52 protein-coding genes and 2 tRNA genes (2 of these 54 only partly in view) are annotated in these 57,671 nt (G+C 44.8%); 23 read left to right on the top strand and 31 right to left on the bottom strand.

All coding sequences use genetic code 11. The features are described from left to right. The 4 genes in view from GO493_RS04430 to GO493_RS04415 are tightly spaced (at most 31 nt apart) and all read right to left on the bottom strand, a layout consistent with a single transcriptional unit that may run on beyond the window. On the bottom strand, positions 1-235 hold the beginning of the coding sequence (locus GO493_RS04430; RefSeq protein WP_157304887.1) for an efflux RND transporter permease subunit. It extends 3,296 nt beyond the left edge of the window; 235 of the gene's 3,531 nt are visible here — the first part of the coding sequence; its start codon is at positions 233-235; its stop codon lies beyond the left edge, outside the window. 16 nt (positions 236-251) lie between these two features. Further along, on the bottom strand, positions 252-1,361 hold the full coding sequence (locus tag GO493_RS04425; protein ID WP_157304886.1) for an efflux RND transporter periplasmic adaptor subunit: 1,110 nt from the start codon (positions 1,359-1,361) through the stop codon (positions 252-254). A 31-nt stretch (positions 1,362-1,392) separates the two neighbouring features. Then, a complete protein-coding gene (locus GO493_RS04420; RefSeq protein ID WP_198315478.1) occupies positions 1,393-2,760 on the bottom strand; it encodes a TolC family protein in 1,368 nt (455 codons plus the stop codon). Positions 2,761-2,776: 16 nt separating this feature from the next. After that, positions 2,777-3,385 carry a TetR/AcrR family transcriptional regulator gene (locus GO493_RS04415; protein WP_157304884.1) on the bottom strand — a complete coding sequence of 203 codons (609 nt, stop codon included), beginning with the start codon at positions 3,383-3,385 and terminating at the stop codon, positions 2,777-2,779. 248 nt (positions 3,386-3,633) lie between these two features. Here GO493_RS04415 and GO493_RS04410 point away from each other — a divergent pair, with 248 nt between their 5' ends. The 7 genes from GO493_RS04410 (at position 3,634) to GO493_RS04380 (ending at position 11,721) form a co-directional block, all read left to right on the top strand. After that, complete coding sequence (locus tag GO493_RS04410) at positions 3,634-4,287, top strand: DUF502 domain-containing protein (protein WP_157304883.1); 654 nt, start codon at positions 3,634-3,636, stop codon at positions 4,285-4,287. 337 nt (positions 4,288-4,624) lie between these two features. After that, positions 4,625-5,566 (top strand): zinc dependent phospholipase C family protein, encoded by a 942-nt coding sequence (locus GO493_RS04405; protein ID WP_157304882.1) that lies wholly within the window; start codon positions 4,625-4,627, stop codon positions 5,564-5,566. Between the two features lie 230 nt (positions 5,567-5,796). After that, a complete protein-coding gene (gene serC, locus GO493_RS04400) occupies positions 5,797-6,867 on the top strand; it encodes a 3-phosphoserine/phosphohydroxythreonine transaminase (RefSeq protein ID WP_157304881.1) in 1,071 nt (356 codons plus the stop codon). Between the two features lie 98 nt (positions 6,868-6,965). Further along, positions 6,966-8,207 carry a DUF1015 domain-containing protein gene (locus tag GO493_RS04395; RefSeq protein ID WP_157304880.1) on the top strand — a complete coding sequence of 414 codons (1,242 nt, stop codon included), beginning with the start codon at positions 6,966-6,968 and terminating at the stop codon, positions 8,205-8,207. Positions 8,208-8,259: 52 nt separating this feature from the next. Continuing rightward, positions 8,260-9,339, top strand: a complete 1,080-nt coding sequence (locus GO493_RS04390) for a tetratricopeptide repeat protein (RefSeq protein WP_198315476.1) — start codon at positions 8,260-8,262, stop codon at positions 9,337-9,339. Between the two features lie 45 nt (positions 9,340-9,384). Then, positions 9,385-11,037, top strand: a complete 1,653-nt coding sequence (gene paaN, locus GO493_RS04385) for a phenylacetic acid degradation protein PaaN (RefSeq protein WP_232538730.1) — start codon at positions 9,385-9,387, stop codon at positions 11,035-11,037. A 21-nt stretch (positions 11,038-11,058) separates the two neighbouring features. After that, positions 11,059-11,721, top strand: a complete 663-nt coding sequence (locus tag GO493_RS04380) for a YceI family protein (protein WP_157304877.1) — start codon at positions 11,059-11,061, stop codon at positions 11,719-11,721. A 29-nt stretch (positions 11,722-11,750) separates the two neighbouring features. On the opposite strand, the gene GO493_RS04375 is transcribed toward GO493_RS04380, so the two are convergent. Both GO493_RS04375 and GO493_RS04370 read right to left on the bottom strand, forming a co-directional pair. Beyond that, a complete protein-coding gene (locus tag GO493_RS04375; RefSeq protein WP_198315474.1) occupies positions 11,751-13,538 on the bottom strand; it encodes a serine hydrolase in 1,788 nt (595 codons plus the stop codon). Positions 13,539-13,595: 57 nt separating this feature from the next. Continuing rightward, complete coding sequence (locus GO493_RS04370; RefSeq protein WP_157304875.1) at positions 13,596-13,964, bottom strand: winged helix-turn-helix transcriptional regulator; 369 nt, start codon at positions 13,962-13,964, stop codon at positions 13,596-13,598. Positions 13,965-14,145: 181 nt separating this feature from the next. Here GO493_RS04370 and GO493_RS04365 point away from each other — a divergent pair, with 181 nt between their 5' ends. Together GO493_RS04365 and GO493_RS04360 are read left to right on the top strand one after the other, a co-directional pair. Then, positions 14,146-15,276 carry an alpha/beta hydrolase gene (locus GO493_RS04365; protein WP_157304874.1) on the top strand — a complete coding sequence of 377 codons (1,131 nt, stop codon included), beginning with the start codon at positions 14,146-14,148 and terminating at the stop codon, positions 15,274-15,276. A 2-nt stretch (positions 15,277-15,278) separates the two neighbouring features. Beyond that, a complete protein-coding gene (locus GO493_RS04360) occupies positions 15,279-16,022 on the top strand; it encodes a carboxypeptidase-like regulatory domain-containing protein (protein ID WP_157304873.1) in 744 nt (247 codons plus the stop codon). A 1-nt stretch (position 16,023) separates the two neighbouring features. Here GO493_RS04360 and GO493_RS04355 read toward each other — a convergent pair whose 3' ends face one another. Together GO493_RS04355 and GO493_RS04350 are read right to left on the bottom strand one after the other, a co-directional pair. Next, complete coding sequence (locus GO493_RS04355) at positions 16,024-16,386, bottom strand: cupin domain-containing protein (protein ID WP_157304872.1); 363 nt, start codon at positions 16,384-16,386, stop codon at positions 16,024-16,026. A gap of 2 nt (positions 16,387-16,388) precedes the next feature. Beyond that, positions 16,389-17,366, bottom strand: a complete 978-nt coding sequence (locus tag GO493_RS04350; RefSeq protein ID WP_157304871.1) for a glycosyltransferase family 2 protein — start codon at positions 17,364-17,366, stop codon at positions 16,389-16,391. A 91-nt stretch (positions 17,367-17,457) separates the two neighbouring features. Here GO493_RS04350 and GO493_RS04345 point away from each other — a divergent pair, with 91 nt between their 5' ends. Together GO493_RS04345 and GO493_RS04340 are read left to right on the top strand one after the other, a co-directional pair. Further along, positions 17,458-17,925: a hypothetical protein gene (locus GO493_RS04345; RefSeq protein ID WP_157304870.1), complete on the top strand. Its 468-nt coding sequence runs from the start codon at positions 17,458-17,460 to the stop codon at positions 17,923-17,925. Positions 17,926-18,232: 307 nt separating this feature from the next. Next, positions 18,233-19,375: an iron-containing alcohol dehydrogenase gene (locus GO493_RS04340; protein WP_232538729.1), complete on the top strand. Its 1,143-nt coding sequence runs from the start codon at positions 18,233-18,235 to the stop codon at positions 19,373-19,375. A 33-nt stretch (positions 19,376-19,408) separates the two neighbouring features. On the opposite strand, the gene GO493_RS04335 is transcribed toward GO493_RS04340, so the two are convergent. The 6 genes from GO493_RS04335 to GO493_RS04310 form a co-directional block, all read right to left on the bottom strand. Then, a complete protein-coding gene (locus GO493_RS04335) occupies positions 19,409-22,810 on the bottom strand; it encodes an ATP-binding protein (RefSeq protein ID WP_157304868.1) in 3,402 nt (1,133 codons plus the stop codon). A gap of 20 nt (positions 22,811-22,830) precedes the next feature. Further along, complete coding sequence (locus GO493_RS04330; RefSeq protein ID WP_157304867.1) at positions 22,831-23,427, bottom strand: DUF4194 domain-containing protein; 597 nt, start codon at positions 23,425-23,427, stop codon at positions 22,831-22,833. Between the two features lie 10 nt (positions 23,428-23,437). After that, positions 23,438-24,907, bottom strand: coding sequence for a DUF3375 domain-containing protein (locus tag GO493_RS04325; RefSeq protein WP_157304866.1), 1,470 nt, complete (start codon positions 24,905-24,907; stop codon positions 23,438-23,440). Between the two features lie 172 nt (positions 24,908-25,079). Continuing rightward, positions 25,080-25,151, bottom strand: a tRNA-Arg gene (locus GO493_RS04320). 77 nt (positions 25,152-25,228) lie between these two features. Further along, on the bottom strand, positions 25,229-25,795 hold the full coding sequence (locus tag GO493_RS04315; protein ID WP_157304865.1) for a MarC family protein: 567 nt from the start codon (positions 25,793-25,795) through the stop codon (positions 25,229-25,231). A gap of 181 nt (positions 25,796-25,976) precedes the next feature. Further along, positions 25,977-26,627, bottom strand: coding sequence for a tetratricopeptide repeat protein (locus GO493_RS04310; protein ID WP_157304864.1), 651 nt, complete (start codon positions 26,625-26,627; stop codon positions 25,977-25,979). A 165-nt stretch (positions 26,628-26,792) separates the two neighbouring features. On the opposite strand from GO493_RS04310, the gene GO493_RS04305 reads away from it, so the two are divergent. The 8 genes from GO493_RS04305 to GO493_RS04270 all read left to right on the top strand — a co-directional run bounded on the left by GO493_RS04305 (position 26,793) and on the right by GO493_RS04270 (position 33,584). After that, positions 26,793-27,467 carry a FadR/GntR family transcriptional regulator gene (locus tag GO493_RS04305; protein WP_157304863.1) on the top strand — a complete coding sequence of 225 codons (675 nt, stop codon included), beginning with the start codon at positions 26,793-26,795 and terminating at the stop codon, positions 27,465-27,467. A gap of 6 nt (positions 27,468-27,473) precedes the next feature. Then, entirely contained in the window at positions 27,474-28,703 is a 1,230-nt protein-coding gene (locus GO493_RS04300) for an MFS transporter (RefSeq protein ID WP_157304862.1), read from the top strand. 394 nt (positions 28,704-29,097) lie between these two features. After that, positions 29,098-29,388 carry a 2TM domain-containing protein gene (locus GO493_RS04295; protein WP_157304861.1) on the top strand — a complete coding sequence of 97 codons (291 nt, stop codon included), beginning with the start codon at positions 29,098-29,100 and terminating at the stop codon, positions 29,386-29,388. 35 nt (positions 29,389-29,423) lie between these two features. Next, positions 29,424-31,205: an AMP-dependent synthetase/ligase gene (locus tag GO493_RS04290; RefSeq protein ID WP_157304860.1), complete on the top strand. Its 1,782-nt coding sequence runs from the start codon at positions 29,424-29,426 to the stop codon at positions 31,203-31,205. 68 nt (positions 31,206-31,273) lie between these two features. Then, positions 31,274-31,345: transfer RNA gene (locus GO493_RS04285), tRNA-Arg, on the top strand. A gap of 91 nt (positions 31,346-31,436) precedes the next feature. Beyond that, a complete protein-coding gene (locus GO493_RS04280) occupies positions 31,437-32,300 on the top strand; it encodes a hypothetical protein (protein ID WP_157304859.1) in 864 nt (287 codons plus the stop codon). 273 nt (positions 32,301-32,573) lie between these two features. Continuing rightward, on the top strand, positions 32,574-33,137 hold the full coding sequence (locus GO493_RS04275) for a DUF1565 domain-containing protein (protein ID WP_157304858.1): 564 nt from the start codon (positions 32,574-32,576) through the stop codon (positions 33,135-33,137). Positions 33,138-33,266: 129 nt separating this feature from the next. Further along, a complete protein-coding gene (locus GO493_RS04270) occupies positions 33,267-33,584 on the top strand; it encodes a hypothetical protein (RefSeq protein WP_157304857.1) in 318 nt (105 codons plus the stop codon). 55 nt (positions 33,585-33,639) lie between these two features. Here GO493_RS04270 and GO493_RS04265 read toward each other — a convergent pair whose 3' ends face one another. Beyond that, complete coding sequence (locus GO493_RS04265) at positions 33,640-33,945, bottom strand: hypothetical protein (RefSeq protein ID WP_157304856.1); 306 nt, start codon at positions 33,943-33,945, stop codon at positions 33,640-33,642. 229 nt (positions 33,946-34,174) lie between these two features. Between GO493_RS04265 and GO493_RS04260 the strand changes: the two genes are divergently transcribed. Continuing rightward, a complete protein-coding gene (locus tag GO493_RS04260; RefSeq protein WP_157304855.1) occupies positions 34,175-35,962 on the top strand; it encodes a 7TM diverse intracellular signaling domain-containing protein in 1,788 nt (595 codons plus the stop codon). Between the two features lie 78 nt (positions 35,963-36,040). Further along, on the top strand, positions 36,041-36,514 hold the full coding sequence (locus GO493_RS04255) for a hypothetical protein (protein WP_157304854.1): 474 nt from the start codon (positions 36,041-36,043) through the stop codon (positions 36,512-36,514). Positions 36,515-36,536: 22 nt separating this feature from the next. On the opposite strand, the gene GO493_RS04250 is transcribed toward GO493_RS04255, so the two are convergent. From GO493_RS04250 to GO493_RS04240, 3 genes are all read right to left on the bottom strand, one after another. Beyond that, on the bottom strand, positions 36,537-37,517 hold the full coding sequence (locus GO493_RS04250) for a GlxA family transcriptional regulator (RefSeq protein WP_157304853.1): 981 nt from the start codon (positions 37,515-37,517) through the stop codon (positions 36,537-36,539). A 12-nt stretch (positions 37,518-37,529) separates the two neighbouring features. Continuing rightward, positions 37,530-38,810, bottom strand: a complete 1,281-nt coding sequence (locus GO493_RS04245; protein WP_157304852.1) for an MFS transporter — start codon at positions 38,808-38,810, stop codon at positions 37,530-37,532. A 193-nt stretch (positions 38,811-39,003) separates the two neighbouring features. Then, a complete protein-coding gene (locus tag GO493_RS04240; RefSeq protein ID WP_157304851.1) occupies positions 39,004-39,285 on the bottom strand; it encodes a hypothetical protein in 282 nt (93 codons plus the stop codon). Between the two features lie 343 nt (positions 39,286-39,628). On the opposite strand from GO493_RS04240, the gene GO493_RS04235 reads away from it, so the two are divergent. After that, on the top strand, positions 39,629-40,234 hold the full coding sequence (locus tag GO493_RS04235; protein ID WP_157304850.1) for a hypothetical protein: 606 nt from the start codon (positions 39,629-39,631) through the stop codon (positions 40,232-40,234). Between the two features lie 60 nt (positions 40,235-40,294). Here GO493_RS04235 and GO493_RS04230 read toward each other — a convergent pair whose 3' ends face one another. The 6 genes from GO493_RS04230 to GO493_RS04205 form a co-directional block, all read right to left on the bottom strand. After that, a complete protein-coding gene (locus GO493_RS04230) occupies positions 40,295-41,698 on the bottom strand; it encodes a PKD-like family lipoprotein (RefSeq protein WP_157304849.1) in 1,404 nt (467 codons plus the stop codon). Between the two features lie 17 nt (positions 41,699-41,715). Beyond that, positions 41,716-42,546, bottom strand: coding sequence for a DUF4843 domain-containing protein (locus GO493_RS04225; protein WP_157304848.1), 831 nt, complete (start codon positions 42,544-42,546; stop codon positions 41,716-41,718). Positions 42,547-42,560: 14 nt separating this feature from the next. Continuing rightward, positions 42,561-44,024, bottom strand: coding sequence for a RagB/SusD family nutrient uptake outer membrane protein (locus GO493_RS04220; RefSeq protein ID WP_157304847.1), 1,464 nt, complete (start codon positions 44,022-44,024; stop codon positions 42,561-42,563). A gap of 4 nt (positions 44,025-44,028) precedes the next feature. Next, entirely contained in the window at positions 44,029-47,463 is a 3,435-nt protein-coding gene (locus GO493_RS04215) for a SusC/RagA family TonB-linked outer membrane protein (RefSeq protein WP_232538728.1), read from the bottom strand. Positions 47,464-47,536: 73 nt separating this feature from the next. Further along, positions 47,537-48,544, bottom strand: a complete 1,008-nt coding sequence (locus GO493_RS04210) for a FecR domain-containing protein (RefSeq protein WP_157304845.1) — start codon at positions 48,542-48,544, stop codon at positions 47,537-47,539. A gap of 80 nt (positions 48,545-48,624) precedes the next feature. Continuing rightward, positions 48,625-49,230: an RNA polymerase sigma factor gene (locus GO493_RS04205; RefSeq protein WP_157304844.1), complete on the bottom strand. Its 606-nt coding sequence runs from the start codon at positions 49,228-49,230 to the stop codon at positions 48,625-48,627. Positions 49,231-49,347: 117 nt separating this feature from the next. Between GO493_RS04205 and GO493_RS04200 the strand changes: the two genes are divergently transcribed. Further along, on the top strand, positions 49,348-49,653 hold the full coding sequence (locus tag GO493_RS04200) for a hypothetical protein (RefSeq protein ID WP_157304843.1): 306 nt from the start codon (positions 49,348-49,350) through the stop codon (positions 49,651-49,653). 46 nt (positions 49,654-49,699) lie between these two features. Here the strand turns inward: GO493_RS04200 and GO493_RS04195 are convergent, their stop codons facing one another. The 7 genes from GO493_RS04195 to GO493_RS04165 all read right to left on the bottom strand — a co-directional run. Further along, positions 49,700-51,601 (bottom strand): ABC-F family ATP-binding cassette domain-containing protein, encoded by a 1,902-nt coding sequence (locus GO493_RS04195; protein WP_157304842.1) that lies wholly within the window; start codon positions 51,599-51,601, stop codon positions 49,700-49,702. A 93-nt stretch (positions 51,602-51,694) separates the two neighbouring features. After that, the gene (locus GO493_RS04190) at positions 51,695-53,269 is read right to left on the bottom strand and encodes an MBL fold metallo-hydrolase (protein WP_157304841.1); all 1,575 of its coding nucleotides are present in this window, start codon (positions 53,267-53,269) and stop codon (positions 51,695-51,697) included. A 76-nt stretch (positions 53,270-53,345) separates the two neighbouring features. Then, positions 53,346-54,443 (bottom strand): mannose-1-phosphate guanylyltransferase, encoded by a 1,098-nt coding sequence (locus GO493_RS04185; RefSeq protein ID WP_198315473.1) that lies wholly within the window; start codon positions 54,441-54,443, stop codon positions 53,346-53,348. Then, positions 54,425-55,366 (bottom strand): GDP-L-fucose synthase, encoded by a 942-nt coding sequence (gene fcl, locus GO493_RS04180; protein WP_157304840.1) that lies wholly within the window; start codon positions 55,364-55,366, stop codon positions 54,425-54,427. Before fcl ends, GO493_RS04185 begins: the two co-directional genes overlap by 19 nt. 4 nt (positions 55,367-55,370) lie before the next feature. Continuing rightward, positions 55,371-56,483, bottom strand: coding sequence for a GDP-mannose 4,6-dehydratase (gene gmd / locus GO493_RS04175; protein WP_157304839.1), 1,113 nt, complete (start codon positions 56,481-56,483; stop codon positions 55,371-55,373). A gap of 15 nt (positions 56,484-56,498) precedes the next feature. Continuing rightward, entirely contained in the window at positions 56,499-57,323 is an 825-nt protein-coding gene (locus tag GO493_RS04170; protein ID WP_157304838.1) for a glycosyltransferase, read from the bottom strand. Positions 57,324-57,345: 22 nt separating this feature from the next. Beyond that, positions 57,346-57,671, bottom strand: the 3' end of a protein-coding gene (locus tag GO493_RS04165) for a hypothetical protein (RefSeq protein ID WP_157304837.1). Its footprint extends 400 nt past the window's final position; the window shows 326 of its 726 coding nt (coding positions 401-726); its start codon lies beyond the right edge, outside the window; its stop codon occupies positions 57,346-57,348.

Below are 57,671 nucleotides of genomic sequence, written 5' to 3'. Positions count from 1 at the left end.
ACTGCTTTTCAATAGGCTTCGTAACCAGGGTTTCCATATCCTCCGGCGCAGTACCGAAGTAAATAGTACTGATATAGAACTGTGGGAACACCACTTCAGGAAATTGTTCCTTGGGTAGGCTCTGATAGGACAAGATACCCGCAATGGCCAGGATAATAGTGGCAACGTAAATGCTCACCTTATTATCGATGGACCAGCTGGTAGGTTTAAATTCTTTATTCAGATTATCTTGCATAAACCGGTTTTTAAGATTACAGCTGGATCAGGTCATTGTCGTTCAAGCCCTGGTAACCAGTGGTTACAACATGTTCTCCTGCCTGTAATCCGCTTTTAATTTCAGCTTTATCATTGTAGGTACGTCCCATCTCTATTTCCCTTCTCTTTGCCACCAGCTCAGCTCCTTCTTTCCTGGCTACTATCACATAAGGTTTACCAAGAGAATACTGGATCACGTTTACCGGCACTACCACCGCTTTCGGCGCTACATAGTCCACTATCTTGATCTGGGCCATCATATTAGGACGCAGTGCAGGATCACTCTGCAGCGGCACTTCTATTTTGATTGTACGGCTCAGCGGATCTATCACCCTTGATGCAAAACTGATCCTTGTACGTAATTGCTTTTCGATATCCGGGAAATTCAGCAATACCTGGTCGCCGGTTTTCACTTTACCCGCATATGCCTCCGCAACATTGGCAATTACACGCAGGTTACTGCTGTTCACCACGCGAAAAGCAGCAGCGCCTGGCGCTGCATTATCTCCCAGCTTGACGATCACCGCATCAACAGTACCACTGATAGGCGCTATGATCTTTGACTGGTTGATCTGGTCCTGCAGGGTCGCTATTCTCCTTTCAACAGATTCCTTCTGGTTCTTTGCATTCAGGTACTGCACTTCAGATCCTATCTTCTGGTTCCAGAGATTTTGCTGCTTCAGGTACAACGTATTTGCCAGATCAAGCTGTGTATGAAGCTCCGCCATATTGGCCTTCATCACCTGGTCATCTATCTGCGCCATTGTCTGTCCTTTACTTACAGCCTGTCCTTCCTTTACATAAATAGCCGTTACTATACCTGGTACTTTTGACGATACATTTACATTCTCACGGGCGTCAATACTCCCCTGTATATCTATGTAGTGTTCAAACACAGTATCAGCTACAGCAGTCACTATCACAGATTTCCTTTTCTTGCTGGCAGTAGTATCGCTTTTGCTAACTTCTTTCTCCAGCTTCGCGATTTCCTGTTTAATGCTGGCTTCCTGCTTTTTCAGTTCCAGCAGCCTTTCTTCCGGGTTTGGTTGACCACAGGCTATAGCCAGTGTGGTGATCAGCAGAGTGGGAAGATATATTTTAGACATATAATTCAGAGTTAATTGTTAGTTGTAAGGTCTATAATTTACCGTATGCTTTCAGGTAATCCACCTTCGCTACTACAGCATTATATAAAGCAGTAAAATAATTGTTCTGGGCAGTGAGCAGTTCGTTCTGCGCATTGTTCATCTCCAGGCTGGAACCAACACCTTCATGGTATTTAACCTGGGTAGTGCGGTATACTTCCTGGGCCAGCTTCATGTTACTTTCCTGTGCTTCGAGGGTCAGTATGTTGTTACGCAGGCTGGAAGTTGACTGTGATTGCTCCAGGTCAATTCCCAGTTTTGTATTTTCAAGATTCACTTCTGCTTTCTTTACTTCCAGGAAAGCCTGATCTACCTTACGCCTGCGCTGCATACCACTGAAAATTGGCAGTGAAAGGTTTAAGCCATAACTGACATAACCATACCATGTTTCACGTTTGAAATAGTTGAACACATCACTCGCACGGCTGATACCACCCGTACCAAAGAGTGACAGCGTGGGCAAGGCATTGAATTTATAACGCTTCAGGTCATATTCATATGCTTTCTTCTGTGTTTGCAGCAACTGGTATTCTATTCTTTGGGAATAATCAAACCCTTCAACTGCTATAGCAGATTTTATTGATTCGGTAGATAAAGTATCCGTTAACGTTATCTCCTGCTTCAGCGGCATGCCCATCTGGTATTTCAGTGCAGCAGTTCCTATTTCAATAAGGTTACGCATCCTGGTTTCTTCCGTGCGCAGGTTGGTCAGCTGTACTACCAGCCTGTCTACGTCCAGCTTCTCTACCAGCCCGTTCTTATAGGTTTCCTGCGTTTCATACAGCAGCTTATCCAGGTTGGCGATATTCCCCTGCAATATCTGCTGCGCTCTGCGGGCAGAGAGTACATTATAGTAGGCCTTGTATACCGCTACCTTCACATCGATCTCTGCTTTCTGCACACCACGTGCAACAAGCTGTTCCAGTGTTTCACGCGCCTGCAACGCTACCAGTACGCTTGGGTCAAACAATACCTGGTTCAGCCTCAGCTCGCCCATTACATTGTACTTAAGGCCGAAAGAAAATGGTACCAGCGTACCTTTTGGTACTGTGTCGCTAAAGTTGGAGGCATCGATCAGTTGTTTCTGTACAATAGGGTTATGTTGGTAGGTTCCTGCACCACTTAAACTGGGGAGGGCCAGCCCGCTTACTTCCCTGTTCTTTGCCAGCTGTATCAGTTCATCCAGCTTAGCTGTACGTACAGTAGCCTGGTTGGCCAGGGCATACTCTACGGCCTGCTTTGCAGACAGCGGCGTTGCATCCAGCGGAACAGAAGGAGCGGTTTGCCGTGACATAGCCGGATTAAAGAACAGCAGCAACAGGGCGCCTAAAAGACCCAGGTGCTTTTTCTCAAGTTGCATAAAGGACATTTGTTTTTTACGATAGTTGTAGTTTATTCTCTTCGATACGTTTATAACCTTCTTTTGATACCAACCCATACAGGAAATGTTCCAGCAGGGCACGCTGCACTTTTACCATATCATGCCTTCCCGGAGGAAACGCGTCCGGCTGAAACCAAAGCATGGAAGTAGCCAGACGGTAATACGTCATAATATCTACATTCAGGTCTGCCCTGTACAATCCCTCACGGATGCCACGTTCCAGGTTCTGCCGGATCGTTTTCTGCAGACTGTTATTCTTGTATTCCAGGAATACCTGGTAAGCCCCTACATGGAATTTCTGCAGGTCAAACATAATTGTAGGGCTCATATTCACGAAATGGCTGTCCAGCATCCGCATTACAAGAAACAACTCATCGATAGCATCAGTAGCTTTCTGCTGACTGTCACGGCATTCCCTGTCCATGATCTCCAGATAACGGCTTACTGCGCTGGTAACCAGCTCATCCTTATCTGCAAAATGCGCATACAATGTCTTTTTAGATACTCCCATTTTCTGGGCAATATCATCCATTGTAATAGACCGGGTCCCGAACTGCCTGAACAGATCGAAAGAAGTATCCAGTATGCGTTCCTGTATTTCCATTATGGTATTGTGTAATGGTCTTTTTTAGTACAGCGTCATCCTCCACAGGCTAATGGTTCCTGCTCCTTACGGTTTCATAGTTGCCTCTGAGTTTAACAGATTTGCGATGCCGGAACAAAACTAAGGAAACTTTTTATACACTGAAAGTTTCCATCGTGTTTTTTTGGGTCTTTTTATCATGTAACCTGAACTCCCCCGGATAAAATAAAGGATGTACCTTCGCCCCGTCACATTTGCAGATCATTTATATGTCTCCTAAAATTCGTATTAAAGTCCTGGCGGCCCGCGTATTACGGTACTTCTTCCAGGGATTGCTGATATTAGCTCCTATCGGAATTACAGCCCTGACGCTTTACTGGGCCTTTGTTACCATAGATAATATTATCCCTAAAGAGATAATTCCTGTAGAAACTCCTCTTAAATACCTGCGTTACAAAGGAGTAGGTTTCGTACTGGTATTGCTGCTCGTAATAGTGGTAGGATATCTCAGCTCCTCCTTCATTGTAGGACGCATTTTTGCCCTGTTTGACCATCTGCTGGAAAGAACGCCTTTCATTAAATACATCTATACCTCCGTAAAAGACGTTTTTGATGCCTTCGTAGGAGAAAAAAAGAAGTTTGACCACCCCGTACTGGTACAGATCTACGGCCTGGACGTATGGGAAATGGGATTCATTACCCAGCCCGATGTAAGCAACCTGGGAATGCCCGGATATATGGCAGTATACGTACCTCATGCCTATGCCATAACCGGTAAGGTCTTTATTGTTCCGGTAGAAAGGGTGAAACCGCTGGAAAACGTGCCCGCCGGAGAGGCAATGAAATTTGCCGTGAGCGGCGGAGTAACGCATATTGAGGTGAAATCGCAGGTAGGACCTGACGCACCTCATGTAAGTAAGTAAGTAACATACCAGGACGCCCCTCCTGCTTTCAAGTATGTTTTAAGCATGTTTCAAGCATGTTTCAAGCATGTCTTAAGCATGTTTAATGTATGTATTGCGGTACCGATAATGCATCACGGTATAGTCCTGATATAGGTTTACACTTCTGTTAGATAATCCTGTTTGAAGTTTACAATTGTAGCTTTTAATCCTGTAATTGGTTTACCGGTCTTCTTTTTCTGTGGGTATAGTCCTGGTTCACGCTCCTTTATCCCTCATTCATATATCTTTTTTACACTACCTGCAACTCAAAAGATATAAATCATTATATTCGGAATGTTGACCCACATTCCATTGTATGAGAAACCTTTTCATTTTTCTCTCCATCCTGTTATTGCTTCCATTTACTGCAAACAGCTGGGGATTCTTTGCCCATCAGCGCATCAACCGGCTGGCCGTATTCCTGCTGCCACCGGAAATGCTCAGGCTATATAAGCCATATATGGAATTCCTGTCCGCACATGCCACAGATGCCGATAAAAGAAGATATGTTCTGGCAGACGAAGGGCCCCGTCATTACATTGACATAGACCATTACGGCGCCCCTCCCTACCCCTCCCTACCCAGGTCCTGGCAGGAAGCGCTGCTATGCTATCATCCTGATACACTCCGCCAATACGGTATCCTGCCCTGGCATATAGCCCTGATGATGACACGCCTTACAAAAGCATTCCAGGAAAAGAACACCGAACAGATCATGCGGCTCAGCGCCGATCTGGGACACTACATAGGAGACGCCCATGTACCGCTGCACGCCTGCTCCAATCATAACGGCCAACTGACCGGTCAACAGGGTATCCATGCCTTATGGGAATCCAGGATACCCGAACTGCTGGCAGATCAGACCTTCAATTACTGGGTTTCCCGGGCTGTATATATTCATGATCTCAACGCCTGCACCTGGCAGATCATTACTGAAAGCGCACTGGCTGCCGATACAGTACTGCAGACAGAACTGCGCCTTAGCCAGCAATACCCTCCCGGTACACGTTTTGCATACGAAAAACGTAATGGCAAAGTAGTCCGGAACTACGCTGCTGCGTATACGAAAGCCTATCACCGGCTGCTGGGAGATATGGTAGAACGCCGCATGCGCAAAGCCATTCATATGACCGCCAGTTACTGGTATACCGCCTGGGTCAATGCCGGTATGCCCCCGCTCAGGAAAATGCAACGCAGGAAAATTCCTTCAGCACCCGGACCGGAAGGACAACACATGCTGGGAAGAGCCGAAGAATAGCCCCCCAGGGCCACACTACTCCTGACAAAACATCCAACTGAGACACTACCGGTTAAAAAAATAGAGCGATTTTAAAAAAATATAAATTATCTTTGTTGGTACTATCTTTTTAGCCTTATCCTACACGCTATCAGCAATCATTGTGAAATGCCATTACTTTTTTTTCCATTCCTCTGACAAAACCAAACAAAGTGGAACAAGCAAACAATTTATTTAATTTAGAACGACCTATGAAGGTGCACAATTTTAACGCAGGGCCTTCCATATTGCCAAACGAGGTGCTGTACAAGGCTAGTAAAGCATTGATCGACTTCGAAGGTTCAGGAATGTCCATATTGGAAATAGGGCATAGGACCCCATTGTTTCAGGGTGTTTTGGATGAGGCCAGAAATCTTGTTAGAGAACTTATGCAGCTTGAGGACGACTTCGAAGTGCTTTATCTGCACGGAGGCGCCACCACACAGTTTCTGCAGGTCCCAATGAATTTGCTGGAAAATGATGGCACAGCATCTTACATCGATACCGGTGTATGGAGCAATAAAGCTATCAAAGAAGCCAAACAGTTCGGTTTTGTTGATGTAGCTGCCAGCTCCAAAGAAAACAACTACAATCACATACCCAAACAGTTTAATATCTCCCCCAATTCCACTTACCTGCATATAACCACCAATAATACCATCTACGGTACACAGTGGCAGCAGATGCCGGAAACAAACGTACCGCTCATCGCTGACATGAGCAGTGATATCCTGAGCCGCCCGCTCAACTTCAACAAGTTCTCCCTGATCTACGCAGGAGTACAGAAGAACATGGGCGCAGCCGGTACCACACTGGTGGCCGTGCGTAAAAGCATACTCGGCAAAATCACCCGCAAGATCCCAACCATCCTGGATTACCGTAATCATATAGATAACGGCTCCATGTTAAATACTCCTCCCGTATTTGCCATCTATATCTCCCTGCTTACCCTGCGCTGGCTGAAAGAACAGGGCGGAGCACCAGCTATGGAAAAGCTCAACGAGAAAAAAGCAACCCTGCTCTATGACGAAATAGACCAGAACCCACTGTTCCGTGGTACCGTTCAGAAAGAAGACCGTAGCCGTATGAACGTTTGCTTCATCATGGACAAACCGGAACTGGAAGAAGAATTCCTCAAATTCTGTAAGAAAGAAGATATCGTTGGCGTAAAAGGACATCGCCTGGTAGGCGGCTTCCGCGCTTCCCTCTACAACGCACTCCCCTACGAAAGCGTAGAAGTACTGGTAGAAGCAATGAAATACTTCAGCCTGAAAAAGGCATAGAACTGATATTTCCATGATATTATTATAAACAAAGGGCTCCTCGTGGAGCCCTTTGTTATTTAAACCGTTACATTTGAAATCCAATAACCCAAAATATCATGGCAATCATCAGACCGTTCAAAGGATTAAGGCCTGCTCAGGCATTGGCGGAAAAAGTAGCCGCACGCCCCTACGATGTTCTAAGCGCAGCAGAGGCTAAAGCAGAATCTGCCGGTAACCCCTACGCTTTTTACCACGTATCCAAGTCTGAAATAGACCTCCCGGAAGGAACAGACGTTTACAGCCAGGCCGTATATGATAAAGCCTCAGAAAACCTGCAGCGCTTTATTAAGGAAGGTACCCTCTTCCAGGATAATACCCCCTGCTACTACATCTACCGGCTAATCATGAATGACCGTACACAAACAGGCCTGGTATGCGTTTCCGCCGTTTCTGACTACAACAGCGGCATTATCAAAAAACATGAATTTACCCGCCCGGATAAGGAAAAAGACCGGATCAACAATATCAGGACCACAAAAGCACAGACCGGCAACGTATTCCTCGCCTACAATGATGTACCCGAAATAAATTCATTGACAGACCACTGGGTACAGGAACATGCCCCGGCGTACGACTTCACAGCTGCAGACGGTATCCGGCACACCATCTGGGTAGTAGACAATCCCGGTTCCGTACAGGAGATCACCTCCCTCTTTGAGAAAAAAGTACCGCATACATATATCGCAGACGGCCACCACCGCGCAGCATCCGCAGCCCTGGTACAACAGGAACTGGCAGCAAACGGCCAGCTGGCGCACGATGCCCCGGCCAATTACTTTCTTACCACCATCTTCCCCGCCAGCCAGCTGGTAATACTGGACTATAACAGGCTGGTAAAAGACCTGAACGGCCTCAGTAAAGCCTCCCTGCTCTCTGCACTGGAATATGATTTCACAGTAGAAAATATTGGCCACCTCCCCCAACAACCTACCATGCTGCACGAATTCAGCATGTACCTGGAAGGTAACTGGTACCGGCTGGTAGCAATGGAAGGTACCTACACAACAGACCCCATCGGGATCCTGGATGTAACTATCCTTTCAAATAATATACTGGACAAACTCCTGGGCATTAAAGATCAGCGGACCGACAAACGCATCGACTTTGTTGGCGGTATCCGCGGCCTGCAGGAACTGGTCAGAAGAGTGGACAGCGGAGAAATGAAAGTGGCTTTTGCCCTTTACCCGGTTACCATACAGCAATTGTTTGATATTGCAGATAGTGGTAATGTAATGCCGCCTAAAAGCACATGGTTTGAGCCTAAGCTGAGAGATGGACTGGTATCTCACCTCCTTTAATTGGAGGTTTGGCACATTTTTTCTTTACTTTTACAGCAAACGCCAGACAGGCATGATCATGAGGGAATCTTTATTGAAATTAGCACTGGTTGCGGGCATGTTCTTCTCCGCTGCCACAGTATCAGCACAGGATGCAAAAGAATTATACAATACAGCTACAGGATTTATCCGCAGCGGCGACTATTCCAATGCCATACTGGTATTAAACCAGGCATTGCAGCTGGAACCCGACAACATAGAGTTCCGCAAACAGATGGGATTTGCCTATTACCTGCAGGGTGATATGAACAAAGCCAAAAACACTATAGAACCACTGTTGAATAAAAAAGAGGCAGATGCACAACTGTTCCAGATAGCCGGCAACATCTACCAGTCAAGACAGGAATGGAAAACCGCCCAGAAATTGTATGAAAAAGCACTGCGCAGATTCCCTGAAAGCGGAGAACTGTACAACGATAACGGTCAGCTGCTGATGTTCCTGAAGATCTATGAAGGCGGAATGGGCAGCTATCTGAAAGGCATTGAGAAAGACCCCGGTTTTCCCGGTAACTATTACAATGCAGCCCACGCTTACTCTTTCACCAAAGATCCCATATGGACCATCATCTATGGTGAGATCTTCGTGAACCTGGAAAGCTATACTACCCGCACCGCAGAAGTGAGAGACCTGCTGATGGACGCCTATAAGAAATTATATAACGATCCCAGCCTGGCTGCCAAAGCACTGGAAATAACCAATACAGATAAAAAAAGCAAACGTAAAGCCGAAGCAGATTTTGCAGACCTTTACAGGACCTCTATGGGTAAACAGGTAAGCGTAGTGATGTCAGGCATAGACGCGGAATCACTGATCATGCTGAGAACCCGTTTCCTGCTGGACTGGTATAATTTTTCAAATCTGAAATTCCCTTATGCCTTGTTTGATTACCAGCGTAAACTACTGAAAGAAGGTATGTTTGAAGCATATAACCAATGGCTCTTCGGCCCTGTTGCCAGCCAGTCTGCCTATAAATCGTGGACTACCATGCACAAGACCGAATATGACGCGTTCCTTCAGTACCAACGCAATCACCCGTTAAAATTAAGACCGGATGAATATTACAACGATAACCGTTTTTCGTTGGCGAGGTAATTGACTGCAAAGCTGATTATCAATTTACAAATTCCACATATGTTTATGATCAAACACCAAAACACGATTGAAAAGGCTGTAAAAGCCAATCATGAACGGGCATTTTATTCGCAATACCCTGAACACCCTAAAGCCTACGGCGAAGACGCAGCAGAACAGGGCCGGCAACGGTATGAACAACTGCTGAACAAGCCTTATAAACAGTTGCTGCAAACCGGAGAAACCGGCTGGGCTGGTGAAGAAGTATCACCTTATACCCAGGAAGCACTGGGCATTACCTATCCCCTCTTCACACCGGACGAGCTCGTGGCCCGCGCCACAGCTGCTGCCCCCCAATGGCGCAACACCACGGTAGATGTAAGGGCAGATATACTGGTAGAAACACTGGAAAGCGTAAAAGAACGCTTTTTCGATATAGCCCACGCTACCATGCACACCACCGGCCAGAGCTACATGATGAGCTTTCAGGCCTCCGGTCCGCATGCAAACGACAGGGCGCTGGAAGCAATTGCCATGGGCTACCATGAAATAAACCGCTTCCCTTCCTCCCTGGTATGGGAAAAACCCATGGGCAAAACTTCCCTCCAGCTGCAGAAACAGTTCAGAGCCATTCCCAAAGGCACAGGCCTGGTAATAGGCTGTTCCACCTTCCCCGTATGGAATTCCCTTCCGGGTATCTATGCAGACCTGGTAACCGGCAACCCGGTAATCGTGAAACCACATCCTAAAGCCATTCTGCCCATCGCCATTGCAGTGAACGCTATACAACAGGTGCTGCAGGAAAAAGGATTCAGCCCCAACCTCTGTCAATTGGCAGCAGACACATCCGCAGCTCCCATCACCAAACAGTTATGCGAGCACCCCGGCATCCGGCTGATAGACTATACCGGCGGCAGCCAGTTCGGCAATTATGTGGAATCACTGACAGGAAAAACAGTATTTACAGAGAAAGCAGGCGTCAACTCCGTCATCCTCGACAGCGTAACAGATATAGACGCCGTAATGCAGAACCTCGCCTTTTCCGTATCCCTCTATTCAGGCCAGATGTGCACAGCCCCGCAGAATTTCTTTATCCCCGCACAGGGTGTCAGTACTGCCGGCAGACAGCTTACTTTCGATGAAGTGGTACAGAAATTCCGCGACGCCGTAGTAGCACTCGTTACCAATCCTAAAATGGGCGCCGGTACTCTCGGTGCTCTGCAGAATGACACTACCCTTCAACGGGCACACAATGCGGGTAAGCTCGGCGCCAAAATGATACTGGAAGGCCAACCCGTGGTCAACGAAGAATTTGCCCACGTAAGAGGCTTTACCCCCGCCATACTTGAAGTGAACAGCACCGACAACCACATCTTTGAACAGGAATTATTTGGCCCGGTTTTGTTACTGATAAAAACAAAAGATACGGAAGAATCAATACAACTGGCCAGGCAAATGGCCGGAAAACATGGTGCTATCACCTGCGCAGCCTATACAACCAGCCCGGAAGTCAAAGAAAAGATCACAGAAGCAATGAACAACGTATTTACACCGGTATCCTTTAACTTTACCGGGTTCATCTGGGTAAACCAGCATGCGGCCTTTTCAGATTTTCATGTAACTGGCGGCAATCCTGCCGGGAATGCCAGCTTCACTAACCCTGAGTTCATATTGAGGAGATTTGTGTGGGTAGGTAACCGGGAAGTGACAGGGAGCTAAGCTGACCGAATAGTAATGTTTATGAGATATATAATACCATTATTGCTGATAGTCCTGCTGTCAGCCTGCGAACAGGCGCCAAAAGCAGATAAGGCAACCATCACAGAAGCACATCCTGTAAAGGAAGGTGAAGGCAATACTTATGTGGTGGATACCGTTGCCAGCAAACTTCAATGGATAGGTACCAAACCCACAGGGAAACATACCGGCCATTTCAGACTGCAGGAAGGTAAACTCTATGTAAAAGATAAAGTTATTACCGGCGGTAATATCATCATAAGAATGAACTCCCTCCAAAATGCAGATCTGGCAAAAACAGATCCCGTGCTGCAACGGAAATTTGAAACAGAGCTGAAAGGACCGCTCTTCTTTGAAGTGGAAAAATTCCCCCAGGCTACTTTCGAAATCACCGGCGTCAAAGATTTCAAGCCCTCTGTGAGTGATGAAGTAGTGATGAAAGATGCTAATTACACTATCCAGGGTAATCTTACCATCAAGAACATCACCAAGAACATTTCTTTCCCGGCCAGTATAAAAGTGGAAAATGGTATTATTTCAGCCAGCGCCAATTTCAATATAGACAGGACGCTCTGGGGCATGAACTACAGGGCAGATAAATCTTTACAGGATAAGCTGATCAACTCTCTCGTAAATATCTCTTTTGTAATAAGCGCTAAGCGATAAAAAAAGGGGGCCAGAAGCCCCCTTTTTTATTATTTCTTTTTAGCTACAAAACGTCCGTTAGGCTGCACCGCTGTCACTGAAACCACCTCCTTCTTATCATTCATATTAAACTCCACACTGAAACCATTCAGCTCCTTCAGCTTAAACTTATCCGTCCCCGTTGAAATAAGTGTATAATCCTGCTGACCAGGCACAAACATCATTAGCTGCTCCCCTCTCAGGTATATTTTTATCTCCATTTTATTGATCTCATATATCCCAGCATATTTTATAAACGACGCATTATCTATCTGACGGGTAAAGACCACCTGCTGCTCTTCCAGGTTCATGCCGGCACTGATAATCTCCCCTTCCGTATTCATAAAGAACTGGACCCTGACAGGAACCTCCACTGTAGTATCAACCCCTTTAATAGAATCTACAGAGTAAGGCTGGAAAATATCGTAAGCCACATGCTTCAGGTAATCCGTACCGATAGGATAAGTAGCAAAAAGCGAATCTTTCCTGCTGCTTATCTTAAAGCGGCCATAAGCGGCATTGGCAAAAGTGCCTTCATAATCAGCTGCAGGACGCACTACATCTGCCCCTTTTATCCTGGTCTGTACACTGTCTTTCTTAGGTGCGTTCCCCCCTTTTGCAGCCTTCACCCTCGTAAGATAAAAATCGTTCCAATCCCTTGCCTTTAATTCGAAGAACCTGTCTGCAATTATCTTCGTAGCCACCCTGGGTATGACTGAAACACTCTGGTTAACCAGTATTACAATCCCAATACTGTCTGTCGGGAAAAGACATACATCGGCAGAGAAGCCATCAATATTACCTCCATGCTCTACCAGGTAATGGCCCCTGTATGAACCCAGTATCCAACCATAGCCGTAACAGGAGAAATGCAGATCAGGCGCGTCTTTGGTCGGAAATCCTCCATCTACTATCATCTGCGGGCTCATAGCCTCCCTGGTATAACGTTGTGATAATATCTCCTTTCCTTTGAACTTCCCTCCGTTCAGCCACGTTGTTACCCAGTTCGACATATCATTGATATTACTGTTGATGCTGCCTGCAGGACCAATAGCATCAATACCTTTATATGCTGTTTTAGTAATGATACTGTCTTTCTTTACATAATATCCCGTTGCTGCATCCGGGCTCCGTTTCAGGTCTTCTATAGAAGTGTTGGAAGATTTCATTTCCAGCGGGCCAAATATCCGTGTCTTAACATTATCCTCCCAGCTTTTACCGGACACCTTTTCCACCACCATCCCCTGTGCCAGGTACATGAAGTTGTTATATTGCCATTTTGCACGGAAAGGTTCATTCGGTATCATGTACCTGATACGGTGTAACAACGTATCCCTTGAAGGTGTATCAAAAAGGTACCATGAGAGGTCATACCTCGGCAAACCGGTACGATGGCTCATCATGTCCTTCAACGTCACTTTGGAGTTCAGCTCATCATTGGAAAACACCAGCTCCGGCATATAATTCCGCACAGGCGTCTCAAAATCCAGCTTTCCCTCTTCACGCTGCATGCCCAGTAATGAGCCGGTAAATGCCTTACTGCAGGAGCCAATAGCAAAAAGGGTACTGGTAGTTACCGGCAGTTTCTTTTCATAATCACGATAACCAAACCCTTTGGCATAGATAACCTTGTCTTTTTCTACAATGGCAATTGCAAGACCGGAGGCATGCCAGTCCTTCAACAGAGCATTGATCTGCTGGTCAAAGCCGGCTAAACGTTTATCTTCTTTAACAGGGGATTGAGCACTGGCTAATAAGGGGGCCAGCAACAAACAGAGATACAGGCTAACTTGTTTCATGGTATAAATTTGATTATCTGAAAGATAACCAAATTTCATAACGTGGAAAGGCAGATATCAGGCAGTCACCGTTTTCTCCTCGTATATCATACTGGAAAAATTACAGAGCTTTTCCAGGAGGCCACATAGCTCCACCCCATTCTCAGTAAGGGAATAGGTTACTTTAGGAGGCATTCCCGGGTATTGGTGACGGGTAATAAGGCCGCTTTTCTCCAGTGTTTTCAGCCTGTCAGATAATATATGATCAGTAATATAGGTCAGTTCTTCCCTTATACCGGAAAAACGGTTATTACCTTCTTCAATGCAAAAGAGCACATCTGTTGTCCACCGGCGGCTGAGCGAAAACAACAGCTCATTCAGCGGACATTTACTTTCCAGGTGTAACTGATTCTGATAGTTTGATGAATTAGTCTTTCTTTCAGCCATATCTTTTCACTTTTAGTTGTCCATTGAAATTAAGAGTATTAGTGAAAAAACACAAGGAGTTTATTGACTGGCGGCAGCTTATTGCCTTAGTTTGGCCTTTCATTCATATCTTTACCTATATAGAACTGCGAACAGGTTTCATCCACCTATACCTAACAATCTATCTCCACAAAATCTGAATATGATAAGGTTAACATTACTGACTATCATTTTCCTGGTTTCCCTATTGGCTGTTTTCAGTGCTCCTACCTACCACCTCTGGTTATTATCTATCGCTGTTGCCGAATATGCCTGGGTATTTGTAACCATCGCGCTTGTATTGCTGATGGCGGGTTTTGTTTCGTCCGGCAGTTACCAGCTGGCAGGGACCCTGCTGGGAATCAGTGCCATCGCCCTTTTTCTTTCCCCTGTATACCGTGCCTGTAAGCTGGCCAGGGAACTACCGGTAGCTATGGATAAAGCACTCGGCGAACATACCAGTAAAAAGAACAGCCCTCCCTTCAGCCTGTGGACAATGCTCACCGGCTTCCAGCAAAAGGCCATTCCCTGCTCCACCATCTCTTATCGCCCCGATACCTTGCAGTCATCCCGGATGGATTTCTACCCCGCTCAGGCCACAGGACTACGTCCCTGTGTAATAGTCATCCATGGAGGCTCCTGGAGCAGTGGCGATAATAAACAACTGCCGGAACTGAACACTTACCTTTCACAGCTGGGCTATCACGTGGCTTCAGTCAACTACAGGCTGGCGCCGGCCTTCCGGAACCCCGTACCGGTAGAAGATGTATATGCAGCCATAGATTACCTGCGCGCCAATGCAGAAGACCTTCAGGTAGATACCAGTAACTTTGTATTGCTGGGAAGATCCGCAGGGGCGCAGATAGCACTGCTGGCAGCTTACAGGCAACCCTTCCCCGGGTTGAAAGGAGTGATAGATTTTTATGGCCCGGCAGATATGGTCTGGGGATATTCCGCACCAGCCAATCCCTGGGTAATGGATTCCCGCAAAGTACTGGAAACCTACCTGGGAGGAAGCTATAAAGCCGTCCCGGATAACTATGCCGCCAGCTCTCCCCTGGAATTTGTGAACAGCCATTCTGTTCCCACACTTATTATACACGGTAAAAATGACGTACTGGTAGCATATGAACACAGCATCCGGCTGAATAACAAGCTGGCTGCCAATGGCATCAAACATTTTTTCCTGTCACTGCCATGGGCCACTCATGGATTTGATTATAACCTGAACGGTCCCGGCGGACAACTATCCACCTACGCCATTAAACGCTTTTTGCAAAATGTGACAGAGTAATTATGGAATTCCCATTATCCGGGCATCCTGTTAGCATGAAAATATATGTATCCAATCCCTGCACACAGTCATGGGAAAATATGACACCAGGAGCCAAAGGGCGCTATTGCCAGAGCTGCTGTAAAACTGTGACAGATTTCTCCGGTATGACAGACCAGGAGATCATAGCTATTATAAAAGCATCTTCCGGAGAAGTTTGCGGTCGTTTACATTCATCACAGATCAACCGTGAAATGGTTGAACCGGCAGCTCCGAAAAGATCATTCCTGCCCGCCGCAATCTTTGCTTCACTGGTAACATTTATAAGCCAGGCAGAAGCCGGTACGCCACCAGCACCAATGGCATTATACAGTGATACTACTTCAAAGGATGAACCCATACAGGATACCCTGCCCTATACCATTACAGGTAGAATAACTGATAATAGCGGCAGTCCTCTGTATGGAGCATATGTTAATATGCACGACAGTAAATTCTATGCTTTTGCAGATAGTTCCGGGAATTTTCACCTGGCTCTCCCCTCTGCCTTTAAAGACAAGGAAATCAAACTGCAGTTCTCTTTCATAGGCTATAGCACAATTGAAACCAACCTGCAAATAACCGGAGAGAATATCGTTCTTCCTGTAACCATGTTAGCGGCTTCGATAGATAATATCCATATAACGATGGGAGCTGTCAGCTACAAATACAACGAGAAGAACCCTAAACGCCGCGGCCTGAAAAAACTCTTCCACTTCCGGCGCTGAACTACTTCCCGTCAGGTACAAAATTGATCTCCATACCATCATTAAATGTAACGTATACACGCCTCCATGGCTGGTCATCAATAAGCTGCCATTTATGCCCGCTGCCGGTAGTATCCATGGCAATCAGCACCTCTCCGGGATGAAGGGTGAATTGCTCTCCTAATGCGGTCTCAAACAATAAAGTTCCTGAAAGGGTGATCACATATTGTGTAGTTGGCGCCGGATGCCAGTCATACGATGAATGAGGGGCTGTCTCATTATACATCACGCTGGCTGCTTCTGTATGTTCTTTATGGGCTACAGTACCTGTAATAAAATGCGAATGTCCGTCTTCTCCTGTGTAAAGTTTAATCGCTTTGATCATAATCACTTAAACATTTTCCTGATTGTTTCTGCTATTCTTACCGACAGTGGTTTGGCATGCCGGAAGGCCTTTTCAGCCTGCCTGCATTCCTCCCTTATCTCATCGGCAATGTTTTTATCCAGTTGTATGAATCTTCCAAGACGTTTAACAAGACGCACCCTTTTACGCCGTGCATGCACAAGCTGCACATGATCTTCTTCCTCACAATTTCCGTTTATCTCCCGGCGGGTCAGTTCAGACACCAGGTTATTCCCCGCCTCAATACTGCTGATCTTCTGTATATATCCCCAACCTACCTGCTGCCGGCTATGCACCCGGTAATACATCAGGGGGGCATCAATATAGGCCAGCACCCGGTAATTGGCTGCAACCAGGGCTATCCATGCGTCATGCCATATCTTATGCATAAGCCGGAAAGGGAGCAGCCCGGGAACAAAATCCTTCTTTATAGCCAGGGTAGCACCCGTTACGATCCTTCCATATTTCAGCAGGAAACGCAGCAGGTTATCTTTCGTTGAGGCAAATGTTCTCAGCTCTGCAGGAAACCCTGCCACATCCCATAAAGTTGGCCTCAGAACAGCACCATTTTCATCCATTAAAGCAGCATTTGAAAACACTACCTGGTCTTCCGGATGTTTGTCAAAATGCTCAAGCACTCTTTCTACCTTATCCGGATACCAGCTGTCATCATGATCGCTCAGGAAAATAACCTCCCCCACACACAATGACAATACCTTCTCAAAGTTCCTTTTTGCACCCCTGTTCTTCTCATTCCTGACAATACGAAAAATACCCGGGTACCTGGCAGCATAGTCCTGCAATATATCCACCGTCTTATCGGCCGACGCATCGTCTATCACTACTATCTCCCTGACCGGCACAGTCTGGGTCAGGATACTGTCCAGCTGCTGCGGCAGGTATTTCTCACTATTATATGTACAGACACCCACAGATAGGGACAGTTTGACGTCAGCTCGCATTCGGTAGCAGGTTTTCTCACAAGATAGTACTGTTTAATAGAAAAAATCTGTTAAAATAGATTACTTTGTAGTATCCTAATACCCAATAGCTATGCAGCAGTTTACTATCCCCCCGCAAGGCATCATTGCCATGAAGAAAAAAATTCTGAAACGCACACTTCCCGTTATTATTGTCAGCGCTACACTTCCATTCATCCAGTTTATCCTGTCAGATACCTTTGACTATCTGGTTCCCCTTATCGTCATTCCCATTATGATCATACTGATCAGGTTTACCCTTATCAGAGCATTGAAAAAACAGATAGAATTACTGGAAAGCTACTCCCTGGTGATCGGGGAAAAAGCAATTATCCGGCAACAGGGGGATAGCTATCCTGTTTCCATTCTTTTTACAGACATCACCGCCATCACAAAAAATAAAAATGGCAGCTTTACCGTGAAAAGCCGGTTTCCCCGGGATGTTATACAAATACCCGCACATATCGGGCAATATGATCTCCTGGAACAATCACTCCGGCAACTACAAGCCTTACGGCAACAACCAGCTCCGCAGTATTAACACATGTTTGATTAAGTCAATATTTTAATATTCTGATTATCAATATACGTAGAGTCAATTAAAGCAGACCGCCATACAGATACTTGCTCCGGTCAATTATACTTCCCCCCCCGTCAGGCAAATATTCTGATTATTAATATTCATAAAGTCTGTTAAAACAGACCACCATACAGATATTTACCCGGTCAATTATACTTTTCCTCCCGTCAGGGCAAACTATTTAATAGTATAGTATGTTTAAGATTGTGCACATGGTCCTACTTTCACCATGGCCATAAATTGTGAACATATGTTAAACTTCGAATTCATGAATCCGACCAAAGTCCTGTTCGGGAAAGGTCAGATTGCTTCTTTGGCAAAGGAAGTTCCCTCAGATGCCAGGATACTGATGCTCTACGGTGGCGGCAGTATTAAAAAGAACGGTATTTATGAACAGGTAAAAGACGCACTCAAAGGCTTCGACGTACTGGAGTTTAGCGGTATCCCCGCAAATCCTGAATATGAAGTATTGCTGGAAGCATTGAAAATGATCAGGGAAGAAAAGATCTCTTTTATGCTGGCGGTAGGTGGAGGCTCCGTAATTGATGGTGTCAAATTCCTTTCTGCCGCAGCTCTCTATAAAGGAGACAATCCCTGGGATATTCTCTCCCTGAAGATACGTACCGAGAAAGGGCTTCCTTTTGGTACAGTACTGACCCTCCCTGCCACAGCTTCTGAAATGAATTCAGGCGCTGTGATCAGCCGTAAGGCTACGCAGGAGAAATTCTCTATGGGAGGCCCCGGCCTTTTCCCAAAATTCTCCATACTGGATCCCCAGGTGGTAGCTTCAATACCGGAACGGCAACTGGCCAACGGAATTACAGATGCCTTTACCCATGTGCTGGAACAGTATATGACCTATCCTTCCGGCGCCCTCCTGCAGGACAGAATAGCAGAAGGCATCATGCAGACGCTGGTAGAAGTAGCGCCGCGGGTTATAAAAGATCCGTCTGACTATGAAGCAGCAGCTAACTTTATGTGGAGCTGCACAATGGCGCTGAACGGATTGATACAGAAAGGTGTGCCGACAGATTGGGCCGTACATTTCATGGGACATGAGCTCACTGCCCTTTTCGGGATTGATCATGCCAGAACACTGGCCATCATAGCACCTTCACATTACCGGTATAATTTTGAAAGCAAAAAAGAGAAACTGGCGCAATATGCAGAGAGAGTGTGGGGAATAACCACCGGCACACTGGAAGAGAAAGCTACCGCAGGAATCAAAGCAACAGAAAATTTCTTCCATTCACTTGAGATCGATACTAAGCTGTCTGAATATACCCCTGAGTTTAAAGGTACAGCACAGATCATTTTCAGACGGTTTACAGACCGGGGCTGGCTTGGTTTGGGAGAACATAAATCACTTACCCCGGCCGATGTAGAGAAAATTGTTGAGATGAGTTATTAAGATATCAGGCTGACCTTACGGCCAGCCTGATATTTATACAAGTACTTCTGCATCCTGCATCTTATCCTGCAGTTCCTTGATCGTCATATTATACAGGATACTGTTCCGTCCATTTACACGTTGCACCAGGTGAACGTGCGCAATAAAGTCCTGCACTATCTGTATCTTATCGCTCGGCGTTACTACCAGCAACTGAAGATGCAGCTGTTTACAAAGCTCCATCAGGTAAGTAGCCTTCTCCTCATCCTGGTTACTGAAGCTCTCATCCACAGCAATGAACCGGAGACTTCTGGCATTCTTGCCCTCCCTGGTAATACCAAACTGGTAAGCAATAGCGCTACACAGGATCGTATAGGTCAGCTGCGCTTTCTCACCACCGGAAAGCTGTCCCATCTGCCGGTATATCTTCTTGGACTCGTTCGTATTCCGGAACCGTTCATCTGCCCAGAATTCAAACCAGTTACGGGCATCCATTACACGGTTACGGTATGTTTCACTTTCATCCAGGGCAGTGATCAACGGCAATACCTTCTCTTTAAAATGCTGGGCTTTCTCTTCAAAGCTGCTTTGCTGCCAGTTGGCTGCCTGCGGCAATGCTTCCAGCAAACGCCCCTTAAACTCCTTCACTTCACTACCCGCAGCTACCGGTCTTTTTACCAGCTGTATATAAGTATCCGGCATCCGGTTGAAGTTGATATCCTTCAATGACTGATTCAGCTTCTGGATAGTATTGCTGATATCCCTCTCCCACTTTTCCATCTCTTCATTCAGTCCGCCTATCTTGTAAGTGATGGTCTGGTTAATATAGTTCTCGAAATCTTTCTTGAACCTTGGCAGGTTTTCATTCACCAATCTTCCCAGCCAGTCAATATATTCATTTGCATGCGCAGCCTCTTCAGACAACGCCTGCACATCTGCGATCCAGTCAGGGAACTTCTGCAACACTTCTGCAGGAGGGCTTTTCAGCCTGTTGATACTCCTGTTCAGCAACACTTCCTCTTTATGACTGACATCTTCCGTACGCTTTAATTCGTTTTCTTTATCATCCTTCAGTGAACGGTAGATAGTATTGATATTCTCCAGTGTTACTTCACTCAGCTCAAGACTATGCTGATGCTGAAAGCGCAGCAGCTCATCCTTATCTTCCGCACTGATATGCTTTAACAGGTGCTGCATGCCTTCCTGCTCTTTCTCACGGTCGCTGATGTTTCGCTGTTCCAGCGCTTCATTCCTGATCAGTTCTTCCTGGTTCTGCTGGTGCTCTGTCTTCTGCTGTTCTATTTCCAGCAGTTGCTCTTTCAGGGCATCCAGCTCTTTGTTCTCATCTCTTAAAGCGCCGATCTGCTCTTCCATCTTGCGGATGTTACGCTGTACCTTATGGATATTGATCTCTTCAAATCCTTTATGGTCTTTCAGCCTGTTCACCGCATAGAACTGTTTCTGCAAACGGCTACCCCTGCTTTTACAGGTTTGCAGGGTTTCAACGGAAGAAGCTATCGCCGCAAGCAGCTGGTTTCTCCTGTTGATAAGCGCATCCTTCTTCCTGTCATTATTCCACCCCATCACATATTTGGAAGCATCGTTGCTGCCGGAACGGTCATCTTTCTCATGCCTGTCCCTGTTCTTGATCAAACCTTCTACGGTAATAGCCATGTCATACCGCTGCAAGGTCTTTTCATCATTTACACAAACATAACTGAACTGCTGTATGATCTGCTGTTGTACCCAGCCGCTCAGCTTATGATCAGGATGGAAGTCCAGCTTATGATAAACGGTATCATCTTCGGGATATAGATGTAATGCAGTATCCTTGATCTGGTAATAAACCAGGCGGGTGCGCAGGTTATTGTTGTTCACGTAGCTGGTCACCTTCTTATAATGTTTCTCAGGCACCAGCAATCTCAGGGAAAAAGAATGCAGCAGTTTTTCCAGGGCAGGCTGCCATTCCAGCTCCTCGGCCTTGACCTGTATCAGCTCTCCTGCAAAGAGTATTTCACTGACGTCTATCTTAAGATTATTGCAAAGCTCTTTACGCAGGTTTACCAGGTGAGAAGGAATATTATTCTTTGACTGGTGCAGCATTTCAATTTCCTTCTCCAGTGTTTCCTTCTCGCCGTCCGCCTTCTCCTTCACACGTTTGGCAGCATATTCATCTTCTTCATTCAGACGCTGATCTGTTTCCAGCTTTAACGAAGTACGGTGTACTTCTTTCTGAATACGCTGATAAGTAGCCTCGTCACCTATTTCATTTTCCTTGATGTGCAGCTCTTCACACCAGGTCATAAAATTCCTGCGGTTCTCTTCTACCTCTTCCTTTCTTTTCTCCAGGTCCTGTAATTCCTTTTCCAGCTGGTTCATCCGTTGGCCAGCCTTGTTCTGGTCCAGCAGGTTCCTTGTTATCCGTTCTTTCTCCAGCAGCTCATTCAGGTAGATCTTTCCCTCCGCAATTTTCTTTTGCAGTATCTCTGCATTGTGCCTGTATGCCATGAGCGCCCGGGACAGGAGCTCATGGCGTGTATAGCTGTTCCAGATAGCAGCTGTATTCAGTTCCTGCTGAAGGCGTGCAATGGTAGATTGCAGTGAGAAGAAATTATCGTGGTGTTCTTTCACTGGTTCCAGCAGGCGTATCTGTTCCTCCGCCTTCTCTATGTTACGCTGGGCATCCATAAGGGTGGTCAGGTGTTTCTTCAGTTCCTGGAACTGTTCTTCCATATTGCGGGGCTCCAGCATGTTGGTGCGGATGAAATCATCCAGGTTACCCAGCACTTTGATACCTACTGTCTGGTTAAACAGCTGAATGGCCTGTATGCTTTGCATACCCAACGCATCAACTAATCGCTGGGCATACTTGCTTGCTGCATCGAACCACTCCACCTGGCGGCGGCCACCTTTATTATATAGCTGATCAATACGGCGTTTCCAGTTACCTCCCAGGTCAAACGGCGTAAAGTCTTCACCTATATGCAGTAGCTTATGTGCCACTCCATATATCTTTCTCATGTCTCCGTTCACAAAGTAACGTACCTGGAAAAGTGTGACCGCCTGTTCCATTTCATTGGCAAAGCCGGCCAGGAGAATGCTGTATGCTTCCTCCTTGTTTTCACGGAGATATAATGTTTTGGTAACGCCGGTCGCTTCATTGTTGATCATCCCGTATCCCCCCATCACGTAAGAGTCTTCCGTTCTGTCTCCTTTCTTTTCACTGCCACTGCTCTGGTTATAGAACCTGTATCTCTTTTCAGGAACCATAAGTGTGAGCAATGCGTCGATGAAAGTTGTTTTACCACTACCATTGGCGCCGGTCAGCAGGCTGGTTTCCCCTCCTGGTTTTATACTATGGATATGTTCATCAAAAGTTCCCCAGTTAAATACTTCCAGGTATTGCAACCGGAAACCGCTCTTCTGACTATCTGTATTAAAAACGTTTAATTGCATCTTTCGTAGTAAGAAAAATTTTAGTCCAGTACTTCCTGTTTGCCTGTATGCTCCATCAGTTGTTGCTGGAAATTGCCCAATACTTCGCTGTCTACTTTGGCTTTGATGATCTTCCTGATCCTGAAGCGTTGTTCATCTGCCACTTCATGGTTTTCCAGTTTATGCAGGAAGCCATTCTCTTCCACTTTATCTATCAGCCTGTCTATCTCTTTCAGGAACCTGATACGGCTGGCGCCTTCTTTAAAGAAAAGTTCAGCGTATTCTTTTATTTCCCTGCGTTTCTTTATCAGCTCACGTGAAGCAGATTCGCTGATCTCAAACTCTGCCATCATCTCTCTCAGCAACACCAGCATAATACTTTCTTCATAAGTATATGAACGGCGTTGTACCCAGTTCACATATGCTTCATCATCTTCAGAGAGCGAGTGTTTCACAAAGGCATATCCATCCTGTTCGTCCAGTATCAGGGTGAGGCCCAGTTGTTGCAGAAATATGGTCAGCTCCAGTTTATATTGCAGGAGCTTTTCCCAGGCTCCTTTCTCCATGTACTCTACAGGCCCTTTCAGGAGCTTTACAACTATTGCAGCATAAGGCAATATTTTAGTCGGCGTGCTCATGTTCATTCAATTATTTACTGAATAATAAATAGGGTACTTCCACAAATCTTGTTTGTTCCGCATTCAGCGGTATCAGCTCCGTTGTATTGTTAACAACAAGCGTCCTGCCTGATTTCTCCCTTACAAAATCATAGTAGCTGACTATTTCCGCCAGTCCGTTTTCCGGTGGCGCATATTCCATCAGTTCTTTCAACGTGATAGTTTGTTTGCCTTTCAGCGCTGTTTCCACTTTCTCCCAGAGTTGTTTTCTGTTGATAAAGGACGTGTTGAGCAACCTGCTGAACCTGTTTATGTCTTCGATCCGTTCTGTTGCATCAGAAGGCTGTTTTACATCAATGGTGTTCTTTTTCTGTTCCAGCAGCAGCTTCCTTTCCAATGCCATTTTTATTTCCACTCCTTCTTCCAGCCGGATACCATAATGAGCGGTTTCTTCGTCGTCTATCAGGTCAAACACCAGTTCTTTGATACTGTTGATCTGTTTACGCAGGCGGCGTTGCTGTGCTATTTCTTTTTCGGAGATAATGCGGCTGAGCTTTTCCGCCATCTTATCGTTGGCATCATATACTGTTTTACCCTGGCGTAACAGCATGGATTTAATGTTCTGCAGGAAATATTCATCCCTTTCAATCTCCCTGTCATCCAGTATTTTCAGCAGTTGCTCTGTCAGCTCTCGCCATTCTTCCTGCCCGGCGCGGGAAATGAGGAAGTCCCAGAAAGCATAGAAGCTCTTGCCCTGGTTACTGCTGCGAAGTGAATCATATGCTTCAAAAGCAAAACCCAGGATAGCTCCTTTGTTTTGTTCTGATTTTGTATGCTGTTCTACGATAGTGCGATGAATGGCTTTGAAGTTATCTTCCACTTCCCTGAAATCGCTTATCAGCTCATAACACAGGCGGGTAAAGAGCTCCACCCTTTCAGATACCTGTGCGTTGTTATACCTGTCAGGTGCAATACCCAGTTCCAGCGCTTTGATCTCTTTTTCTATCTCCGCTTTTTTATTCCTGAGTATCTCCAGTTTTTTGGCGCGGTCGTCTTCTGTATTTTCAACAATATCCCTGAGAGAGTTAAAGAGCAGTTTAAAGCGGCTTTCTGTACCAACGTGTTGCCTGAGCTGTAAGGTTTGCAGCCACTGGAATACTTTCTCCGTATAGGCGCTCAGCTGGTATTGCGTATTCCCTTCGGTGTCAGGCAGGTCCTGCAGTATTCTTTTCTGTACCCAGTTCAGTATATATTTCCGGCTCCTCGATTCTTCGTCTTCCCCGAAACTGATCTTTGCCTCCTCCAGGTCTTCCATTCCATCTTCCTGCATTGTCAATGTTTCCGCAAGTAACTGTACCAGCTGGGTCTCCGGGATGGAAAACCTGTTCTCTTCCTTAAACACTCCATAAAGGAAAGGCAGGATCCAGTGCGTGTTACGCAGTCGCAGCATCTGTATTGCCGGCGAAGAGGATATTAACCAATATAGATCGTCTTTATTCATAAAATCCGGAAAGGCTGTAAGTTGTGGAAAAAAAATGGATTATCGAACCAATGTGGATAATGCGCTTTGCCGGGGAATTATACGTCTGAAAATCAATGTGGGAGATGTATCCGTTTTCCAGACACTCATTAAAAAAGCCAATTCCGTAATACGGAATTGGCTGAAAAATCTGTAGCCTCGACAGGAATCGAACCTGTATCTGGAGCTTCGGAAACTCTTATACTATCCATTGTACTACGAGGCCCGGTCCATCCGGTACTTCCGGAAAGGAAGGCAAAACTAATGTATTTGGCGGTCAATTACAAAAGCGCCTTCACTTATTTACATATTCAGGTTGCTTTTGAAGATCTTCACAGCAATAGCCAGCAGGATCACTCCAAAGAACTTACGCACCACCATCAATCCCGCCTTCCCCAGGATACGTTCTATAAAGCTCAGGGAACGCAATACCACATAAATGATCACCAGGTTAAGCAGGATGCCCGCCAGTATATTTGTCTGTTCAAAATCTGCTTTAAGTGACATGATAGTGGTCAGCGTACCCGATCCCGCTATCAGTGGGAAAGCAATAGGCACCAGGCTGCCCGTTTTCGTGTCCTTTTCACTTTTAAAGAACTCCACTCCCAGTATCATTTCCAGGCCTATTACGAAGATCACTATAGAACCCGCCACTGCAAAGGAACGTACATCCACGCTTAGCAGCTTGAGGAAAGGCTCCCCTACCAGCAGAAAGAGTATCATAAGGAAACCCGAAGCAATAGTGGCCTTACCGGCATCTATATTCCCCATCTTTTCCTTCATGGAAATTAATACAGGTACTGAGCCAACAATATCGATCACCGCAAATAATGTGAAGGTAATAGCCAGGATCTGGTCAAAACTGAACATAGGAGTAACGTGTTTGAAACAAAAATAACGTTTAATTGATTACTACATATTTAAACATAGTCTAATTTATAAAGATTGATTCCCCTATCCACCGGAAACGTTTTTTTATAAATCTTCCTGAATAAAAAATCCCGGCTGCATATACAGCCGGGATCATTATCTTAAGGTCCGGTATACAGGATCAACCCGGCATACGGGAGATGTATTTATCCATTTCCTTGATCTGGCTTACAATCTGCTCAGTAGTAGGCTTCTGCGCTTTAGCCCTGCGGAAATACTCCTTGGCAGATTTAAAATCCCTGCGGCTCATAGCAATAGAAGCAATAGTAAGCAGGGCAGCAGCTGTATTCTCTTTATCAGGCAGGCCCATACGTACTGCTTTCTTCAGGTTCTGGTCTGCCGTTTTCAGATCGTTCTTCTGGTATGCAATAGTACCCAGCTGGAAGTACTGCATACCTTCATATTCTTTCATCGGGCTGCCTGACTCTATGCTCTGGCGGATGGTAGCTTCTGCCTTGTCCAGGTCCTTATTGTACATCGCCAGGTTGCTCTGCATAAAATAATATACAGAACGGATAGGTTTATACAGCAGTTTCGGGAAAGCTATCTTATTCATCATAGCCATTGCCCTGTCAATATCTCCTACTTCAACAGCTTCCTGCACCAATCTCATAGGCCCGAACATAAAATGGGTCACCAGGCAGATCACCGCCAGTAATAATGGAATGGTAGCTTCCCACCAGCCTACGCTAAACCCGATGGCAACACCGCCCAGCAGCAGGATAATACCCAGTGGCAACCGATATAGAATAAATAAATTAAATGCTTTCATTTGAAAAATCTTGTTTTAAATCCGGTGAAACCCCTTACAAAGTTGCACGTTTTACCTCATTCAATTATAAGAGGCGCAAAGATAATTAAAAAAAGATGTGAGCATAAAAAGGAGTTTTTATTACCTTTATAATCATCAGATGATATGACGACTTAAAAAATGAATATGATCAAAAGAAGCAGCCTGGCAGATGAGGTGGCACAGCGACTGCAGGAACAGATATCTTCCGGGGTTTACAAGATCAATGAGAAACTGCCTGCAGAGCCAGCCCTGATGGAAGGTTTCGGCGTAGGCCGCTCCACTATCCGGGAAGCCGTCCGCATCCTGGCCAATGTAGGAATATTACGCGTGCAGCAGGGACTGGGCACTTTCGTGGCCGCCAGTGAAAGTATTGAAGAGCCCCTGGGCCAAAGACTGAAACGCGCCGCCATAACTGACCTGGATGAAGTACGCCAGCTGCTGGAAGTAAAAGTGGCGCAGAAAGCAGCCCTGAACAGAAGCCAGAAAGATGTGGAGAACATCGGTGCTTACCTGGCCAGAAGAAAAGAAGCTGCACAGACAGGAGAAGTCATAGACTGTATCACGGCAGATATTAACTTTCACATAGCCATAGCAGAAGCCTCCGGCAACAGTATATTGACGGACCTCTATAAAACAGTGGCCCATCACATGAAAGACCACTTTCTTGCTATATTTAAAAACACGGAAAAGTTCAGCGAAACACAGCCGCTGCATAAAAACCTTTATAACAGCATCATAGCCCAGGACGCTCAAAAAGCCCTTCAATGGGCACAACGCATTGTTCATTTCAACGAAGATGAGCCAACGAAGAAAAAATAAAACCTTATGCAAAAGACGTTACAGGAAACCACTAAAGAACAGGCTCAACAGGTAGCTGAGAAAACGGTATTTTCCATCCTGATTGCCCTGAGCTTCTCACATCTTATCAATGACACTATCCAGTCTTTGATCCCTGCCATTTACCCTATAGTAAAAGATTCCCTGCATCTTACTTTCAGCCAGGTGGGCCTTATCACACTCACCTATCAGCTCACAGCTTCCCTGCTGCAGCCCCTGGTAGGTCTTTACACAGATAAGAAACCCCAGCCCTGGTCCCTCGCCATTGGCATGGGCTTTTCACTACTGGGACTTATCAGCCTTTCACAGGCGCATAATTTCCCGCTGGTACTGGTATCTGTAGGCCTGGTAGGTATCGGCTCCTCTATTTTCCATCCCGAAGCTTCCCGCCTGGCCTATATGGCCTCCGGAGGCAGGCATGGTATGGCGCAATCCCTCTTCCAGCTGGGAGGTAATGCAGGCAGTTCCATCGGTCCCCTGCTGGCAGCTATGATCATTGTTCCGAAAGGACAGGGCAGCATCAGCTGGTTTTCTCTCGCTGCATTGCTGGCTATTGTAGTAATGATCAACATCGGGGCATGGTACAGGAATAATACCCACCGTATCAGAAGCAAATCCAAAAGCAATACAGGCGCAGATCATGTACAGCTTTCCTCCGGCAGGATAGCATTTGCCCTGTTCATACTACTGGTGCTCATCTTCTCCAAGTATTTCTACATGGCAAGCATGAGCAGCTACTATACCTTCTATCTTATGGATAAGTTCCATATTTCCGTACAGAGCGCACAGATCTATCTTTTCATCTTCCTCTCCGCCATCGCCGCCGGTACTTTCATTGGCGGCCCCGTGGGCGACCGCATAGGACGTAAATATGTGATCTGGGTATCCATACTGGGCGTAGCTCCCTTCTCTCTTTTACTGCCACACGCTACCCTCTTCTGGACAGCAGTATTAAGCGTATTTATAGGTGTGATCCTTTCTTCCGCCTTCTCTGCTATTCTTGTATATGCACAGGAATTAGTGCCGGGGAAAGTAGGCATGATAGCAGGACTCTTCTTTGGCCTGGCTTTCGGCATGGGCGGCATAGGTTCGGCTTTGCTGGGAAAGCTGGCAGATAACACCAGTATCAATTACGTATTCAGCGTCTGTGCCTATCTTCCGCTGATAGGTTTGCTGACGGGCTTACTGCCCGATGTGGAGAAACCACGGAAAAAATAAAAAAACCAGCTCACCAGTCCCAAATGATGACACATCATCACCAGGGACTGGTGAGTGCATTATTAAATAAAACGCTCTGGGTTTCATCAATTAAATAACCATTAAGACACAATCTTTAGCATAAAGCGTAATAATGTTCTGTCAATAAGTTTATTTGAAATGTTATAGCGAATCTTCGTGGAATGCCGGGATAACCTTGTATCGTTTTTCTATATCATGTACTCAAATGGTCTGTCTGTCAGGTTCTCTCTCAAAGTTAACTCTTCCTGCTGAAATAAATTTGCAGTTGCAGCCCCTGCAGTGATTTTTTCTTTCCGGCTCCTGTACCGGAAATAACCGATATTCAGGAAAAAATATTTATATTTAATCAGCTCTGCACTAAAACCTGATACATATGGAAACAACTACTCAACGGGACGAACGGCTATGGAAAATTGCCAAAGCCCGTACCTCTTTCAAAACGTCCTTAATGGTTTACCTTATCGTAAACGCATTCCTCTGGGCTATCTGGTATTTTACAGACGGTGATTTTAACACAGGTGCCCCATGGCCTGTATGGCCGGCGCTGGGATGGGGCCTGGGATTAGCTTTCCAGTATTATAATGCCTGGCATCGCGATCCTTTTGGTGATACTCTCAGAGAATATGATAAATTGCAGGCAGAAAAAGAAAGAAGAGGCTTATAATTCCACATTCAATACAAAGTACCACCAAAGCTATTATGGATCAACCCAGCAGACTATTTGACATTATAGAACACCAGCTGAAACATTTTCCTAAACCGGATATGCTGGTAGGTAAAGAAAACAACGCCTGGAGAAAATACAGTACAAACGAAGTAGCCGACCTTACCCTGCGTTTCAGCGCCGGATTGCTGCAACTGGGAATCGGGAAAGGCGATCATACTCCGGAAGGATGTGATAAGATAGCCCTTGTCTCGCCCAACCGGCCGGAATGGGTCATAACAGACCTGGCCTGCCAGCAGGCGGGAGCCGTGCTGATTCCCTTCTATCCTACCCTGAGTGAACATGAAATGGAATTTGTGCTGAATGACTGTACCGCCACAATACTCTTCGTCAGCAGTAAAGAACTGCTGGACAAGATCACTCCTTTCCGGCATAAACTTCCACATCTTAAAGAGATCTTCTCCTTCAATAAAATTGAAGGGGTTCGCCACTGGCTGGAAATACCTGCTATGGCCACAGAAGAAAATATAGCAAGAGTAACGGCTATAAAAGACAGTATAACTCCGGAACAACTGGCCACTATCATCTATACATCCGGTACCACCGGCACACCCAAAGGTGTAATGCTCAGTCACCGGAATATCATGAGCAACGTGCTTTCCTGTATCCCCTATCTCCCTGTAAGCCAGAATGCAAGAGCCATGAGCTTCCTTCCGCTCAACCACGTGTTTGAACGGATGGTGACATACGTGTATCTCACTGCCGGCGTACCTATCTACTATGCAGAGAGTATGGAGACCATTGCAGAAAATCTCCGTGAGCTGAAACCCAGCATCTTTACCACTGTACCAAGGCTACTGGAAAAAGTATACGAAAAGATCATGGCTAAAGGCCTGGAGCTGAAAGGTATTAAACGCGCGCTTTTCTTCTGGGCAGTAGAGTTGGGCAAAAAATATGAGATCAACCAGTCACAGGGATGGTGGTACGATCTGCAACTTGCCATTGCCAATAAACTCATTTTCAGTAAATGGCGGGAAGCCCTGGGCGGTAATATAGATGCCGTCGTAGTTGGCGCTGCCGCCTGCCAGATAAGACTATTAAAGATCTTTACAGGAGCAAAGATCAATATCCTGGAAGGCTACGGCCTTACAGAAACCTCTCCTGTTATCAGCGTAAACCGGGTAGATGTAAAAGACAGGATGTTTGGCACCGTAGGCCCTGTTATCAGCAACGTTGAAGTGAAAATAGCTGAGGATGGTGAAATACTGTGCAAAGGCCCCAATATAGCCATGGGCTACTATAAACGCCCTGATCTGACTGCCGATGCAATCAAAGACGGATGGTTCCACACCGGCGATATAGGCGTGCTGGTCAATAATAAATTCCTGAAAATAACCGACCGGAAAAAAGAGCTCTTCAAAACTTCCGGCGGCAAATTCGTTGCTCCACAGCCAATAGAAAATAAATTCAAGGAATCTCCCTTCATTGAACAGATCATGGTAGTAGGTGAAGACCGCAAATTTACAGGCGCCCTCATCGTCCCCTCTTTTGCACAACTGGAACGCTGGGCGGCAAAAAAAGGTATCAACGGCTCTCATGAAGAACTGCTCAGAAATGCCGATATACAGGCCCTGTTTAAGTCCATCCTGGAAAAATACAACCAGTATTTCAGCCATATTGAACAGATCAAGAAATTTGAGCTGCTACCCAAAGAATGGACAGTAGCAGATGGTGAGCTCTCTCCCACCCTCAAGGTGAAAAGAAAGGTCATCAACCAGAAATACCAGGAACAAATAGAGAAAATATATAATCAATAAATCTTATTTCCCTGTTGGTGTTCGAAATTTGTAAAAAACGTTTACTTTTGCACTCCACTTTAGGGAATGGCCCGGTAGTTCAATGGATAGAATAGAAGTTTCCTAAACTTTAGATACAAGTTCGATTCTTGTCCGGGCTACTAAAAAAGCAATACTGTTTTATGCGGTGTTGCTTTTTTTATCCGCCTTTGACCTACTAATAATCTCTCCAGGCCAATTCTTTACATTACTATGAAACAGTTAGAATTATTTTGCCTTTTTACATTAGTAATCACGACCAACGCACAAGGTCAAACATTGCAAAATGTTTCCGACAGTGGCAACACCACAAATAACCTTCTTCAAATTACGGGAGTAAACAATGTACGTGGCAATGGGGCAGGATTAGAACTATTTAGATTCGGTACCGACGGCGTTATCCAGGCATACGACAGAAATGCTTCAGCTCCTATCAAACTCCGCATACAACCAAATGCAGGTTCGATAACAACAATCAATGATGCAGGAACCGGCAGATTAGTCATAAATGGTACTCCTGATGACGGACGTACACCATTGCAGGTAAATGGTGATATAAGATCTTCCACAGGAGTTTTTCGTGCGCTTGATGGTGTAACTAATAATATTTTAATGACATATGGTTATAATGAGGCAGTGGGCGATTATACCTCAATAAAGGTAGCAGGGCTGGCAACTAATAATGCAGAACTAAGACTTATTCAAAATGGGAATGTAGGTATAGGTACTGCTAATCCTCAATCCAAGCTGGCTGTTGCAGGAACTATTACCGCTCACAGGCTCAAGGTAACCTCGAATTCTGCAGATTGGCCTGACTATGTATTCCGGTCTGATTATCATCTTCCCTCACTAAAGGAGGTCGAAAGCTATGTAACTACGAACAAACACCTTGAAGGAATGCCAACTGCTGATGAAATTGCTACCAATGGCCAGGATGTCGGCGAACTGAATAGAAAGCTTTTACAAAAGATAGAAGAGTTAACCCTCTATTTGATAGAAGAGCATAAAAAAAATGAAGAGCAACAAAAGGAAATAGTCGAATTAAAGTCAAGATTAAAAAGCGTTGAAAATCGTTAGTGCATATTTCTCTTTTTAGGCTTGATAACTATTCGAAACCAGTGATCGGGAAGGCATCTTTTGCTTATAACTAATCAAGCTTGTATTAAAAAATAGAGAATTTAATATTACCCCAGAATTTAAAAAACCAGAGCCATTTTGTCTCAAACGACAACTACTGCCTATAAATCAATCATTTACAAACTTAATACAACTTGAACAAACTTGAATGCCCCATGAACAGCATAAGTATAACACCCATCCTATATTCACCCCGAACTAAAGAACAGAAATATGTACAAACCACTTTTTCTGATTACAACTTTGCTTTTCGCCATCAGCTGGCAGTTAAACGCACAAACCATTTTTGTAGACCCGCTTAAAGGAAAAGATACCGGAGCAGGTACCGCTACAGCCCCATTGGCAACACTGGACAAAGCAATAGCTGTAACAAACGCATTTACCGGGAAAGAACCGGTTTCCATTAAGTTATTTCCGGGCCTTTACACACTGACAGATAAACTGGTTATCCGGTTGCCGGCAGGTGAAGAGAAGAAAGGTTTCAGCATTGAGGCCGTTACCCTCCCTGATGACACAGGTTGGCTGCCAACAAAAATGCCGGTCATACAATCAGTCTCCGGCAATAATTCAGATGCACAGTTCCCTCATTCAGTCGGGCTCCTGGTAGCTGCAGACAACGTCAAATTACAGGGGCTTAAATTTACCGGCAACGCCAATCCAACTGTAAAATATTATTATCCCATCACTAAGGAAGATTCGCTGCTGACAGGACTGGCAGTATCTCAATGTTTCTTTGCCGGCGACAGGTACTCAGCTCCCATTCAGGGCGGCGTATGAGCACATGGCCCAAATTCTTCCATCGATCATTGCGTCTTTTATAACTGCAAGAACGCTTTACTTTTTTTCAAAGCTGTTCAGCATTTCTCAGTTACAAATACATTTATTTATGGGTCATATGAAGCCGCCATGTGGGTATGGCTGCAGGATGGACAATTCTCATTCCGTAATAACATTATTGCCGATTGTGATTATTTCTGGACCATTCCTGAAGCCGCCAGTCCGAAAGCACGTTTCGAAAACTCTCTGTTTCTCAACGTAACTCACAATGCCGGCAATTGGAAAAGTGGCCTCGTCCCGGCCAGCAACAACAGTTTTGTCTTCAAAAATGTCCAGCGCAACAACAGGGCAAAAGTATTAAAAGCTACATTGCCAGGCCAACCCGATCTGCCTTCCATTCCGGAAGCAGATAATATGAAAGCAGGTCTGTTCAAAGGCAGGAAGTAGGTTCCTCATTATTCCCAAAGGGTGTATCATAGATCAGATATGCCCTTTTTGATGATTATGATGCTTTCCGGAACTCTGTCTCTCTGCCTTCTTTATCCCTGATCATAAAACCAACTATCGTATCCTCTTCTGTCTGCAGGACAATAAATTTATACGTTTCCTCTCTCGCATAATTAAAACTCAGCCCCAGGAAGACAGCTCCATCATGCATCACGAACTGGTAAGTTCCATTTTTATTTATGTGCTCACCTTCCCATATAAAATGACAACCATCTGTATCCGGATAAAACTTAATCACCGCATCTGATCCCTTTGCCTGGTAAGTGGTGGGTGAAGAGAAAGTAAAGGAGAATGGGGACATACAGCCATGTTTTTGGGTTATTTTTAATGAATATAACCCAAAAAAGGGGGAAATCTGGTTATATCAGGGTAATATAACCCTAAAATGAGCAAATTCAGGTTGTGTAACTTTTAACCTGAGCCTGCCTGGAATTTAAATAGTATCACGTCAACTTAGCCTTACTCTTTGCATTTACAAGCTAAAACACCTATTTTAGCTCTACCGCGAAGTATTTCGCAACCAATCTCTTATGCCTCTTCGCAGTTTTTTTTATATATTCTCTATACTTCTTTACACATCTTTCACGCTGAAAGCCCAATCCCTGCATTACTTAACAAACGATCCATCACTAAGTATAGCAACTTACGATGTCCTGGCAGACAAACGTTACAGCTTTGAACAGGTGCAGGCAGATGCTTCACTTGTTTTCAGGTCCAATACCCCGTTAAGTACTTCCGCTGCAGACTTCTACTGGATAAGAGTAATTATCGCCAACCCTTATCCCAATACAGAGAAATACCAGCTCTCTTTATCACTACCTCTGAACTATACACTTTATATTTTCAATACAGACAGCAGAAAATGGGAAAGCCGCACTGCCGGTTTAGCGGTACATGACAGACAGCGTGAAAGAGGAGTCATCCCCTGTACTTTAAAAGGGAACACTAAAAATACATTATACCTGAAAATAGATGTCAGAGATCTGAAACGCTATGGATATAAAATAAACCCCGTCATTGTGATGGAGAAAGAGCTCTCCTTTACCGGACGGGAACAATTTCTATGGTATTCCTGGCTGATCTGTATCGTAATGCTGCTCTGTTTCTCCTGTTATAACCTGTACATTCTTTTCCAGTTAAAGGATAATACATACCTCTGGCACCTGGTTGTTCAGGTGGGAGCTATTACCTTTATCACCTCTTTCAAACATTTTTTAAATCTGCTCCTGCCATTCAGCGTTTACAATATCAGGTTAACACCCAATGGCTCCGTTTACCATTATGACCTTAACGCCTTCTTCCTCCATATTGGCTGCATTATTATGCTTTCAGGAATTATCCAGCTTACAAGATCATACCTGCGCACGAAAGAGTTGCTGCCGCTTTATGACAGGCTTCTTAAATACATTCTGCTTGGCTATGTTACGTTCGAACTGATACCCGCTATCATTACCCTAACAGGAATATATTACCTGGACAGTTACACGCTGTTCTACGATAACATCATCATATTACTTGTCATTGCTGCCACTTTTATAACCAGCGCTGTTGCGTGGAAACGCCGGATAAGGGCCGCTCAGCCTTTCCTGCTGGCCAACACGCTTCCAATCATTCTCGGCGCAGGTATTGCTGTATATTTCATCATCAACTCTGCTCCAACTTATACAAGAAACAGTTCCCTCCTGCCGGAAATAGCTATCCTCTCACAGATCATAACATTTGCAGTAGCCCTGGTAACAAGAATAAGGACTGTCAATGATGAACTGCATGCAAAGGAACAGGAGATCAGCAAACTGGAATCAGACATAGTACAAAGCAGCGTTAAACGGCTGCAGATAGAAGAAGAGAATGCAGTCATTACACAGGCAATCCAACAGGAGAAAGACAGGAACGAACAATTACAACAGAAACTGGACGCCAATAACCGGGAACTGGTTAGTAACAGCCTGTACATCCACCAGAAAAACAAACTGCTTGACGATCTGAAAAAACAGTTGCAGGATATTGACCACCTCTATCCACATGTTAAACATCCCGGGCTAAAGAGTATAAAGTCTACGCTGAAAGACAATCAATACCTCGATGCAGAATGGGATAAATTCAGATTACATTTCGAACAGGTACACCCCGGCTTTTTTGAAAATCTCAAAGCCCAGCACCCTTCATTAACCAATAATGAGCTGAGACTTTACGCCTATTTCCACATTAACCTCTCAACAAAAGAGATTGCGGCATTGCTTAATATTGAGCCAGCAAGTGTACGGCAAGCCAAAGCAAGACTGAATAAAAAAATGAATACTGCTACCAGTGCAGAATAAGTGGCCGCTAAGCCAAAAAAAAATAATTTTATAAAGTCCTCCTATCCCAGACTCATCTGTCAACCCAAAAAACAAATCATGGAAGCCATTCTTAAACCTGTTCTGAATCTTCTTAATGAACTTTATGTTGGCGTCAATGCAGGTCCCACCTGGGTCATAGATCCCAAACCCGGCCATGGATTTATTGCAGCCATAAAAACTATCGATGCCCGCCAGGCATCCACTCCTATTGTAAAAGGAGGCTCTACCATTGCAGCACATACAGAGCATCTCAGGTGGAGTATTTATTTTGCGCTGGAGTTTTACAAGGGAAACCGGCCTGAAGGCGAATGGGATAAAAGCTGGCTGGTCCGTGAAGTAGATGAAGCGCAATGGGCTAAACTGCAGATGGACCTTCAGGAAGCTTATGACAAATTAAAAACTGCTATTGAAAGTGTAACCGATTGGTCTGACCCTTTAATGCTGCAGGGAACAATAGCATTGCTGCCTCATGCGGCATATCATCTTGGGGCAGTAAAACAACAGTTATTGTATGTGCAGTCCCAACCATGATTGGGACTGCACACAAAAATGATTATGCCGGTTCCAGCTCCCTGTTATACTTATTCTTGTACTCTATAGGAGAAAGACCTGTTATTCTTTTGAATATGGTCCTGAATGCTTTTGCATCAGAATAACCTACATCATACATCACTTCATTTACCGTCTTCATACCCGACTCCAGGCATTTCTTGGCAGCTTCTATCTTCACACGCTGTATGTACTCAATAGGTGTATTATTAGTTGCCTTCTTAAACCTTCTTTCAAAATTACGCCTGCCAATAGCAAATTTCACTGCCAGGTCTTCAATAGAGATCCTGTCAGCTACATTGTTCTCAATAAATTCCTGCGCCATCTTTACAGGTTCATCTGCATGATCTTTTTGTCCGCGGAAAATAACAAAAGAAGACTGGTTCTGCCTTTCTATCTCTATGGCAAATACTTTAGCTGCCAGCACAGATATATCACGACCGGCATATTTCTCAATGAGATGCAGGATAAGGTTCAGGTAAGAGAATGCACCTCCGCTTGAATAAAGACCTTGTTCATCAGTGATGATCTTCTCCGTGATCAGATCTACTTCCGGGAACATTGCCCTGAACTCATTTGCCGCCAGCCAATGTGTAGCACACTTTTTCCCGTTCAGTAAACCTGTTGAAGCCAGCAGGAAAGCGCCAAGACAAAGGCTGGCTACTTCCGCGCCATTCTTATAATGCCTGGTGATCCATGGAATGAATTCTTTGTTATCTTCCACTGCTGCCTGCAGGTCACCATCAATGGCCGGAATGATAATGAGATCAGTTTTTTCCACATCAGAATATAATGTCTCAGTATGCACCGTAAACAACCCCCCACTTACCGGAGTTTCCTTAGCAAGCCCTACCAGTTGTACTTTGAATAAAGGTGGTTCACCTTTCGACTGACAAAAGCCATTCACCTGTGTAAATAACTGGCGGGTACCTTCAAGGCTGGCCAGGATAGCTTTTTTGGGAACGAGGATGGATATATGCTTCATATTGGAAAGATATTATATTGTTGATAATCTTTTGTAAGAAGTTGACCTCATGGCAAGTATAGTGATCATAAAACCAATCATACCCGTCACAGTGAACAGTAACGCAATTCCCCTCTCACTTCCGGTACCAAACCAGCTGCCTAACAGATCAACCCCTGTTCCGGTTGTCATAAAAGGAATAAAAACGAACTGAGCAACCGGCCCTATCAAAAATGCAGTCAGCGGTGAAGCAGCCTGCTCTATGCTCTGCGCAAATCCAAACACCCTGCCCTGGCGCTCAGGAGGTATCACTCTCTGTATAATGGTCTGCTCAGCAGCCTCTACTACCGGGATCAGGCACAGGTAGATAAACATCCCTATTCCTAAGAGAACGATAGACGATCTTATGGTGAAAAACATGCAGATAGTCCACATCACGATATTACAGAAGAATAACGTTTTAATTACATTCTTACCAAGTCCTGTTTTGGCCACCACCAGTCCGCCAATAATAAATCCCAGGCTCAACACACCCCATAATACTCCCCATACCTGGACAGATACCAGCGATAACCCGTAAGCATCCATCAACGCCATAAATACACCTCCCAGGAAATTATTGAACGTATTGAAAAAGATAAGCGCAAAAAGCCCGGGAATAAGACGGATCACTTTGATAGTTCCCCTGATATCCACAGTATTAGTATCCTTTTCAGCATGTACAACCTGTTTTTCATCTATCCGCACAAAGAACAGATGCAGAAAACAAAGCATAGTTAATCCCACAGCCACAATAAATGTCCAGTAAATACCAAGAAAACCTACCGCCATGCCGCTAAGGATAGATGACACAAGAAATGCGGTGCCGTTCATACTTCCAATAAGTCCGTTAGCCTTATCCCGCCCCTCTTCAGGGATCAGTATGGTAACCAGGGTAGGCATGGCAATAGTCCGTATATTTCCCGCCAAAGCACCAAAAAGGGATAACACTATAAAGATCCATAATGTTGCATTGGAAGTAGTTTTAAATGCGCTGGCAGGAGCCGTTAAGTAAAGGATACCAGCAGCAAGGTACAGTAGTAATGAACAGGCACTGGATAATAGCATAGCCGTTTTCTTCCTGTACCTGTCTACAATAGCTCCCAGGTAAAATCCTGACAGCGCCACCGTACCAATATAAATACCGGCCATAAAAGAGGTTGCCAACACAGATCTTGTTTCCAGGTAAACCCAGAAGGTTACGGCAAACCATACAAATGTATTGGTAACAGAAGCAATCAGTGAGTTGGTAAGAATTGCATAAAACCCCTTCATAACATGATTTTCTATGTAAACTTAACCGGTTTCCGTAAGTCTGTTGATGGTCGGACAGGACATTTTAGGGGGTAATTACGACATTTATACCACTCGATAGCATTATATCGTAATTAATTCATTCTGAACAGGATAAAACAAAAGAAGTCAGCATAATGCTGACTTCTCCGTTAATATCGAATAATGTTAATTATTATTCTTCATCCTCCTCTTCATACTCATCCTCGTCCAACCATTCCAGGTACGAATAATACCATGTTTCCAGCTCCTCCAGCAATTCTTCCTTCTTGCCCGGATCGTTCTTAAAGAACTCATCCACGTTATCAAACTCAGCCACAATATCTATATACGCTTTATCTTCATCCTCTTCCACACGTTTCGCAAAGAAACGGGGCTGTTCGGTATGGAAGATATACTCGTTGTCAGGGTCCGTAACTGGATCATCTGCAATCATGAACTTGGGTAACTTTGCCATAGTGAATAGTTTATGTCAGACAAAATTATTGATAAATCATTGATGGCACAAAAACACTTTCTTCCCCACATACATTCCAGGGTTCCAAAGCATAGATACTCCTACTCAAAGCCTACTATAAAGTATGGATAGTGTATGCATTGCGGGTGCACTTTAGCGCCACATAGCTCCCCAAAAGAAAATGGTACTTTTTACCGGCAAACTTAAAACTTATCCTCTATAGCTATCAGAAACAACACAAAAAATAATCCTCATCCTTCTTGTCAACCCGGTTCACGAATGTTTCCCGGAAACATAGTATCTATGTATATTTACGCCCTAAACCTATATCCCCCTTTTTCTCATGAGGACAATCATCTTATTTGCCACTATATTCCTGGCAACCCTGGAAATTTCATTTGCTCAGCATTTCTCCCACGGCGCAGGAGCCGGGTTCTTTGTAGAAGATGCAGGTGCTACCGATGTAAAAGCAAGCTTCGCCCTGACCTATTCCCCCCGCTTCAATTTTGCAGAAACAGAGAATACTTCCCTGTCAATCGGAGTTCCGTTAAGCGCAGGCTTTTCCGGTTCTTATAGCGCCGGCTACAGCAGTTCTTACGGATATTATGAAGATAACAATGTCGGTTATATGGTAAATGTGCCATTATTGTTCAGCTTTAATATAGGAGCCGGTGCCGTGAAAGGCAACCGATCCAGGATGGGATTTTTCATTGGTGCAGGCTACGCATACCACGTAGGCACTGCAGACTATACCTTTACAGATGAGTATGGATATGACTGGAAAGATTCAAGATCAGAAAGCACTACCGGCCCCGCTGGAAATTTCGGTATCCGCATTGCCGTAGGCTCCCGCAAAAGACATAATATTGAGATCAGAACATCCTATATGAAAGGCATTACCAATTATAAACCGGATATTTTCGGCATGAATTGTCTCTTTAACTTTTAATACTGACGCCCCACGGTAAAACCGCGGGGCGTCTATCTTAGAGCTGCAAGATTAAACAGATTATTCTCTTATCACCACATCTTTTACATTACCGGGAATACCATCAACCTTCCTCATCACTTCCCCATACTTCCCGGTGCTTACATCCAGCCAGTAAAGACTACCTTGCACACCTGCCAGCAACACATTTCCGTCATTCCACAATTTGATCATGGTAACAGCTTTTCCTCCAAAATCTGTATTCAGCTGCCTGATCTCCTTGTTCAGCGGATTGTAACGGTATATCTTATCTCCTGCAGAGAAATAGAATACTCCCACAGGAGAAGATTGCCAGCGGGTACCGGCAGTTAGCAGACTATCACCAGGAAAAGGACGCTGGTATAATGTTTTAAAGCGTGTATTGCCATTCATGAAGTTCAGGGAGAATTTCAACTCTACAGCTTTCCCCGTACTATCCCTGCAGAATGCATAGACATCGTCTTCCGAGATCTTTTCCATCTCAATAAGGTCCATACGCAGGTCCTTAGGATTAAAAACAGAATCCTCCTGGGTATAATCCGTACCAAAATAAGTACTGCTGTTGAAACGTACCAGGTTACGTTTTACCTTGTCAAATCCAAGATAATAACTGCCTGCCTGCGTGAATGTAAATACAAGATCAGGAGCAAGACGATAGTTACCTGAAACAGGTACACCATAATAGCCATAGTATGTAGCAAAAGGGGCCGTTTCACTGGTGCCTATAAACAACTGATCATTCATAATGGCAGTAGTGGTACCATTTATAATATTCTGGAAATACCCTGGTACAATAGATGCCGGCGCTTCATAAAAATTTTCTCTGATATACTTCTCCTTCTCCAGGTTATCTGAGTTGATCCTGATAGCAGGGTTCACTCCGCCGGAACATACTATCCAGTAAGCAAAGATCACATTCATATAAAACTGGTTCCTTACAGGAACCAGCTGCATAGCTCCTGTCCCCAACGGCTCTTTATTAATAGCCTGGTACAGATCTGGCTGAACAGTACCATCTGGTTTAATGAATGACAATTTAGCCCCGCCAGCATCATCACTCAGTACAATCGTTCCCGTCGTAAAAGCAGTTTTCCCTGCAATACTGAATTTATAAAAATACTTCATGCCCGTACTATTGTCTGTCACCGTAAACAATGCAGAATAAGTACTGGCGCCCAGGCCAAACAGGATACGCAGTTCAGGACCTTCATAATCATCCGAACGTGCCTGTTCCGGTATATTGATCTTCCACGTACAGGTCATATCCTTCTTGCCGCCTGGTAACGTCACCACTGGACTGATCACCAGGCTATCACCTGTAAATACAGTATATACACTATCAAAATTAGCTACTACAGGCGCAGACAGGTCTGTATAATCATAATTACCTTTATCCTTAAAGCAGGATGTAAAAACTATCAGTAGTATGAACAAAATTCTTTTCATGGTCAGCAGGTTTAAAGTCAGATGATGCGGTTGCCATTTTCATCTTTGAAATAATACTTACCATCATCGCTGTTTTTCTCCAGCAGGTATTTATTTCCGGGATTACTGCTACTGTAGAAGTAATAATTGTTATCAGCTTGCAATACTATCACATAACCCTCTTCTGCATAGGTCTCCACCCATCTGAAAGGGTCCTGCAGAAAAGACCTGAACCTTCTTGTATGATACAACGCTTTCGGAGTAACCATATAATCTGATTGGGTAGGCGGCAGCTCCGTTGTCCCGGATACCCGGATAAACAACTCATGCTTTACACGGGAATAGGCGCCCAGCTCGCCCATCCACACATCCCACCACAAAGGCTTCTCCAGCCTGTTGGAAACTTTCACCAGGCCTTTATTCTGCAAAGGGAATTGTACCCCAAAATCACCGGTGCTTTGCAATGTAAGTCCTATAGTGAACGTCGTACGCTTCAATACACTATCCTTATTCATCAGGATGAGTGGTACAAGACAAAGCCCGGAATCGGCAGACATGATATATTCTTTTTCCAGTGGTCTGTAATGCAGGGACGCAACAGCGCTTGTTGTTGAATCGACAGTGGTAAGAATGAACCTGCGGTCTCTTGATACACGGCGCCCGGAAATCCTCACAGGTATATATACAGTATCTTCCTGCTTCTCCGGGAAGTAGGCAAAAGAATAAACAATACTGTCTGTCTTATCATTATCAACAGTAGGTGTAAAGTCTAAGTATATATTATCATCAGTACTGTATGCAGGTGTTTCCTCCTTTTTACAGGCAGATAATAAGCAGAACAGGATAATTATCAGTAGTATATTTTTCATCCGGCAGTAAGGTATTATCTGTTACCAAATTGAATTTCATCGTCAGGCAGCGGCAGTACAAAGATGGCGTCAGACGGGCCGAAGCTGACGCCGGATTGTCCCACTATAGCCCTGTTAAGGCGCTTATATGTATAGAATAGCTGCCCTTCAGCATAGAGCTCCTTACGGTATTCTTTTACAAGCTCCGTCATAAAGATCTCCTTAGACGGCTCATTAGTAATCGCTGTACCTATTCCCCTGTGCAATCTCACCACATTGAAATAAGTCCATGCTTTTACGGGGTCTGTATTAAACGTACATTCTGCAGCTATATAATACATTTCACTCAGCCTGATAGCCGGCGCCATCTGGTAATGCAGGTTGGCATCCCCATCCCTGGTATACTTCTCTACCTGCAGATGTGTGCCTAGCGCATCACTCTGTTCTGAGAACCATTGCTTGTACCGGAAATCGTCTCCGCCCGCTCCTCCTGTTTCATACACAATGCCCCCTTCACTGGTCTTGATAGCCAGACTCTGGTCACCATTCCTGAAACGCCCTCTGATAGCATCCGTAGTGTTAGGAATATACCAGCCAAACACCAGCTCTTTATAGAGTATCCTGTCTTTCTTTTCATCATCAGGATTCAGAAAATCATTCTGTCTTGTCCATGGAAATTTATTAGCGTTGATCACTTCCAGCGCATTACTGAACGCCCTGACATGATCTCCTTTATAGAGGTACACACGGGCAAGCGTACCACATACGGCAAAATAGTTGAGCCGGTGACGGCGCTGCTGCAGAAAAAGCTCTCCATTCATTTCTGTACTGGAATCCTTTATAGGATAACCAACAACATACCCGGGAGACAAAACCGGGTCCGAACCTTTTAACAGCTCTTTCGCGGTGGTCAGATCACTGATAACCGAATCTATTACCTGGCTAACTGTGCTCACCGGTGTAACATCCTTCGTAAAATATGCTACATAAGGAATCCCTTTCGCTGCAGGATTACTGGCATAAGATGGTGCAAAGATCCTCAGTACATCGAAGTGCAGGTACGCTCTTAATGCAAGCGCTTCCCCCCTGATCAGCGCAAATTTATTTCCTGTAAAAAGCTTCTCCTGCCCACGTATATGATGCAGGATCAGGTTAGTATTGGCAATGGCCGAATAAAGCACCTTCCAGGTATCATCCCTCCTTTGCATGAAGGAATTATCAGTATAATTGAAGAGCGAAGTCTGCCTGTAACGTTCAGGATCGGCAGAGGTTATAGAATAGTTCTGTGCAAGCACATCCAGGAAGCCGCAGGTGATCTCCTTTCCATAGCTATCTTCTCTTGCGCAACGGCTGTATACTCCGTTCAGCGCTTCCTGGAAACCATCTTCTGTACTGAATAATACGTCCTGCGACACTTCAGATTGCGGAGCTACGTCCAGCCATTTGGAACAGGAGCTCAGCATCATCAGCACTATAATAAGTGTATATATTGCTTTCATAAATTTAAAATTGTGTAGACAGTGAGAAGGTGAAACTTCTTGCAAACGGATAATCAATACCACGTTCCGCCTCTATAGTAGAAGTCCTCCACACATCGTTCATGTTAAGAGAGAAGCGCAGGTTATTCATCTTATACCGGCGTATCACAGATGCCGGCACCATATAGGCCAGGTAAACAGATTTCAGCTCCACTACATTATCTCTCTGCACAAAACGGGAAGAAGTGCGGGTACTGCCCTGATCTGCAATATCCTTATACAACACATGGTCTCCCGGTTGCTTCCACCTGGAGCTTAATACCCTGGCATCTACATTATACCTGGGGTCAGCATTCTCCACTCTGTCTACCAGCGTCTGATTATAAGTATCTCCACCACCTTTTCCATAGAACCTTACTTCCATCTGCCAGTTGTCATAAAACACACTACCTCCGAAAGAGCCCTCCAGCCTGGTTGTCTGGTCTCCCACAGGTACCATGTCCTTCACACTGTACTCATGCGTCAGAGTGCCGTTCTTCTTTACGAAGATCTCCTTGCCATTCTCCGGATCTATACCGAGCGACTTAACAGCATACAGCGTATAAAGCGATTGCCCTTCCTGGTAACGCAACAGCGGCACCGAGTTAAGGTTAGGATCAGACTCCTGCTTGTCATCCACCTTATCATTATAGCTCTTCAGTGCATTTGAGATCTTTACGATCCGGTTCCTGTTGCTTACCACATTTGCAAATACATTGAAAGACCAGTCTTTACCTCTCAATACATTGCTGCGTAGATTGATCTCAAAGCCCCTGTTCACCATCTCTCCCAGGTTAGCCTTATATTCAGTAAATCCGGCGGATGGCGGTACAATAATATCTGCCAGCAGGTCTTTCGTTCTTTTGTAATAGTATTTGGGGTTGATATAAAATCTTCCGTTAAACAGGTCCAGCTCAAAACCTGCATCATAGTTACGCGTACGCTGCCACCTGAGTGCTGAATTGCCATATGCAATGAAAACACTGCCTACCCCGGTAGAATACCAATCGTCACTATAATACTGGTAAGTAGTATTTGAAAGGTATGCAGGGAAAGATACATCACCGGTAATACCCGTAGTACCACGTAGTGTCAGCTGGCTGATCACATTTCGGGAAATGAACTTTTCATTATGCATATTCCAGCCAATACCATATGCCCAGAAAGTAGCCATGCGTGAATCGGTACCAAACTTGGAAGAACCGTCTGTACGCACTGTAGCGTCCATCAGCAGCCTGTTCTGATAAGAGTAGTTAACGTTCAGGAAAGCGCCAACCAGTCGTTCCTGTGCAAAGCTTCCACTGGGAGAACCATCTGCATACTTTCGTGCAAATTCTATCTGCGAAAACCTGTCATTCGTAAATCCTTTTGCTTCAAAAGTCTTACTGTCATTCTTCTTGTCCTGCATGTTTGCCACAAGAGACATATTCAGGAAATGACCACGCAATTGTTTACTATAGCTCAACGTAACACTTCCATCTGCCTGCCAGAAATCTTCATCGCCATAAGTATACCGCCCCCTGTCCTTAAGATCATCTCCGCTTACATTATAAAACTCATTACTCAGCGGAGAAACGAATTTATCTGCTGTAGATTTCCTCTTTGTAAGAGATATCTGCCCACGCAATTTCAGTGACGGTATAATTGTCCACTCACCGGAAAAAGCATCTATGAACTCCACATAGTCCGTCTCCTCAAAGCTCCCTATAGTAGCCTCATACATGGGGTTCAACACAGTAGTTGAACCTACTGATGCATTCGCTCCTTCACGGTAATTCCATTTATCTACCGCACGTAATAATCGCCCGGTTGAATCTGTTTTCGGATAGTAAGGATTCATCCTTACGTAGTTGGAAAATTCCCTGTAGGGAGATTCCGTAGCCTTTACCTGCGATATGGAAAACAGGTTCCTGAACTGCAGCTTGTTCTGCACATTGTAAGACAGTGATGCTGTAAGCCCGTAACGTTTCCTGGAAGAGCCTTTCATTACACCATTCATTGTCTGATAGCGGGCATCAATACCATACCTTATAACAGGCGTTCCGCCTTCCAGGTAAATTGAATGTTTATGCCCCAGCTCCACCTGCAATGGCTGCGACAGCCAATATGTATTGATGCCGCTCAGCACGTTCTTCTTTTTCTGGTAATACTGCATTTCCAATGTAACGGGATCATCTACTTCATTACTCTCATACAGCTTGGCCAGCCGCTCGTATTCCAGTTTCTCTGTTGCATTCAATACATGGTAATCTGACAGGTCCGGTGCATTGATGTTCATATCATAAGTATAGTTCAGTGAGAGCTTGCCTTCTTTAGGCGCTTTGGTACGTATCACTACTACACCGTTTGCTGCACGGGAGCCATAAATAGCTGTTGCCGCCGCATCTTTCAGCAACGTCATAGAGGCTATTCTGTTAGGGTCAAGGTCAAAGATGGTCTGCACGTTTACTTCATAACCGTCCAGTATAAACGTAGGCTGGTTAACAGAGCCGGTCAGTATACTGCTCCTGGTCAGTTTCGAAACATCGGTGGCCGGCAATGCTGTAGCTCCTCTCACATTGATATTGGGTATACGGTTAGGGTTAGAACCGAAAAGATTATTCTCTACAAGTTTGAAAGACGGGTCGTAGGATTGTAAGGAAGATAGTACGTTCTGAGGATTTACCCTTTTAAGCTCATCGCCCGATACTACAGTAGACACACCGGTAAAACTTTCTTTTTTGATCTCATAATAACCCGTTACAACTACATCTTTCACAGCCTGTACATCAGTCAGTAATTTTACGTCAAGCACCTTGCGGCCCTTCAGTAAGATCTCCTGTGCTTTGAAGCCAATATAGCTGAAGATGACATGCGCATTCTCCGGTACGCCCTTCAGTTCATATCTGCCATCATTGCCTGTATGCACACCATTCTGCGTGCCTTTTACTACAACTGTCACACCGGGAAGAGGCACACCACCATCATCTGTAACAATACCGGCAATATTCAGTACTACCGGTTGTACCTGTAACGGTACAGGTTTTATGTTATCAGTCTCTTTCCCCGCAGGAGGCAGATGTACCGGCAACTGCCGGAAAACAATGTACTGATCATTCCCGGCCTGCTCGGCTTCCAGTCCCAGGGGCTGCAGGAACTGGTTGAAGTAGCTGATAAAACTGACCGATGTGCCCTTGTCCTGGGGCGGCTCTGCCTGCATGCTACCTATGACCTGTCCTGTATAATTTATACGGACCTTATAACGGTTTTCCAGCAGGCCAAAGATCTCTTTCAGCGCCCGCCGGCCGGATGTGCTGACGGGATGTGTATCGGTTAACGAAAGGAACGGCTGGCCACGTTGCCATACGTTCCGGTAGTTACTGCTACGTGCAGTATATCCTGTTACCATTACCAGTAACAAAAGGGCAGTACTTCTCCCCATACACCTAAGGAAATTTCCAGGCATAAGCGTTAGATTAAGGTTGGTTGAATGATAGATCTGTTACAATAGCAGGTTATTTTCTCCTGATGCTATAGTTCTTGTTTTCTTTTTCTATTCTTACATGAAAGGACCTGTATAGTGTTTTGAAAAATATCTCCGCGTCGTCCATTGGTATGCTTCCGGTAAACAACTCCTGTTGTAATGTCGTGTCTTCTATATGTATGTTAAGTCCAAGATTATCTTCGAGGGATGCAGCTACTTCTGCTATCGGTGTTTCAGTAAATACCAGCATGTTATTACGCCATGCGCTGTAATCTGACGGGTTCACATCTTTCCTGTCAAGTTTGTTTGTAGCGGCAGAGTAAGTGACCATCTGACCGGGTTTCATCGTGATTAGCGGATGGCCATCATTTCTGAGGTCCAGCTGTACAGCTCCGTTGCTCAGCACTACCTGCGTTTTTGTACGCCTTGTATTTACATCGAACTCAGTACCTGTTACCTTTACGTCTACGTCTGTTGTATGTACAAAAAAGGGTTGATGATTTTGTTTATGTACTACTGTAAAAAAACCTTCTCCGCTGATCCATATTTCTCTTCTGCTTTCCCATAGCCAGTAACGCCTGTGCCGGAGCACAGAGTTGGCATTGAGCCTTACCACTGATTTGTCAGGAAGAATGATGGTCTTTACCTCTCCGTAAACTGTAGCATACTGCACCTGCTGCCTGCCGTATATAAAGATGCCTGCGACGGCCATCAGCAACAGCCCTGAGAATATGGCAGCATAACGCCATACATTCATAGCGGCAATTCTTTTTCCCGGCTGTTGTATCGTATATTTTATTCTTGACCAGACCTCTTCCTGTTCTTCCCGCGCCGGCGTGTATTCATCAAAACCGATGATCAGCAATACCTCCCGGGCACGCTCCGGTATTTCCCGGCGCTCCGGGTGTTGTTCCAACCAGCTTTTCCAGAAGTTCTCCGTTTCAGCATCAGGATCAATTACCCATTTACGGAACAATGCGTCATGCAGGAAGTCTGTTACAGTATAGTCTTTATACATATTGATACGCTCCTCCGGCATCACTTTCTTATAGTAAAGCACCGGAAGAAAAAAATCTTAGCGTCTTTTTAAAACTTTTTTGAAAAAAAGCAGATCAATATTCAGAACCTGATATCCCGGCTGGCAATATAAGCCAGGACAGGTATGAGCTCATCACTGTGTTTTCTGAGATAATTAAGTGCTTTCGACAACAATACATATGTTGAATTAACACTTAATGACATGATTGCAGCTGTTTCTTCCGTTGTCAGACCTTCATAATAACGGAGATAAAGGATCTCTTTCTGGCGTTTAGGCAGTTTTTTAATCACCTTCGCCAGTTTATTACTGCGTTCCAGGTTGGATTGCTCATCTATTAAAAGTTGTTCATGGGAAGGGGTTGCGGAGTGGTCTGGGGTTATATGGCTCATCAGCCGTTGCAGCACACCTGTACGGGTATGCCTGGCTATCCTGCGCTTGAGGCTGGCAAAAAGGTAATATTTTATATTATCTGTATCTGAGAGATTTTTCCGGCTTTGCCAGAGTGTAGTAAACAAATCATGGATGCAATCCTTTATTATAGTACTGTCAGTCAGGATCTTCATTCCATATTTGTAAAGGGATGGGAACCAGGTATCATAGATGAATGCCAGGGCATCCTCTTCTCCGTTTATCAGTTTTCGCCATAATTCTTTGTCTGACAGACAATTATATGCGGTATCCTCCACCTGTTACCGATTTATTTAAAGTACTACCTAAAAATATATATCCTGTTGCTGGCATCAAAATTGGATAATTAGTTTTCAGATCATATTGATCATTCACAATTTTTAAATTTTATTATTATGATATCGAGAACACTGCGGCCGGGTATTATAGCCGCTACTATCACAGTTACAGCCCTGTTCCTGGGACATACCGGAATGGCACAGAAAAAAATAGATAGCACAGCCAGAAAGATTGGGAACAAAACAGCTTCTGTTGCCGTAAAAGGAGCTATGAAGATCACAGATAAGACATATAAGGGGAAAGAAGGACCTGGTGGCCAGACAGTTTATATCGATAAGAATGATAAGAAATACTATGTAGATGATAAGGGCAAGAAGGTATACCTGAAGGCATCAGAGATCCGTGATAAAAAGAAGGACTGATATATAAGGGCTGGCCTCTGGCCAGCCCTTTTCAAAAAGAAAATTCTTAACTCATTTCGCTGAGCTCCAGCCAGCGCATTCCCTTCTCATCCAGCAGCTGTATCACTTCTCCAATACGCCTGGACAATGGCTCCAGCTCTTCATAAGATATATTGCCTGCTCCCATTTTCTCATCAATTTCTTTTTTCTCTGCTTCCAGTGCAGCAATCTCCTTCTCAAGTAACTCCAGTTCACGCTTTTCCTTAAAAGACATCTTACGCACCTCTTTGGCCGGAGCCTCGGCTGCCGGCACAACATTAGCCTGCGGACGACTTTCAGGAACGCTTTTGGTTTCCTCTTTATCTTTATCGTTCTTCTCCCATTCCCTGTACTGGGTATAGTTTCCGGGAAAATCACGCACCACGCCGCCGCCTTCAAACACAAACAGGTGGTCTACCAGCTTATCCATAAAATAACGGTCATGGCTTACTATAATGATACATCCCTGGTAAGTGAGCAGGAACTCTTCCAGTATGCTCAGGGTTGGCAGGTCAAGGTCGTTCGTAGGCTCATCCAGCACCAGGAAATTGGGGTTCCTGAACAGGATACTGAGCAGGTGCAATCTTCTTTTTTCCCCTCCGCTCAGTTTGGAAATATAGGTATATTGTTTTTCGGGGGAAAAAAGGAACAATTGCAGGAACTGTGCAGCGCTCACTTTTGTACCATCTGCCAGGGGAAAGTTTTCTGCTATGTTCTTTACAAATTCTATTACCCGCATGTCTTCTTTCACAATAAGGCCCCGCTGGTCATAATTACCGAATACGATGGTATCGCCGGTATTGATCTTGCCGGAATCCGGCTGCTCCAATCCCAGCAGCATATTCAGGAAGGTAGATTTCCCCACGCCATTCTTTCCCACTACACCTACCCTTTCTCCTTTTTTGAAAGTATAGTCAAATCCTTTCAGTATCTGAAGATCGCCATATGCTTTATACACCTTCTTCATTTCAATGATCTTCCCACCCAGCCTGGTCATCTTTACATTCAGCTCCAGCTGCTGCTTTTCCAGTCTTACACTGGCTTTCTCCTTCACATCTGCAAAGGCGTCTATACGGGACTTTGACTTGGTAGTACGTGCCTTCGGCTGTTTCCGTATCCATTCCAGTTCTTTTCTGAAAAGGTTACGGGCTTTTTCCACACTGGCTTTATCACTTTCTTCGCGGGCAGCTTTTTTCTCCAGGTAGTTCTCGTAATCTCCCTTATATACAAAAAGCTGCTGCTGGTCCAGCTCCATGATCTCGTTACATACACTGTCCAGGAAGTAGCGGTCGTGCGTTACCAGCAGGAGCGTTACGTTTTCCTGGTCCAGGTAGTTTTCCAGCCACTCGATCATGCTTACGTCCAGGTGGTTGGTAGGCTCGTCCATGATAAGCAGGGTATGCCTGTGCTCAAATCCTATATCTATCAGTACTTTAGCCAGAGCTACACGCTTTAACTGTCCGCCGGAAAGGCTGCCCATGCGCTGGTCCAGGTGGTGAATATTCAGCTTCCCCAGTATCTGCTTCACTTTGGAATCGAAATGCCAGGCATTCAGCTCATCCATACGTTCAATGGCAGCTGTCAGCTTTTCCAGGTCAGGTTCTTCCCCTTCTTCTGTGAGCAGTTCATAATCCCTGATAGCGGCAAGTACAGGGTGCCCCTGGGAAAATACATGCCCGGAAATGGTGCTTGCCGGATCAAAGGCGGATTGTTGTTCCAGCATTACTACTGTTACATCTTTATGTATCCAGACAGTTCCGGCATCAGGCGTTTCCTGCCCGCAGAGTATGCGGAGCAAAGTCGATTTGCCGGCGCCATTCAGCGCCACCAGGGCAATCTTGTCCCCTTCTTCAATGTGAAAAGAAATATCCTTGAACAGCGGCCCGGCGCCGTAAGCTTTTGTTAGTCCTTCTACCGTAACGTAATGCATGGCGCGAAGTTAGTAAAAAAAAGCCCCTCCCCTTAAAAGAAAGAGGCCGCATCAAAAGTATGATGCAGCCTCTTTCTTTTTAAACAAGCATTTTTAAAAATCGTAATAGATCTGCCTGAAGGAGCTTCTTAATCCTACCTGGAAGATCAATTCTTTATTCTTCCACACATTATTACTTTCCTGCCTTGCGGTAACTGTAGCTTCCAGGCGCAGGTTGTATTTAGGGTTCAGCAGGAATGCAGCTGTGCCCTGTACATTGGTGAGAGTTGTTTTAAGACCCTGACCTATTTTATTGCCATACTCTTCCGCACGTTTGGTATAGGACTCGTTAATGTCCTTGCCATAGTTGTGCCCGGCAGAATCCAGGCCATACTTAGCCAAGGTGATCTGCCCACGAAGGAACAGCCGTTTATACTGATAATCTGCTATATTCACCCATTCCACAAAGTTGGCCCCCAGCGGATGTGCCAATGCCTGGTTATAGTGACTGTAGTTATTCAGGGTGGTACGCTGGGAGTAAGTATATGGTCTTGCAGCATTGACTTCCGTCAGGAAATTCAGGTGCTGTACTTTAAAGATGTTATTGGAACGGAAACCTATCTGGCCCCCAAACTTATTACCCCACCAGCCATTACCAGCAGTCACTTCCTTGAATTTGAACTCATCCAGTATGAACTGACCATATACGGTGCTGTTGGCAGTAGGAGTAAATTTCAGGTTAATACCCATCAGCGCATTGTCCGGCGATCCTACAGAAAACTCTACCGGACGCAGGAATACTATCGGGTTCAGGTAACTGGCATCAAAACCGCGTTTACCGGTAGAATCGGAATCCTGCCAGATCACAGTTTCAAACAGGCCTACAGAAAATTTCTTACTTACATTCCAGTCCAGGTAGTTAAATACCCCCCACTTTTTCCTGTAACCATTATCATAAGAAGCCTTGGGATAACGCATATCTATAAACTGGGCCCACATGGTAGTATACTGTACACGTCCTATATTGGCAATGACCTTCAGGAATGGATAGTTGAAGCCAACGTCAGAAAGAAGCATTGACCTGTAACCGTCACCTATAAAGTTCTTATCATAACCCAGTTGAAAGTCGAAATGTTTACCTGCTTTATAGTTGATCAGGGCAGAAGAATAGGCAAAGTCAAAAGCTTTCCCGTTATTATAGGCTTTCCATTCGCCCTGGCCGGGTACAATATTAGTTGCCCGTCCATATGCATCCAGGTATGCGGGCAGTTTGGCCTGGTTTTCATAGAATTCCGCCCGGAAGGTCAGGTTCTTACCGATCTGTCCGCCGGCTATTACTCCACGGGTATTCAGCCATACGGTGCCATTGTCATTGCTGTGCCCAATCATAAGGTCTGGCAGGATGCTGGCATAGAAGGTGTAATCTTCATCTTTTACTTCCAGCAGGTGTTCACGGAAAAGCTTCCGGTACAACCAGCTCTGTTTGCGGGTGGTATCGCCTTGGGGCAGGTCAAAAGTGGGCTGTACCATGTAATCTCTCTGGGAAGAGTGGTAACTGCGGTCTTCAGAACTTCCCTGGTAGAAGCCCAGGGAATATTGGCGTCCTGCACTCTGGGCATTTACGGACAAGTTGGCGGCCAGGCAACATGATAATAATATAGCCGAAGGGGTAATGCAGTTCTTGAACATAAATAATAATTTGCTTGCCAGTTGCAAATATATTTTGTTTCTGCCGAATAAAGGTTGCCAGATACTTAAAAGGACATTATAAATAATGCCCTTTGTCCTGTTCCTTTAATCTTTCTGTAATCTTCTTTATTTCCTGCTCTGATGATTTTGGATAGATCAGCAGAACATCCTTATCGTCTACTACTATAAAATCTTTCAAACCACGGATAACAGCGAGCTTATCTTTTGGAAGATGAATAATACAGTCTTCCGTTTCCTCCAGTTGCAATTCACCGCCTGCCAGCACATTGTTTATGCCGATGTTCTTATCTGCTGTCTGGTATAGTGAGGCCCATGTTCCAAGGTCGCTCCAGCCAAAGTTAACCGGCATGGTATATACGTTGGCTGCTTTTTCCATGATGGCGTAGTCTATGGAAATATTGGGCGATAGCGGGTAATTTTTGTTGATAAAGGCCTGTTCCTCTCCTGTGTTATACACGTCTTTTCCCTGGTTAAATAGATCAAAGAGCTGTGGGGAAAGCAATTCAAATGCCTGCAGGATAGTTTTGGCACTCCATATAAAGATACCAGCATTCCAGACATAATCCCCACTTTTCAGAAATTCTTTCGCTTTTTCCAACACCGGCTTCTCAGTAAACTGTATCACCTTATGGATACGGTCTTCTGTCTTCTGCTCAAACCTGATATAACCATAACCGGTATCAGGTCTTGTGGGAGATATTCCCAGTGTAAGTAATATATCCTTCCGGGCTACTGTTTCGAGGGAATGCCTGATATCGTTCACAAAAACGTCTTCATGCAGGATAAAGTGATCTGAAGGCGCTATTACCATACAGGCTTCCGGATCTTTTGCAGCTATTTTAAAAGCTGCATAGGAAATACATGGAGCTGTATTATTCCGGGAAGGCTCACACAGGATGTTACCTTGTGCCAGGTCAGGAAGCTGTTCCTGTATCAGTTCTTTATAAGCGGAATTGGTTACAATAAAGATGTTCTCTGCTGGACAAACCTTCAGGAAACGGTCGTATGTAAGCTGTAGTAAAGACCTGCCTATTCCAAGTATGTCTATGAACTGCTTCGGATAAGCATTGCGGCTTTTGGGCCAGAAACGGCTTCCAACACCGCCAGCCATAATAAAGATATAGTTATGGGACGTCATACTTTTTCGCTCCATTTGGATGTTTTCAGGTCCGCATAAACACTGGTAATCCCTTCTTTCAGCTCTATCCTGGCTTTCCAGCCAAATCCATGCAGCTTACTTACATCCATCAGTTTCCTTGGGGTACCGTCCGGCTTCGTGGTATCAAATACCAGGTTGCCTTCATAACCCACTATCTCTTTTACAAGAATAGCAAGGTCCTTTATACTGATATCATGCCCAACGCCAATATTTACCAGGCCATCTTCATTATAATGCTGCATCAGGTAGAAGCAGGCATCTGCCATATCATCTGCATGCAGGAACTCTCTTAACGGAGAACCTGTTCCCCAGACTACAACTTCCGGAGACCCGTTCACTTTTGCCTCATGAAATTTGCGCAGCAATGCTGGCAGTACATGTGAGTTATTGAGGTCGTAATTGTCGTTAGGACCATACAGGTTAGTAGGCATCACAGATACAAAGTTGCATCCATATTGCGCCCTGTAAGCATCACACATTTTGATACCTGCTATTTTGGCAATAGCATAAGGCTCATTAGTGGGTTCCAGCAGGCCGGTAAGGAGATAATCTTCCTTCAGGGGCTGTGGGGCCAGCTTCGGATATATGCAGGACGATCCCAGGAACATGAGCTTTTTCACATCATTCTTATATGCCTCATGGATCACGTTACTCTGGATCATGATGTTCTCGTAGATAAAGTCAGCCCGGTACGTATTGTTGGCTATTATACCACCTACCTTGGCCGCCGCCAGGAAAACATAGTCCGGTTTTTCTTCAGCAAAGAACTCGCTGACAGCTTCCTGGTTACGGAGGTCCAGCTCTTTGGAAGTCCTGGTCACAATGTTCTGAAAACCATCTTTCTGCAGGCGCCTTACAATGGCCGAACCAACCATACCACGATGTCCGGCTACATAGATCTTATCTTGTTGCTGCATCTTACTATTCAAATTGGTTTAAAATTTTATAGCCCGCTTCCTTCAGCATCTTTTCCTGCTTAAACAGTTCAAGGTCAGCTTTTACCATTTCAGTCACCAGTGCAGGCAGATCATATTTTGGCTTCCAGCCCAGTTTCGTCTGCGCCTTTGTAGGATCTCCTATCAGCAGCTCTACTTCTGTAGGACGGAAATAACGAGGGTCTATAGCTACCACTTCCTGTCCCGGTTTAAGAGCAGTTACATGGGCAGCCACACTTTTCACTATTCCTTTCTCATTAACGCCACTGCCTTTAAATTCTACCTCAATACCGGCTTCTGCAAAGGCCATCCTGATGAAATCCCTTACAGGAGTAGTGATACCCGTAGCTATGACATAGTCTTCCGGCTGGTCCTGCTGTAATATCAGGTACATTGCTTCTACATAGTCTTTAGCATGGCCCCAGTCCCTTTGGGCATCCAGGTTACCCATATACAGTTTGTCCTGCATACCCAGTGCTATTTTAGCCACACCACGGGTAATCTTCCTGGTCACAAAAGTCTCTCCGCGCAGAGGGCTCTCATGGTTGAACAGGATACCATTGCAGGCATACATGTTATATGCTTCCCTGTAGTTCACCGTGATCCAGTAAGCGTACATTTTCGCCACTGCATATGGAGAACGTGGATAGAACGGTGTTCTTTCAGACTGTGGCACTTCCTGTACCAGGCCATAAAGCTCTGAGGTAGAAGCCTGGTAGATCTTTGTTTTCTGGGTCAGACCGAGCAGACGGACAGCTTCGAGTATCCTCAATGTCCCTATACCATCCGCATTGGCGGTATATTCTGGCGTTTCAAAGCTTACCTGTACATGGCTCATAGCCCCCAGGTTATATATTTCATCAGGCTGCACCTGCTGAATAATGCGGATAAGATTGGTGGAATCAGTCAGGTCCCCGTAATGGAGTTTAAACTTTACATTGGCGTCATGGGGATCCTGGTAAAGATTATCAATACGGTCTGTGTTGAACAGGGAAGAACGGCGTTTGATGCCATGAACAAAATATCCCTTTTTTAGAAGCAATTCTGCAAGATATGCTCCATCCTGGCCTGTGATTCCGGTAATGAGTGCCGTTTTCATTTAACTAATAAGATTTTATCGTGCTTTACTACTCAATAAAAATTTATAAACAATACTTCGTAATTTATCTGGTACTATTCTCGCCCCTCCTCTTGTTATCACGTTCCGAATAAACTGCATTTTGGTTATAAAGCCAATTGAGAGAAAATATTGTTGTAATTTAATTTCTGCCAACGTTTTTTTCCATCCCCCCCTCCTTTTAATCATATTCTCATTCATTCTAAAATAAAGCAGGCTTTCCTGGATATTATAACACTTCCTCCCTTTTCCTATAAGCCTTGCCCATAGATGATAATCTTCAAATGTACCATAATCCTGGTATCCGCCTGCCTCTATTACAACCTTCTTTCTGAACAGTACAGTAGGATGGTTAAAAGGAGATCTGAATTTTGCGAAGTGCACAATTTCTTCATGGGTTTCCGGAACTTTTCTTAACGAAAGTACATTTTTCGTGGAATGATTGAACTCCTCTATCCAGGATCCCACTATATCCACATTGGGATTCGCCTTTATAAACTCAATCTGTTTCCTGAATCGTTCTGGCTTGGCAATATCATCCGCATCCATCCTTGCCACGATATCATAAGTGCAATGCTGCATAGCTATGCCCAGTGCTTTTCCTAATCCTCCGTTTTTCTCCAGTTGGATTATTTTAAATAATCCCTGATGGATCAAAGAAATATCATCTACGACCTTACTTAATTGCTCTGAAACGGGTCCATCAAAAATCACGACGATCTCATCCGGTAGCAGTGTCTGTTCCAACAGACTATTCAGGCTTTCCGCAAGATGTTCTGGGTTGTCATTCTTATAGATTGACATTAGAACCGAAAACCTCATAATATATATATAACTTTTAATGTCATTTGTCTCTACCAAAATTATTCCCGAAATCAGCAAGTATCTTCTGATTATTTATAACCAGTAAACCGACTAACCTGTAAATAAGATAAAATGCTGATACAAGAAAGAATATCCGGCAATATTGGTGGATTTTCAAGGCAAAGCCGGCTCCCAATAAAACTGTCAACATAAGATAGTATATTATCCTAAATCTGTCTATATTAAAGTTCCACAGCCAGGGCAATATCTTCCTGAATCTTTCCTTGGTAGAAAATTCAAAGAACTTGGAAAGTGGATAGGTCAAAACGGCCAGTGTGATAAATGCACCGAGTTCCCTCTCTGGAA

The sequence above is a fragment of the Chitinophaga tropicalis genome (assembly GCF_009758205.1).
GTDB classification, from domain to species: domain Bacteria; phylum Bacteroidota; class Bacteroidia; order Chitinophagales; family Chitinophagaceae; genus Chitinophaga; species Chitinophaga tropicalis.
Note: the sequence above shows the minus strand (reverse complement) of the source record. Positions and strands in the feature narration are given on the sequence as shown.

Coding starts and splice junctions, on each gene's coding strand:
- GO493_RS04290 (WP_157304860.1), top strand. CDS start 29,424: ATGGATCAACCCAGCAGACTATTTGACATTATAGAACACCAGCTGAAA.
- GO493_RS04235 (WP_157304850.1), top strand. CDS start 39,629: ATGAGGACAATCATCTTATTTGCCACTATATTCCTGGCAACCCTGGAA.
- GO493_RS04355 (WP_157304872.1), bottom strand. CDS start 16,386: ATGATCAAAGCGATTAAACTTTACACAGGAGAAGACGGACATTCGCAT.
- GO493_RS04305 (WP_157304863.1), top strand. CDS start 26,793: ATGATCAAAAGAAGCAGCCTGGCAGATGAGGTGGCACAGCGACTGCAG.
- GO493_RS04265 (WP_157304856.1), bottom strand. CDS start 33,945: ATGTCCCCATTCTCCTTTACTTTCTCTTCACCCACCACTTACCAGGCA.
- GO493_RS04240 (WP_157304851.1), bottom strand. CDS start 39,285: ATGGCAAAGTTACCCAAGTTCATGATTGCAGATGATCCAGTTACGGAC.
- GO493_RS04365 (WP_157304874.1), top strand. CDS start 14,146: ATGATAAGGTTAACATTACTGACTATCATTTTCCTGGTTTCCCTATTG.
- GO493_RS04420 (WP_198315478.1), bottom strand. CDS start 2,760: ATGCAACTTGAGAAAAAGCACCTGGGTCTTTTAGGCGCCCTGTTGCTG.
- GO493_RS04300 (WP_157304862.1), top strand. CDS start 27,474: ATGCAAAAGACGTTACAGGAAACCACTAAAGAACAGGCTCAACAGGTA.
- GO493_RS04170 (WP_157304838.1), bottom strand. CDS start 57,323: ATGAGGTTTTCGGTTCTAATGTCAATCTATAAGAATGACAACCCAGAA.
- GO493_RS04200 (WP_157304843.1), top strand. CDS start 49,348: ATGATATCGAGAACACTGCGGCCGGGTATTATAGCCGCTACTATCACA.
- GO493_RS04415 (WP_157304884.1), bottom strand. CDS start 3,385: ATGGAAATACAGGAACGCATACTGGATACTTCTTTCGATCTGTTCAGG.
- GO493_RS04390 (WP_198315476.1), top strand. CDS start 8,260: ATGATCATGAGGGAATCTTTATTGAAATTAGCACTGGTTGCGGGCATG.
- GO493_RS04255 (WP_157304854.1), top strand. CDS start 36,041: ATGGAAGCCATTCTTAAACCTGTTCTGAATCTTCTTAATGAACTTTAT.
- GO493_RS04340 (WP_232538729.1), top strand. CDS start 18,233: ATGAATCCGACCAAAGTCCTGTTCGGGAAAGGTCAGATTGCTTCTTTG.
- GO493_RS04210 (WP_157304845.1), bottom strand. CDS start 48,544: ATGCCGGAGGAGCGTATCAATATGTATAAAGACTATACTGTAACAGAC.
- paaN (WP_232538730.1), top strand. CDS start 9,385: ATGATCAAACACCAAAACACGATTGAAAAGGCTGTAAAAGCCAATCAT.
- GO493_RS04360 (WP_157304873.1), top strand. CDS start 15,279: ATGGAATTCCCATTATCCGGGCATCCTGTTAGCATGAAAATATATGTA.
- GO493_RS04330 (WP_157304867.1), bottom strand. CDS start 23,427: ATGAGCACGCCGACTAAAATATTGCCTTATGCTGCAATAGTTGTAAAG.
- fcl (WP_157304840.1), bottom strand. CDS start 55,366: ATGCAGCAACAAGATAAGATCTATGTAGCCGGACATCGTGGTATGGTT.
- GO493_RS04220 (WP_157304847.1), bottom strand. CDS start 44,024: ATGAAAGCAATATATACACTTATTATAGTGCTGATGATGCTGAGCTCC.
- GO493_RS04185 (WP_198315473.1), bottom strand. CDS start 54,443: ATGGAGCGAAAAAGTATGACGTCCCATAACTATATCTTTATTATGGCT.
- GO493_RS04295 (WP_157304861.1), top strand. CDS start 29,098: ATGGAAACAACTACTCAACGGGACGAACGGCTATGGAAAATTGCCAAA.
- GO493_RS04325 (WP_157304866.1), bottom strand. CDS start 24,907: ATGAATAAAGACGATCTATATTGGTTAATATCCTCTTCGCCGGCAATA.
- GO493_RS04280 (WP_157304859.1), top strand. CDS start 31,437: ATGAAACAGTTAGAATTATTTTGCCTTTTTACATTAGTAATCACGACC.
- GO493_RS04195 (WP_157304842.1), bottom strand. CDS start 51,601: ATGCATTACGTTACGGTAGAAGGACTAACAAAAGCTTACGGCGCCGGG.
- GO493_RS04350 (WP_157304871.1), bottom strand. CDS start 17,366: ATGCGAGCTGACGTCAAACTGTCCCTATCTGTGGGTGTCTGTACATAT.
- GO493_RS04225 (WP_157304848.1), bottom strand. CDS start 42,546: ATGAAAAATATACTACTGATAATTATCCTGTTCTGCTTATTATCTGCC.
- GO493_RS04425 (WP_157304886.1), bottom strand. CDS start 1,361: ATGTCTAAAATATATCTTCCCACTCTGCTGATCACCACACTGGCTATA.
- GO493_RS04405 (WP_157304882.1), top strand. CDS start 4,625: ATGAGAAACCTTTTCATTTTTCTCTCCATCCTGTTATTGCTTCCATTT.
- GO493_RS04410 (WP_157304883.1), top strand. CDS start 3,634: ATGTCTCCTAAAATTCGTATTAAAGTCCTGGCGGCCCGCGTATTACGG.
- GO493_RS04260 (WP_157304855.1), top strand. CDS start 34,175: ATGCCTCTTCGCAGTTTTTTTTATATATTCTCTATACTTCTTTACACA.
- gmd (WP_157304839.1), bottom strand. CDS start 56,483: ATGAAAACGGCACTCATTACCGGAATCACAGGCCAGGATGGAGCATAT.
- GO493_RS04215 (WP_232538728.1), bottom strand. CDS start 47,463: ATGGGGAGAAGTACTGCCCTTTTGTTACTGGTAATGGTAACAGGATAT.
- GO493_RS04190 (WP_157304841.1), bottom strand. CDS start 53,269: ATGTTCAAGAACTGCATTACCCCTTCGGCTATATTATTATCATGTTGC.
- GO493_RS04245 (WP_157304852.1), bottom strand. CDS start 38,810: ATGAAGGGGTTTTATGCAATTCTTACCAACTCACTGATTGCTTCTGTT.
- GO493_RS04370 (WP_157304875.1), bottom strand. CDS start 13,964: ATGGCTGAAAGAAAGACTAATTCATCAAACTATCAGAATCAGTTACAC.
- serC (WP_157304881.1), top strand. CDS start 5,797: ATGAAGGTGCACAATTTTAACGCAGGGCCTTCCATATTGCCAAACGAG.
- GO493_RS04380 (WP_157304877.1), top strand. CDS start 11,059: ATGAGATATATAATACCATTATTGCTGATAGTCCTGCTGTCAGCCTGC.
- GO493_RS04375 (WP_198315474.1), bottom strand. CDS start 13,538: ATGAAACAAGTTAGCCTGTATCTCTGTTTGTTGCTGGCCCCCTTATTA.
- GO493_RS04230 (WP_157304849.1), bottom strand. CDS start 41,698: ATGAAAAGAATTTTGTTCATACTACTGATAGTTTTTACATCCTGCTTT.
- GO493_RS04335 (WP_157304868.1), bottom strand. CDS start 22,810: ATGCAATTAAACGTTTTTAATACAGATAGTCAGAAGAGCGGTTTCCGG.
- GO493_RS04310 (WP_157304864.1), bottom strand. CDS start 26,627: ATGAAAGCATTTAATTTATTTATTCTATATCGGTTGCCACTGGGTATT.
- GO493_RS04315 (WP_157304865.1), bottom strand. CDS start 25,795: ATGTTCAGTTTTGACCAGATCCTGGCTATTACCTTCACATTATTTGCG.
- GO493_RS04345 (WP_157304870.1), top strand. CDS start 17,458: ATGCAGCAGTTTACTATCCCCCCGCAAGGCATCATTGCCATGAAGAAA.
- GO493_RS04395 (WP_157304880.1), top strand. CDS start 6,966: ATGGCAATCATCAGACCGTTCAAAGGATTAAGGCCTGCTCAGGCATTG.
- GO493_RS04250 (WP_157304853.1), bottom strand. CDS start 37,517: ATGAAGCATATATCCATCCTCGTTCCCAAAAAAGCTATCCTGGCCAGC.
- GO493_RS04275 (WP_157304858.1), top strand. CDS start 32,574: ATGTACAAACCACTTTTTCTGATTACAACTTTGCTTTTCGCCATCAGC.
- GO493_RS04270 (WP_157304857.1), top strand. CDS start 33,267: ATGTGGGTATGGCTGCAGGATGGACAATTCTCATTCCGTAATAACATT.